A 57,671-nucleotide genomic window follows, 5' to 3' on the forward strand; every position below is an offset into this window, starting at 1 on the left:
GGCGACTTGGCTCTTACCTCGGTTGGACTTTCACCAACTAGCAATTAACGGCTTGCTGGGCACGCAAAACAAAGAAGCCGCCCTGTTTCGGCGGCAATCCCCTCTCATCCCGTACAATCCAGTATTAAACTAATATTCTTATTATAATTTCCCTCCCCACAAAACCAGAACAATGTGCTATGATATAGGCAATATTATTCGGAAACAGTCAATGGAGGGTCATCATGGAAAAATTAAACGCATGGAAAATTTCCTTTCTTGGATTCCAACATGTCTTGGCTATGTATGCCGGGGCGGTAGTGGTTCCCCTGATTGTGGGCGGTGCACTCAAGATGAATCCCGAACAATTGGCCTATTTGATCTCAATTGACTTATTCACCTGTGGGATTGCTTCGTTGTTACAAGTGGTCGGCGGGCGTTTCTTCGGAGCTAAGCTCCCCATCATTTTGGGATGCACCTTCACGGCTGTTCCCCCCATGATTACGATTGGACAATTGGAAGGGGTGCCTGCCATCTATGGCTCGGTCATCGCATCTGGTATCATCGTGATGATCATCTCGCAATTCTTCACACAGATTATGAGATGGTTTCCCCCTGTTGTGATCGGGTCGGTCATCACCACGATCGGCGTATCCCTGATCCCTGTCGCCATGAACAATATGGCCGGGGGACAAGGGGCTCCCACATTTGGACAATGGGAAAACTTGTTTCTCGGACTCTTTACGCTCATAACAGTGATATTGCTTAATCGGTTCGGCAAGGGATTTGTCCGCTCCATCTCCGTTCTCATCGCCATGATCTTCGGCACCGTCGTCGCTTACTTTATGGGCCGGGTCGACATGACCCACGTTGCCGACGCGAGTTGGTTCCGCATCGTGCAGCCTCTCTATTTCGGTGTGCCTGAGTTTCATGTTTCTTCCATCATCACCATGTCCCTGGTCGCGCTTGTCAGCATGATTGAGTCCACGGGTGTTTTCATGGCACTGGCCGACATTTGTGAGGAGAAATTAGAGGGTGAACGAATCAAAAAAGGCTTGCGGGCAGAGGGCTTGGCTATTATCATCGGGGGATTGTTCAACTCGTTCCCCTACACCAGCTTTTCGCAAAACGTGGGCTTGGTCGCCCTCAGCAAAGTGAAGTCGCGCACCGTGGTCATTGCCGCCGGCATCATTCTCATGATACTGGGTTTGTTGCCCAAAGTGGCGGCGGTCACCACGATCATCCCCAATGCGGTTTTGGGCGGGGCCATGATTCCGATGTTTGGCATGGTGATCGCGTCAGGCATCCGCACTCTCTCGGTCATTGACTTTAAGGAAACCAAAAACCTGCTCATCGTCGCTTGTTCCGTAGGGATGGGCCTAGGCACCTCCGTCGTTCCCACCATCTTCAAGGAACTGCCTGATATGGTTCGCGTGGTGGTGGAAAACGGAATCGTCTTGGGAAGTTTGATGGCAATCGCATTAAATATCATCTTCAACAAAACAGAAGAAGTGAAACCGGCAAAAGCGGCATAAAAAGAGCGGGAAGCTTCTCCCGCTCTTTTTTTAATCGGTTCCGGAACGAAACCGTTCAAAGTATGTCGCCTTTTCCTCATTATTGAACGCCTTGACCACCTGAGTGCCGGATGTCGTTTCCTCGATGTGACGATTTAACTTTCCCAACTGGGTCTACTGTTCCATTGAGATTCATCATAATCCGTTGAAATGGTATGTGCTGCAAACCAGTTTAATGTGATAATTGATTCGAGTCGCATCCGCTAAGGCGTACAACTGAGTGACTTCGCCAACAGTTGTATGTGCTGATGTCGTGGCCATGGTAAATTTTCCAGCCATTCAGCCTGTCAATCGATCAAAATGGGGGTCTTTGTAATCTTCCCCTCCAATATGGGCTCCAATAGTTCAGCCAGTTTCTTTGGAAAAATCAGCTCTGTCGATTCCCTCAATTCGTCGATGCTCCACCAGTGATGCGTGAGATAACCTTGTTTTTCCTCCACAGTGAGGTGATTCAAATGAATCTCGGTACCTTTCATGCGGGCGATGCGGTAATGCTCAACAAATCGGGTGAGTTCTCCTTTGAACACCACATCCACTTCCCTAATCCAAACGAAGGGTCCCCATTCCACGTCTTTCAATCCGGTTTCTTCCCACAGTTCACGTTTGGCGGCGGCTTCGTAAGTTTCCCCTTCCTCCAGTCCGCCTCCCACTGTAAACCAAACGGGTCTGCCATCCGGATTTGTTTCACTGATGACGAACTGATCTTCCATTTTAAATAATAGTAGGCGGCTTTGCTCATTAAGCAAAACGATCCTCGCCGCTGGACGAATGTTCATGATAACTTTAGCTCCTCCTTCCCAATGGGCATGTCGAAAGCGGTTCAAGCCACGACGACCATCCCCTTTTGGTTGCATTAGAAAAAAGGATCATTCGATAAAAAAACAACCGCAGGTTCTTCCCTGCCACCGTTTCCGAAACGGACCAAAACACGATAAAAGACGCCTATACGCCCCCTTAATGTCAAGGTGGTCTATTTTTTATGATAATTATATTTAAAAGTATGTAAATATTTCAAACGGAGAGATAGACTTTTACTATAGGTTTTCTATATATTATTAATATAAGCTCGCACAAGACAAAATGGAAGGGAGAAACGACAGTGAAGAAGCTTTTGGGCATCGTCCTTGCAATTTGTTTAGGCCTGACCTCTGCTGCGCTATATACTTCCAATGTTTTTGCTTTCTCCGTCACAAGCAAAAAACAATGTTCAGATCCTGTCTATTTCCGCTGGGGCGGTTCCATTTCCTACAATCATCAAACCGGGACAAGCCAAGCGATAAAAAACTGGCATGCCGCTCAAACCTATCGAAATTTTGTCGGTGACAGCACCGCCAGCGGCGTGATTGATTCTTATCGCGAGGCGGATGGTTGGAACGGATATGCGGGTTATTCATCCGGCGGGGACAATTGCATGGATTACTGGATAGTCAAACTGAACCAAGAATATACGACTACATACGAAAAATCCATTAAAATTGGTGGTCATGAGTTGGGACATATCTTGGGTTTGGACGACAATAACTATCCCACTACGTTAATGTACAAATATACACCAAATGTATCCACTCCACAAGAAGATGACATCAATGGACTCGACTATATCTACTGAAGGAGGGGAACCCATGGGTAAAAAATGGGCAAGTCTTGCAATCTTTGTCTCCATCGCCGTCACTTCTTTTTTTATAGGCATTCACTTTTTGAATAATAAACCGAAAGTGATTCGCGTCGATGGTTCCCTGAATGTGGCCTTTCATTTGGAGGAAATGAAGGATAAATCAAACGCCATTGTTGTAGGAAAATATGTGAAATTGGATCGTACAATCAATTCGGCCCGAGATCCCCAAAACCCTAGTTCAGAATCCACTGTTGTCTATCACAAAGGCGAATTATATCAATTTAAAGTCAACCAGGTTGTCAAAGGAACAATCGATGAGGGAGACACCATCTTGGTCAACATCCCGAAAACCAAAGAACTGGAAAACCTGGACCTGAACGGTAAACTGACTGTGACCGACCCAAATTATATCAAACCGATCATCGGGAAGTCATATATGCTATTCCTTAAATCGATTGAAGGAACGGACTTTTACGGTATCCCATTCTTTCCCTACAGTCTGGAAATTAACAGTGACCAAACGGTTACCCTTGCCAAACCACAATCTTCTTTATTGCAACAAATCAGTTCCATCCATCTGGAAGGTGATTCGAAACCCGAAGATGTGGTGGTGGAGCTACATAACTTCGCTGAATCTTATGCAGATAAAATCACCGGGTTAAACGTATCTGAAGTGCTGGACACATTAACCGGATCACAAACGGAATAAATCTTCCCGACAAAGGGTGCTCCCATGGCCAGAGCGCCCTTTTCTTTTTCCTTCATCAAAAAAACAAACGCAAGGTGGATCACCTCGCGTTTGTTATGGCGCTGTCTTCCGATCTTGCGTCAAATTGATTTTACCCAAGAAAAAGACAAGGACAAAACCAAGTGCGGCAAAAAGTAAACCATAAAAGAAAACATAATACAATGAATCAACCAAGGTGGTCTTCAATACAGGCACCATCTGTTGCTGCAAGAGGGTTGGCAGTTTCTTCAATGCTTCGGGGCTGAAGAGCATCGAATATAACCCCTGCGGATCCGTATTGATCATTTCCTTCATCGGCGCAAGCATCCCTTGCACTTGTGCCGGCAACTTCTGAAAGACGGGCACCAGCTTTTCATTCAATAATTGGGTCGAATGGTGGTTTAATACCGAACCGAGAATAGCCACGCCAAAGGTTCCGCCCATATTACGGAAAAATTGGCTGGAAGAGGTCACGACACCCAGTTCTTCCTTGGAGAAAGCCTCTTGCAAAGCCAAAGTAATGTTCGGCATGACCAGCCCCATGCCCAACCCCATCAACACCAGATAAGACATGGCGAGATACTGCGAACTGTCTAAGCTTAGCGTCATCAACAAACCAAAGGAACCCATGATGATCGCCATTCCGGTCAACATCATCGGTTTGATTCCCACTTTATATACCAGCTGTCCAGACAACATGCTGGTGATAATCATGGAAATCATCATCGGCGTCATGACCGTGCCGGAATCCGTCGCGCTAACGCCCAACACCCCTTGCATATAAAACGGAATGAAGGTGATCGCGCCAAACATGCCCAAGGTCATCAAAAACCCCAACCCGTTTATGATGGTAAAAATACGGTTTTTAAACAGATGCATGGGCAAAATGGGTTCTTCTGTTCTGGATTCGATCAACACAAAAACGATTAAGAACACGAGAGCGACACCTAAAAGCGAAATGATTTGCCAAGAATCCCAGGCGTAGTCTTTTCCGCCGAAAGAAAGAGCCAACAGCAAGCTGACCACTCCAACGATCAAAGTGATCATACCGCCGATATCCAACTTCACCGGCCCTTCGGTGCGCTTGCTCTGAAGACCGATGAAAATCAGCACAGTCGCCACAATACCGACTGGTAAGTTAATATAAAACACCCAACGCCAGTTCACCGCATCCACAATCCATCCACCCACTTGAGGGCCGATGACAGAAGCCAATCCAAAAATCGCGCCAAACACCCCTTGCCATTTGGCCCGTTCTTTGCCTGTAAACATATCCCCAATCACGATCAAAGCCAATGGCATCATAATGCCACCGCCCAATCCCTGCAGGGCACGGAACCAAATCAGCCCTTCCATCGTTTGGGCTGCCCCACACAAGGCGGAACCCACAATGAAGATCACCAAGCCAGACACATAAACCACCCGGCGGCCAAATAGGTCGGCCAACTTACCGGCGATCGGAACAATCGTGGTGGATGTGAGCATATACGCTGTCGTTAACCACGACATCAAGCTCAACCCGCCCAATTCCCCAACAATACGCGGAATGGCCGTCCCGACAATGGTGCCGTCCAAGGCCGCAAACAACATGGCCACAATCAAACCGGCGAGCAAAACCCCCCGTTTGGGAGTGGCTTGCACTGGCTCAGGCAGCAATGGATCGACGGCCATCTCTTTTTGATTCATGCATATCCCTCCTACCCAATAAGAAAACAATATCCACTTCTACTATTTTCTATCCGCGAATATCTTATCACTAAACTAACTTTATTACAAAGATATTTTTCGCTCTAAGCTTGGAAAATCATCCCCAAGCTACATTTGACTGATTTTCACGGAAATTTTCTCCATCAGTTGAATAAACATTTCTTGCTCTTCAACGGTCAACACATCCAGCATCTTTCTGATCACCTGCTGGCGCCGCTTCACAGTTTGTTCGACAATGCTTTTTCCCTCGTCAGTCAGCTCAACCCAGACAATGCGCCGATCCACATGGTCACGCGTGCGGACGATCATCCCTTCTTGCTCTAATTTATTCAACGCGAGCGTCGTTGCTCCCGAAGTCAAATTCACTTGTCGCGACAAATCAACCACCATGCATTTCCCTTTAACGTAAACCGTGCGCAACAGCACAAACTTGACCGGCGTCAATTTATATGGCAACTCATCAAACTGTTTACTCATATATTGAGCAAACCGCTCTGAAATCTGGTCAAACCGTTGCAACTGGGGATCATACCAATTCAAGTCAGAGCCCATTATCCTCATCCTCTCTTAGTTGTTTGGGCACAGGGTTCATTGTTTTTTCATTATAGCATCCTTCTCTAATTTGTTTACAAACCTGAAACATTTTCCTGCACCATGGCATTGTATTATTTTGATTCGTTATATATATTGGTATTAAAGTATCTTTATTATAAAGTTACTTTAACAATTAATCAATTTTGTCCCAATATCTTTATAGTAAAGTATTATTGCTACAGAAATAAGGAGTGGATAAAATGGCAAGAGCACTGTATGTTGCCCCCTTCGGCGAAGGTCATGTAAACCCCACGATCGGCCTAGTTCGGGAACTGGTTACCCGTGGTGAGGAAATCGTCTATTACAGCAACAATAAATTCAAAGCGAAGATCGAAAGTACAGGTGCTGAGTTTCGTCCGACCGCAGTCGATATGGAACAACTCCTTAAACGGTTTGTGAAAAACGGCATGTTTATTAAACCAAATCAATCCACCCAATTTCCGGACATGTTAGGAATGATGGAAACCATCGCCGACAAGATCTTAGAAGAGACAAAACACGAAATGTATGACTATATCCTATATGATGCGCAGACTTTGGCCGGAACATGGATTGCCAAACGCCTCAACCTCCCTTCCATCTCGACTTGGACCGTTTTCGCTTCCATCTCACCCTCCCGGATGATGAAGCAAATGCTAGAGAAAAACAAACACTTAATGGAACGGTTCAACCATATGAAAGAGCAATTCCTGCAATCCAAAGAACGGATCGAAGCAAAATACGGAATCGCCCTCGCCCCTCCGCCGCAGTCCATGATGTGCGAAGGAGAATTGAACATTGTCTTCACTTCCCAGCATCTGCAAGGCGATGTCCCACAGTCGGGTGCTCCTTATCTCTTTGTGGGCCCTTCGATCGCGGACCGAAAAGACCAAGGGGATTTTCCGATCCATAAACTGAAAGAAGGACCTGTCGTCTTCATTTCGTTGGGCACCATCGCCAACAACCATCCTGCGTTTTATCGTCTGTGCTTTGAAGCGTTAAACGACCTCGATGCGCTTGTGGTGTTAAGCATTGGCAACAATTTGAAGGTGGAAGAGCTTGAACCGTTCCCAGACAATTTTATTGTCCGCAACTATGTGCCACAGTTGGATGTGCTGCGCCATGCGGATGCGTTCGTCACGCATTGCGGCATGAACAGCACGCACGAAGGATTGTATTATCACGTTCCATTGGTCATGCTCCCCCTGGTCAATGACCAACCCATTGTGGCTGAACGCGTCAAACAATTGGGAGCCGGCATTTTATTGGACTTCAATCACTTGGATGCGGCCACATTGAAAAACGCCGTTGGCGAAGCGTTGAGCAATCCGGTCTACAAACGAAACGCCCAACGGATCGGCAAGTCGTTTCGTGAAGCGGGCGGCTATGTAAAAGCGGCAGATGAGATATTGAAGTTTGTCAATCAATAACAGCATGGAAGCTACCGCATACGTGCAGCTTCCTTCCGCTCTTTTACCTGGTGAATTCCGGGTAAAGGCACTCCTCCTTTTTCAAAATTGAGATTTATCGACCTCCGGCATTTCGCAGGCGGATCATAGAGAACCCCACCGTCGAAGCCGGGACCGCTTCAACCAGTGGCCACAGCGATGGAGTGATGCGCAATTCAATACGGGTTGCCATCAATCTCGCCAACAAATCACCCAATGGTTCGACTGTCGTTGGTGTGACGGTTGACTGGGAAATGTAATAACCCGCATTCATATCGATACAGCGAAATGTCTCAGGGGGAAGCTCATAACGATACAATTGCGCCTCACGCACCCGCGCAAACCAATCTTTTTCAATGGCAATGATCCACGTTGCAGAGGTATGACCAAAAAACTTGTCCCGGTCTTCTTCCGTTGTGTCAGGCGACACCCAGTAGCAGACCCGAGGGCAATCGCGGGGAAAGTAATAATGTGGAGCGCGTTTTTCGTTGATGGCCCAAACGGCAGGAGCGGCATCAGGATTCGACTTGGGGATGCGGGGCCTAAAACAGGTGATTCCAGGGTCTTCACTGATATGATAAAGCTTCAACTCATTTCCTCCTTGGCTTAAAGGTTATCATGGCCAGCGCATGCAAAAACACAACCGCCCGGCATTTTCTCCGGGCGGTTGATCGCTTATTTGGTGAAAATCTTCACTTCTTTGGGACCAAGCGTCGCTGAAACCGATCCGTTATTCACCGTCACCGTATCCGTCCCCATCCGGTTAAACAGCGTCGTTCCACTTGCGATATTATCGATATTGGGAACGGTGCGCGTTTGGGTGTTCCAAGAGTTGTTGATCATCACAATCACTTCATCCCCATTATAGGAACGTTGGAAAGTATAGAACGTATCATCCACCCATTTCTCTTTTTGGGAACCTTTGCGCAGGGCGGGATGTGAATTGCGGATGTAATTCAGTTTAGCAATATAATTGTATAGCTCGTGATTGGCGTTAAACACCATGTCTTCCCTGTTATAAGGATCTGCTCCCCCACTGAAGCCCTGCTCGGTGCCTTGGTACACAACCGGAATGCCGCGGGAAGTGAAGATAAAGCCTAGCGCCGCTTTTAGCTGAGGCCACTTATCCCAGGATTGGCCCGGTCTACCGGAGGCTTCATTGAGGAAACGGGGCACATCATGGTTATCGATAAACAATCCATTCGTGAGCGGGTTTTTATACCGATAATCCTGCGCATAACGGTCTTTGATTTGGTACATCGACTGATCCTGGCCAAACACATTTTTAATCGTGTAGTACATCGGGAAATCCAGCGCGGCATCCAAATAATTGGTGTAATCCCCAACATAGGCGGGATCTCCGTGAAATACCTCCCCAAGCGTGAAAGTATTAGCCGCCCCGTCAAAATCGCGCCAAAACCATTTGGGCACGTGTTTCACCGTATCAACCCGCAAGCCGTCCACCCCTGTGGTTTGCACAAGCCAAGAAATCCAATTCTTCAATTCAGCCGCTGTGGCCGGATTTTCGTGATTTAAATCATCCAATCCAGCGATATCTCCATTTTCCACCCACCATTGATCATTCCAGTCCTGCGTATCGCCATTGTGATGGTACCAATCATATTTGTCAAACGGCGCTTTGGCATAGCCATTGGGTTGGAAATCACCCGTATGGTTGGCAACCACATCCAGCATCACCGAGATGTTTTTCGCATGCGCCTTTTGCACCAGCTCTTGCAATTTGGCCATTGAGCCCAGGTGCCCATCTACGCTGTAAAAATCATATGTCCAATAGCCATGGTAGGCATTGGCGCTCTTTTGCATCGTAACAGGGGTAATCCAGATCGCAGTGAAACCCATGTTCTTGATATAGTCCAATTGGTTGATGATCCCCTGAAAATCCCCGCCATGGTACTTGCGTGGATCGTTTTTGTCCGCATTGAATCCGCCGTAATTGTCATTGGTCGCATCACCATTGGCAAAACGGTCCGTCATAATGAAGTAGATGCTTTTCTCTTGCCAATCAACGGGGGTAAGCGCGGTGGCATGCGGTGCCTCTGTGGCCAGTACAAGTCCCAACACCAAGGCGAACACCAAACTGACCAAAGCAACCTTTCTCATGTTTTTCCTCCTTTTTGTGCAAACGGTTTCATAAAAACAGAAAAAATAAGCGATCAATCTCTTTTTTCATTTGACGAAAACGATTTCACCAATATGTAATATTATTTTAATAGGTTAGATAACCCAATTCAATATAGTAGTATTTATTTAAATATTTAATAATCAATCTTGATGATCCCTTTTCCTTTGGCACCGTTTTCCTTGAAAAAGTGATTCCCCTCCTTGCATAAAAACGGGCAAGAAGCGATCTGATTGGTGATCAGTGCTTCCTGCCCGTTGTAAAGCAAAATAGTAGAACCCCCTTGTTGACTTGCGCCGGGATTACGTCAACACCGGCAAATGAACCTTGGCCTCATACTCCACAAGCGGCTCTCCACTGCGAACCCTATGCAGGAAATCGGGGTTGGAAAGTAGCGGGCGTCCGAAAGCGGCAACGTCAATCACACCTGCGGCGAGCGCTTCTTCGGCCGTCTTAGGATCAAGGCTGCCCACTCCGACAATCACGCCGTCCCAATACTCTCGCACCCACTCATGGAGTGTTTTGCCTCCGGCGATTTTGTGGGTGAACTGCATCGTGGAAGGATGGATCATCGTCGCGCCCACTTCCTTGAACATTTCCACAAAAGCTTGAATCGTCTCCACGGGATCTTGCCAGCGATATTCCGGTTGATCCACCTTCAGTTCCGAAAAACGGATCAAGGTTCGGTCCGCGCCAATCGCCTCGATGACGGCTGCCGTCACTTCTTTCATAAAGGTCAGGCGTTGCTTGATACCGCCACCATAACGATCGGTTCGTCGGTTGCTTGTTTCCGCCACGAACTGATCGATCAGGTAACCATGCGCGCCATGAATCTCCACTCCGTCAAACCCGGCCCGGAGCGCATTCCGGGCCGCTTGCGCATACTGTTTAACCACCTCAATCATATCCGCTTCCGTCATCTCTTCCGGAATGTCATAAGGTTTGTCCGTTCGATGCACTCTGCCCTGCGCCGCGATTGCCGAAGGTGCTTGCGGCAAGACCCCGTCCAGTAAGTCGCGATGCGTTAAACGACCCACATGCCATAACTGGCAGATAATCGTTCCACCCTCTTCATGCACGGCATCCGTCACCTCTTTCCATGACTCGATCTGTTGGGAGGTGTAAATGCCGGGCACACCTGGATTTCCTTTGCCCCGGGGACTGATCAGGGTTCCTTCGGTAATGATCAGGCCGATGCCATCTTGTGCCCGCTTGCGATAATATTCAGCAATCGCGGCATTGACTTCACCCGTCCGGTCATCGGCAAAACAACGGGTCATCGGAGCCATCGCGGTCCGGGTACGCAAATGCCACGAACCGATTTGGATTGGTTTAAACAGATTTGCAGACTTATCCATGAATAAGTCCTCCTTTTCGCTTATGCTTACTATTTATCATCAACTTATTAAACATATCCACTTATATTAAAATAGTAATGTTTCGCATTTCGAAAAGTCAAGAAGAACGCATAGAAAAAACGATCTTTTCCGACAAAGCCGAATCGATGCTCAAGACTGAAATCACGATGGCAAGCCATTGCCTTAAACTAAAAAACCCGGAAGGCTTCAAACACTCCCGGGTTGTCTCCTACACTTGGGTCAAAGCCAAAAATTCATCCACATCGACCATGAGCAAATCAACCGCGTTTTGCCAGAAATCGGGTTGGGTCAAGTCAATGCCCAGATGATGCTTGGCCAAGTCCTCTACCGTCATGCTGGCGGTGTCACGAAGCAGGTTCACATATTTGGACGCGAAGCCAGCCCCCTCCTGCAAGGCACGGTTATAGATTCCCGCACTGAACAGATAACCAAATGTGTAAGGGAAGTTATAGAACGGAACGTCTGTCGCATAAAAGTGTAGCTTTGATGCCCAGAAGTGCGGATGGTACTCCGCCAGCGCTTCGGCAAAGCCTTCTTTTTGCGCTTCCACCATCAGCTCACACAGCCGATCCCGACTGAGCGGTCCCTGCTTGCGCGCCTCGTAAAAACGGGTTTCAAAGAGAAAACGCGAATGGATGTCCATGAGAAAAGCGATGCTGGATTGGATTTTATCCGCCAGCAGGGCGATCTTCTCTGCCTTGGAGGCCGCTTGTTTGATCGCCGCATCGATTACAATCACTTCGGCGAAGGTGGAAGCCGTTTCAGCGACGTTCATGGCATATTGCTGCGCAAACAGCGGCAGGTCTTTCATCACATGCGTATGATAAGCGTGCCCCAATTCATGAGCCAAGGTGGACACGCAGTTTGGCGTCCCGCTAAAGGTCATAAAGATGCGCGATTCGCCGCTCACCGGGAACTCCGTCATAAACCCGCCTGGCCGTTTGCCGGGGCGATCCTCCGCTTCAATCCAACCTTTTTCAAAAGCCATCCGCGCGAAAGCGGCCATATCCGGATTAAATTGATGAAACTGTTCAATGATAAATTGCGCCGCTTCCGTATAAGGAACGGTTTGTTTATTTCCCGGCAGGGGGGCTTGGACATCGTGCCAACTGAGTTTATCCAATCCCAACAGTTTCGCTTTGCGCTCCATATATGGAAGCAAGCGATGCTTGTTCTTGGCAATCACTTGCCACATCGTTTGCAGTGTTTGCTCCTCCATCCGGTTCACGTCGAGGGGCTCCTTCAGCACATTTTCCCATTGGCGGTGTTTATACAATTGCAAACGATAACCCGACAGGTGATTGATGGTGACCGCGCAGAGATCCGATTCTTTTCGCCATGCCTCTTCCCACTTTTCAAAAGCCCGCTGACGAACTTCCCGCTCAGGACTAACCAATTTATTGGAAAGTTGTCCGACAGACAACGGTTTCGTCACCCCCCCTTCTTCAAACGGGATTTGCATCCGTCCCACAATGGTGCCGTACATCTCCCACCACGCATGATAACCGTCCACGCTTAAGTCGCCCACCAACTCTTCCTGTTTCGGAGCCAGTTTCTCCAACGCCCGTTGGCGCATTTCGTTCAAGGCAAACGAGATGCGATTCAGCTCGGGGGTTGCCATCATTTGATGCCACGTCTCTTCCGATACTTGCGTCGCTTTGCTCTCCAGCGCGGTGATGGTCGCTTCGTAATCCGCCCCGATTTGGGTTAATTTGCCCGACAAGACTTTGGCTTTCTCATCATTGACATTTTGTGAGATCAGACAATCGAGAAAAGAACGCGCTTCTGCATGCAAGCTCCCCAACCGCTGCAATGTCTGAACCACGTCATGCCATGTCTTCACAGACACCGTCGGTTCAAGTGACTCTATGTACTTCTTCAAGGAAGGCAACGCTTGCTCTAATTCTTCCAATTGGCGCCGCAAAGCGGATGATTCACTTCCACCTGCAAAAATGCTCTCCAAATCCCATGTTTCAGAATAGGTTATTGACAATCGGTATCACCCTTGTTTTCGATATTTCCCATATAGGGATGACTTCAAATTGATTGTAAGCCGGAATCTTCTAGCACTTCAAGCAAAATTTGATAAGGGAAACACCTGCATTGCCTTCATCTGCCCTGAATCGCATAGCCGCTTGCGGATTGACGCATGATTTTTCTTTTTGTTTGCTATGCAAACTAGTTTTAATATTTAAAGGTTCCGGCGATCTATTTTTCTCTGGTCGAATCCTGTACCAGGGTTCACCGTATCAGTTCGGGTTTTGGTGTTGGTCGAACCCCGTATTATTTTAAATGGACCGTTAGAGTATACGATTGTCGGTATCGGCGATACGTTGGCCAGATGGTATGAGTGTCGGATCCGGCTGGAAATGGCAGAGGAAAAAATTCCGGCGAAACTCAGCCCGACCTGTTGATCGGTTAAATAATGTCTAAAATATGTCTAAACATATAATTTTCCAAAAAACCAAACTTACGATAAAGGTTGAGGGCCGACTCGTTTTTCGCATGCACTTGCCAAATAAGCCTCTTGCGCGCCGCTTTCTCTGCCCCACTTGAACAGAGCAACACCAATTGCTCTTTCAGTCCCCTGTCGCGATAAGCTGGATCAACATGCATCGTACATCCCCAAACATCCCCTATCCAATCGCAAGTAAAATGGTTTATTAGGTTACAAAAGTCTTCTTTTGTAACGTTGCAATATTTTTATATGCAAGTTGGCCACTCATCTCCCTTTTCGATGCATCATTTTTCAGATTTTTCCGTAATTAAACCCGCTTTTCCCGTAAAAAGAATGAGTTCTTCTTCACAAAAGTGGCTGTTGATATCGATCCCCCCCAACCGACCCAACAGGTTTGAGATTAATTTCTGTCCAACTCCATGATTTCTGTATTTCTTCAATATACGCCCGAAAACGCCCGTCTGTCACCGCACTTGCAACCCACACCGAAGCAGAACCGTCCCAGGCGCCGACAGCGAACCCCTGATCTATGATCACTGATGGATCTCCTTGACTTAAGGCAAAAACCCTTCTTGGCTAAGCAAGATCTGATGATCCGCAAACGCCGCACGCAAACGCTCCACCACCTTCTGATGCACATCGGGCCCGTACCACTCTTCCAAGCCCACCTCCTTATATCTCTGGCGAATGCCCAGCTTCTCCGTCCGTCTTCCTCCACTCCCGTCACCGGTGAAATAATCATCTACGCACACACGATCCACGATATCCGCCAATGTCTTGGGAAATTCCTCACTGAAGGGAAGCACCGGGGCCAATGCGGCCTGTGCCGGAAGGCCGTGCTCGATGATTCGCCTCAATGCCCGCAGGCGCGCGGCAATGGGCGGGGCGGCAGGGGTAAACCTTTTGCGGATCGTTTCTAGATCGGTTTCAATTGTCATGCTGATGCGAATCCGATCCTTCAATCGCAAGAATAGATCGATATCCCTTGTCACCAACGGGCTCCGGGTCTGCACGAACAAAAAATCCGGCTTTTCCTCCACCAAGACTTCAAGAAGAGCGCGGGTGATGCCGGCCTGAACCTCAACCGGCTGGTACGGATCGGTGCTGGAAGACATGAAGATGGTGACGGTTCCTTTCCGTCTCGCTGCGCCCATCTCTGCGCGCAACCGATCCGCCGCCCCTTGCTTTACGTCCACCCATGTCCCCCATTCTTGCTTGCGAAACAGCGCAATCGGCATCCGCCGCACGTAGCAATACGAGCACGCATAGACGCATCCGGCATAGGGGTTTAGCGAATGAGTATATCCTTGCAAAAATCCTCCGGTCGGATTGAGAATGCGTTTCGGTTCCTTGTGGGTGATCTGAACGTTCATCTCCTCCTCCTCTCCATTCTTGATATCAACCAACTGAGCTTAATGTTACACCGCTTTCACATAAATGCAACGTTCGGACCGGGGCAAACGGGCCAGCCCCGCCCTCGTCGCCAACCTACTCCGCCATTTCTTTGGCCATCTGTACCTGTTCGACCAATACCTCAAACCCCAACTGCTTGATGAGTTCCGCACCGGCGCGTTTGGTGGAAGGCCAGTTCACAATCACCCGCTCACACGAAGCAGATACAGGCCCCAATGCCGTTTGCAGCAAACATTGGATACATTCCCGTTCATCCGTCCGGCCAGGCTCAACCTCCGCCTGATAGAGCACCGCTTTTTGCGGTTTCCCCTGTTCATCCACCATTTTGCGCACGAGCGCGTATCCCACGACATGCCCCTGGTCATCTTTCGCCACCCACGCTTCCCCATCCCGCAGGCAAAACCACTGCGTCTGCCATGTGGCCTCATGACGATAAAACGGCAATGACGACACTTGGATCGGTGCGATCCGTTCGATTTGATAAGTGGACCGGGTCGACTCAATCGGAGTCAGAGATTCAGGCGAGCGATAAAAAGAGACGCGATCCACTATGCGATATCCCAATTTTTCATAGAGGCGAATCGCCGCCTGATTGACCGCAATCGCTTCCAGGGTGGCCAGCTCCACCCCTTCACGTTTATACAAAACCAGCGCTTCTTCCATCAATTTCCGGCCAATCCCTTTGCCGCGCCAGGCCGGCACAATGGCCGTTCCCCCATTCCAAGCCACTTTCTTCCCGTTGATCGATCGGATGCCATTAATCACAAATCCAACGGGCTTCTCATCAATCCAAGCCACCAGGGACAACTCCGGTGAAAGCGATTCATTCACCCACTTTCTCAGGTATGTCTCCATCGCCATCGACACATCCAGGAAGTAACCGGAAAAAGCTTCGTTCCACAACCGCAACGCCTCTTCCCAAGTGCATTGACTCAACGGATGAATACGTATCATAAGTTCTCTCCTTATCTAAGATGCTTAAAAGGTGCTCATGGTCACGCCGCGTAACTATTCAAAGATTTCGCGCTTCCATGTCCGCTCCCACATATCCGACGAATCTCCCTCTCTTCCCTCCCATGCCATGGATTTTCTTATATAGTTAATATAACAAACATGGAAGGCAAACTCACTTCGCGTCACGAATTATTTGGGAATCGCATCGATCATCTGAATTCCGGCAGGGGGAATGAATATGGAACCTTTTTGGCTGAAGACCGCCAAACGCATTCAAGCCATTGCCCAATCAGGGTTGGCTTATTGCCGCGACCCATTTGATATTGAACGCTTTCAGGAATTAAGTGAGATCAGCGCCCACATGCTTTCTCACTATATAGACATGCCTGTGGAAAACGTGAAAACATGGTTTCTAAATGAAACCGGGTATCAAACACCCAAGGTGGATGTAAGAGCCGTTGTGATGAAAGAACGAGAACTGCTGTTTGTCAAAGAAAAAAGCGATGGGAAATGGTCACTGCCGGGAGGATGGGCGGAACCGGGTTTATCGCTCAGGGAAAATATCATCAAGGAAGTGGCCGAGGAATCGGGCTACGAAGTGGAGACGGAGCGAGTGTTGGCTGTACTTGATCGCAATCGCCACAAACATCCACCGTCCCCCTTTTACATCTATAAGATTTTTGTGCTGTGCCGTTTGGTCGGCGGAAAACCGATGACCAGCATCGAAACCGAGGGCGTCGCCTTTCATTCAACGGATTCCCTACCCGAGTTATCCACGGAAAGGGTGACAAGAGAACAAATCCAGCTTATGTTAAGAGCGGTGGAAACAGGAGAAGTCTTTCATGATTGAAGCGAATCGATTGGCTTGAGTGATATGATTTCCATGACGTCTTAACGCTATATACCCAAAAGCACGCACCCACAGAAAATACGAAACCAAATGGTTACGCAAAGGGCGCAAACACAACCATTTGGTTTCGTATTTAACTGAGCCATTTCATTTTTTCCTATATCAATCCAATTTTTTCACCCAGATATTCATGTCCTCAAACCGGCCAGCGATCTGGCTGTTTTGAATGAGGCGCCCTTTGTACTCAAACCCATGGCGCGAGATCACAATATTCATCCCGACGGATACCGCGCGCGTAAGGGAAAACAAGTTTGGCACCCCCCGTGCCCGCATCCGCTTCTCCAAATCAAAAATGATCGCGCTTAACAAGCCTTTGCCCCGGTAATCAGGATGTGTGGCACAATCAGTGATCTCGGCACAATTGTAACGGGTAAACACATCCGCCGAAGCCGCGCTCACAATCTTCCCGTTGTGGGTGACAACGGAGAAATAAACATGGTTGCGAAGGCACTTTTTAATAAATTCGGGATCATGCACGGGCGTGGGATAGGTTTCAAATACGGTGCGATATAACGCAGCCAACTCTTCCGCATCCTCCTCTGTCGCATGACGCAAAGTAAAGGAAGGATCAAGCTCCGGCGGCTCCGTTATGGTTTCTTTCCGCTCGGCCAACTCGACGATCTCATCTTTCTTCTCCGCATCTTTTTCCACCGCGCGGCGGCCATCGATGAAGCGGGACAAAATCACCGCCGGTTCCCCGTTGAAAAAAACGCTGATCTCCCCTTCTTTCTCAAAACCCATTTCTTCAAACGCCTTCGTATCATCCGGATCCGCGTAAATCATGACTTTCCCGATATCTTTCTCTTCCGCCAATTCAGCCAGGTGATTCGCCAAAGCTTCGATGTCTTCGGATTTGTAGTGCAACAACTTCATGCGGCTATTGTGCTCATCCATTTCAAGAACGGTGTTCTTTGGCGAATAATCAACAGTGGTCAAATCAGTAACCTCCCCTTTTTTACTCATTATTAAACTTCCCTAAACGAATAAAAATTAACATGTTTTCGTTCGCATAAAAAAAGAGGACGGCACGAAGCTCGATTTCACCTATGTTTCCTGCTCGCCAAGCCGCAAGAGGGGAAAAGATTTTTTCACAACATCAAATAACTTTGGCTTCCATCCGCATTTTTAAAAATGACTTGCAAATGAAATGTTTATTATAGTATGAAATGGTCATTTTCGATCATCCCACACATCTTCCGCAATGAACAAAACCATCACAAGCGAGGTGAAAAAACCGCTGCTAAAAAGCGGAAGAACATAGTTTCCGCGTGGGCAAGACAAAAACGCGACTATGTTTGTTAGCGGCGGTTGTTCAGCCATGACCCATTTGATGATCAAACCACTCCGACAGGGACGGCAAAGAAATATCGAACACACCAATCACAACAGAATGGGGTCTGAACAACCATGTCGATATCGAAGCATAACGTGCGGTGCCTGTTTTGGGCCAACTTGTGGGGAGGCGTCAATTTTCTAGAGCCGCTTCTCACCCTCTTTTATTTCGCGCGGGGAATCACCCATACAGACATCTTTTTTATCCTGCTCAGTTTCAACATGTCAATGCTTGTCTTTGAATTGCCGGAAGAATACAAACATGTATACATGATAGACGATTATTCGGCATTTTGTATACAATATTGCGTATTTTAATGAAGGAAACGGCTCGATCCCATTTGCCTAATAATAGTAATATTCATATGAAGATAATAGATTCATCCAAAAGTAAAAAATAGCCAAGTCGTCCTTCGGGGCGACTTTTATTATATAAAAACGGCCACAAAAGACTTTGGGGTAATACCAGCTCATTGATCGTCACGGTAGACATCATCTTTATACAACTGCCGTTTTATTCGTTCTTTGTCTTTGGGTCAATTCAGCACCATTCTTCTCTTCGTTAAACTGTTCTTATCATGATTAAAGCGATCTTGAAAGGGTTCACTTAGATATTCACACTATGTGAGGTCATTAAAAGATCTTTCCTTTCACCCTTACGTTTATCACTTCGCTTCCATCCACATCCCTTGTACGATCACCGACTTGATCACCCACTGGTCACCGTCCCTCACACAAGGAAACCGAATATCTTCACCTGAATGATAAAGATACAGATGATCTTCTGTTTGAAGTAGGACCTGACATTCCTGAATTAATTGATCAATGTCTCGGCCACACCATCTTTTCCCCAACCGTTGCTCTAATCGTTCCCGTAGATGCCGCGTAAAGCGGAAGCGAGCCGGGTCAAGGATATTCCCTCCCTTGTTCCATCTCCTTGAGAAAATGATAAACAAGGTCCCGCTTGAATGTAGGGAGTGTCTTTGTCATAGCCATTGTGAACTGGAACACCCCCATTTCCCTTACCATCTCTTTGACTTTTTGTTTCGACTCTTCAGACACTAAGCCGAATTCCCTGGAGAGATATTGGATGATTTCTTGTACTTCGTCAGCCGGCGCCTGTTTCTCCGGCAATGGTTCTTTGATATTGGCCAGTACTTTAAACGGATTTTCCTTTTTATCATGATGCAAAAGACTGAGTTCCAACTTATTATCATCTTTGACTTGTCGGACTTCCGCTTCAATGATCTGCATGGTTTGTAGTTCTAACCCCTCTGGTATTTGGGAGATATGAATGAGGCCCGAGGCCAGATACTGATCTTTCGTTACCACAAACGCACCATAGTCTACCAATTTCGTAATGCGTACCGAAATCTTGTCCCCTGGTTGATACGGAAGATCGGGAGTTTTCCTTTCTTGATACAGATGATTCATGATGTTCTCGTCAATGCCCATTAATCATTCACTCCAATGGTTGTTATTTAATCGATTATACCATTTGTTGAACTGATACTAGGTTAGAGGAAAATATTTCCCATGTTTCGGTACCACAAAATTAGTTTTGGGGGTTCCGACAGAAACACGCGGATTAACCACGCTAAGAATCAAGAGTAACCAAAAACCCGATTTTCAACCATGCTTAGGGCTGATCATCGGGTTAATATAGGTAAATCAAACGCTAATGGGGTAGAACCAGCAACTGAACGACAAAGCGCAATTTGCCCAAATAATGGTAAATGTCCGTTCACTGAACGAGGTGTTCACAAATAGTTACTTCTGAAACCAGCGTGGAATCATTCTACCTGTTCTATTCATTTGAGACTCCACACGGCTGAAGCCGTGGGATTCTTGGATAGTTAATGTCCTCAATCCATTTCTGCTTTGGACAACTTCCAAGTTCAGGGCTGTCTCATCAGCCCATCCCATACAGTTCTACAACATCGTTGCATGTACCCATATGGGCGGCGTACCTATGACCAGTACGCGGCGGCGAGTCCAGATATCGCCTTACCTATATTGATTGCTCCGTTTAAGTCTGCATGGCAGGTATAGCCACACCGCTTACACTGGAAGCGAAGTCCCTTTCGATTCGCTTTTTCACGATGTCCACATTTGCAGGTTTGACTGGTATATTCCGCTTTGACTTCTTCAAAGCGGATCCCAGCCATCTCCGCTTTATAGCGGATGAATTCTTTGAGTTGGTAGAACGCCCATGAGTGAAGATTTCTCCCTGCTTCTTTTTTAGATTTGGCTCTGTTGCGAATGTCGGTCAAGTCTTCCATGCGAATGACACCCACACCGTGGGCGAGTGCATAGTTGACAATGTGCCGACTGATCATATGATTCTGATTTTTCATCCAACGGGATTCTTTATTCTTTGACTTCTTCATTGCTGAAAGTTTCTTGGTTTTGCCCAGTTTACGCCTAGCTGAATAGCGCCTGCGAGTATAAGCACATTCATTTCCTTTAAAAGACTGGGTTCCCACACTGGCTACAGCTAAGTAGCGCAGACCTAAGTCTACTCCCATCGCTTTTTGATCTTGGCTTTTCTGCACATCAAATGAGATGGCAATAGCCAGAACCCATTTCTGTTTCTTCTTGTAGAGTTTTCCGGCTCCTTGCTTGGCAGTACCCGCTATGATTCGTTCTAACCATGCTTGTTGAAAGGGACGAGCCACTACAGGAACGCCAACCTTCTTTTCTAGAGTGGGAAAAGCAACCGTGTAGAAAGCTCCCGCTTTCTCTATTTTTAGATTCTGATTGTTAAAGCAACACCACATCTTCTTAAAGGTCTTCGCTTCTTGATTTTTCATTTGCGACTTCACCTCACGAATCGTTGATTCGTGACAGCAGAAGGGAACGTTTCAGAAGAAAATTCTTTGAATATCTTACTTGTTGCTTTGTTCACTTCTGGATGTGTGAGTAGCCAGTTCGCAAATTCCGTATTCATCTCGGTCATTCGTTGGTACATCTGCTGTTTAGCTTGGGTTGGTTTATGTAGCTCTAAGCGTAGTGTGATGGTTGGCATGTGTTCATCCCCTTGTCTTCTGTGATTCTACATAGCGTTTAATGGTTTCACTTGATACATTTCCTGTACTAACGAAGAAAGAACGTGTCCAAAGACTTACCAGATGGGACAAGTGCTTAAATTCTTGTCTCAGTCTTCTTGAAGTCACTCCTTTCACTTTTGCCATGATATCCGATGGTGAATGAGTGGGAAGACCGTTCAAGAACAAATAACCATGATCAGGCATGACTTCCATAGCGACAATCAACCATTCATCTTCACAAATTTCGGTCACCCGTTCCTTGAATCGCTCTTCTACTTCATTTCACCAGTACTTTTCTTCGATAGCGCGGACAGAAAACAAAATGATAGTTGATTAAAGAGACCATTGTTCTTGTTCTTCTGTCGTCTTGTTCCATATCCAGATCCTAACCGTTCGATCCGCAAACTGCAACATCAAAAGATAAAAAATAGTTGCTCTAAGCATCCCCTTTATGGGGATACCGAGCAACGCCGTCTTTCATCCCACGATTGAAACCGTGGGCTTTCAGCCAGCAAAAATCTGTAAGATTGATACTCTTCTCCAAACTGATCGAGCATCATTTGTTCTTCGCGCGGCACACGCAAGAAATACATCAGCATGGGAACGCCAAAATAGCCAGAGAGCTACAACAGAGACCGCTACTCCAATCCATCCCACCCAAGATGCAAGCTGATAATCGGCAAAACTCAGTAACGGAGTGAAAGCATAGATTAGTGGAATGACTATCATCCCGATGAACAACAGAGAAAGTAGGAATATTTCTAAAGTCGTTTTACGGCTGTCAACAATCTGATTCGTTTTAGTCTGTCTGCCATAAGGCAGGCGCATAATGCACATTATTATCAAGCCCAAAAAGTAGATGATTTAAACATACTCTGTCCTCCCACAACATCTTTTCTCCCACTCTTTCCATTCGTGATAGATTGGACTAACCCGACCTTTTGAAAAGAAAGTAGGGTTTCTTCAAGACTTGGATTTACTCTTTCACTTTTTTAAGGGGGTCAGCCGCAGGTTGTTTTACAAATGTTGGTTCAGCTTTACGCCCATGACCCGTTAAATACCAAATACTTATCTAAAAAAACTCCTATAAAGCCTGTGCTACTTTTCCGGTACTACAATGGGTCCACTGTAATCCAGTTCGGAACATGCCAGTGTCTTAGAATGGGACAAGACCGATTCAAACGTATGATTAGACTCCTTAATATGATTAGGACTTTTAGCACCGAGCATTAGAAAATTCGCGCATATTCGGGATCGTCGTATCATTTCGGGAATACGTTTAGACATATTTTAGACAAAAATCACCGACTCCTCATACGTTAAGGAGTCGGTAATTTTATTTTTCCTGAAAAGCTAATGGTAAGACTACAAAAATCACAGTATTTCTATATACCCTTCCGTTCCGTTGACACGGATCCTCTGTCCGTCTTTTATCAGCTTTGTGGCGTTTTCCACACTTACGACTGCCGGAAGACCATATTCGCGCGCAATGACGGATCCATGGGTCATAAGCCCGCCTACTTCCGTCACCAAGCCTTTGACGGATACAAACAGCGGCGTCCAGCTGGGATCAGTGAATGAAGTTACCAGGATATTGCCCTCCTCTATGTTGGCGTCCTCCATCTTTAAAACGACACGTGCGCGGCCCTCGATGATGCCCGATGAAACGGGTATGCCTACCAAGGCACCCTGGGGGATATTGTCGGTGTTGTATTCGCCAAATATGACCTCGCCCTCAGACGTCATCATCCGCGGGGGTGTCAACTTCACATAAACCCCGTATTCCTCTTTTCTCTCGGTTATGATACTGTAATCCAGCCGGTTTGTGCGAACGACCTCCCGAAGTTCCTCAAACGACAGATAGTAGATATCCTCCTTCTCCTTGATGACGCCCTTTTCCACGAGCCGTTCGGCCTCCTTCAGCAACGCCTGTTTATAAATGTAGTACCGTTTGATTAAGGCATACTTGGGATATTCCCGATAGCCAATAAAATTGCGCAAAACGCTGATCATCTTCTTTGTTTTTTTGGCTTTTCGTTTGCCGCCCGGCAACGGCTCCAAACGGCTTAAAAGCTCCTGCTCCTTCTGCTCGGCTTTCAGCCGTCCTTGCTCAAATTTGACATTGCGCGCATTCGGTTCAAAATTCTTGATGTTGCTGAGAATCATGGGGATCAGTGCGGTTGGCTGTTCAAGCCAACGGGGCTTGGTGATATCGATCTCCCCGGAACAACGCATGCCGTATTTTTCAAGGTATGCCCTCAGGGCGTCACTGACCGCAGCACCGCCTCGTGGATCATACATGACTTTCTTCAATTGATGATGGTCCTGTAAAATAAATGCAAACAGTTCATCTCCAGATACGTTTGCGATTCTTTGCTGAAGATCTCTTATCGATTTCTCGATCTCGGAAATAAGATTTTGAATGATCGATACGTCGTTTTTTCGGTAGATTTTAATCAAGATTTTGATCACTTCAATAAGAAGATCCCAAGATAGTCCCATTGTGCGCATCATTGCACGCATACTGAAAACCCTCTTGCCGCGCGGCAATGATTTGACAAAATCCTTCCGCTTCATTAAGCTCAAGATCGCGTTCCACATCAGAGGATCGTTCATACCCATACTGAGTACGATCCTTCGGCCGATGGGCGATGCCAGATCGTGCGTGATATCGAGAAACAGCCTTCCACCGGCTTTGTGCATTAGCAGATCACCTAGAACAACCCCAATGGTTTGATGGCATCTGTCATCATCTGCTGATGGCCAAACGATATATAGACACGGTTCTCCCCATCATTCACGTCGGGGATCGGGTATAAAGTGGTGATCGGGCGACTCTGCACGATATAGAACGTATCCTCAAAAAAGCACCATTCGATGTCCTGGGGGCAGGCAAAATAGGCTTCGATCTTTCGACCTATACGCTCCAATTGCAAAATCTGCTCATCCGTCAGTGTCTGCTTATTCTGCCAGTCGGGCTCGATCTCCCGTTCCTCTGTACCCCCTTCTTTTAATGCATAAACAGCCAATTTCTTGGTGGAGATCGTCTTCTCGATAATTCTTCCCTCACGCACCTTATAGTTATCTGCAGACACCAAGCCGGAGACGAGCGCTTCGCCAAGCCCAAAGCTGGCATCGATGGACAACACCTTCCGGTTGGAGGTGACGGGATCAGCTGTAAATAAAATCCCCGAAGCCTGTGGGAAAACCATCCGCTGGATCACGACAGACAGGTAGACCTTGCGGTGGTCGAATCCATTTTGCATGCGGTAGATCACGGCCCGATCTGTAAACAGTGACGCCCAGCATTTGCCGATATGCCGCAAGATCGCCTCTTTTCCTATGATGTTCAAATACGTATCTTGCTGGCCTGCAAAGGAAGCAAGCGGTAAATCCTCGGCCGTGGCGCTGGAACGTACGGCATAAGCCTGCCTCTCGCCAAGCTCTGAGAGATAACGAATGATCTCTTCTTCGATGTCCGGGTCGATTTCCACTTCTTCGATGATCTTACGGATCTTTCTGCTGATTTCACTGATTTCTTCCCTTTCTTCCACCTTCAGTAGCGACAGTTGATCCAGTAACGCGTTAAACTCCCTGTTATGTTCAATGGTCTTTTTATAGGCCTCGGTGGTGACGCAAAAACCCTCCGGTACCGTATTCCCTCGATCCTTGATAATTCCCCTAAGTTTAAGCCTTTTCCCCCGACAAGCATGCGCTTGGTTTTGTCGATCTCCTGAAATCCAAGTACATATGAAGGCATACGGAATATCCCTCCTTTGTATTTACCGTTCTATTCCATATCGGATCATGGCCAGAAAACGGTTCATCTCGTCGATTATGCGTTCCATATATTTTTCATCCAAATTGGTTTTATCCGTTACCTCCGTTAAAACCTTGTCTTCAAAATGTTTCAATGTGATCCGGATCAGTTCAAATGCCTGCCTGCGGTCCACGCCTTCTTTGAGAGGGACTTTGTCAAACAAACGTTCCAATACCTTATTCCTGGTGGCCATCAGTAAACCCATTTTTTCTTCAATATCCGCCTTCAGTTCTTTCGGCGTCGCATAATAGACTTCCATCAACAATTTGTACTCATCGGGATTTTTTTTAAAGTAATCAAGTTCGATGCGGCTGAATTGGTCTATGGCTTCAAAAAAGTCCCTGTATTCCGGCAGATCGTCAAAGCGAAGTTCAGCCTTCACTTTTTCAAGGCATCGATCCAAAACACAGAAATACAATTCTTTCTTGCTCTTGAAATGATGAAAAATCAGGGCCTTGGATATGCCGGCCGCCTCTGCCAACATCGCGGTCGTGGTCTTTTCATATCCGTGACGGGCGAATACAGCCAAACAGGCGTCCAAGATTTGTTCTTTTTCATAAAGTTGTAAAGGCAAGGGTTTCATCTCCTTCCATTATGCTGACCATGAAGTTAGTATAATTTTAGCGTATACTGACTTATCGGTCAATATAATTTATATTAGGCCCAGAGGGAACGAACTATTTTGAGGCCACCTGTCCAATAAATGGAATCTATTTTGTCGTGAGGAATGAAAACAAAAAACTGTCAACCCTGACCCGTTTTTCACATTGGGAGGTTGACAGACTTTTTGTTTTGGGGATCACCATTGGATTTCATTTCTTGGGCGGATGACTCCAAAATGACTGGATGCTAACGAGTGCTATTTTATGTCGCTCTCCTTGCGCAACACCACTACTGTGCATAAGTGCGGAACCCGAATGATCGTTTCTGCAAACTCCCTCTCAAGCATTTGCTCCAAATCGCGTTGGAATGCTTTGCGCGCTTCGGCGGAAAGTTTGGTATACCAAGACAACGTCCTGACCCGTCCGCTCCAGGCCTCATGGGTAAATGTCACGGAATAGGGATGTTCCCACGCCGCCGTACACGCAAAGGCGGCTTCTTGCCATTCATGATGCCAGTTGAGGGGGAAATGGATGATGCGTTCCCTGGTTTCCGCACGGCTGCCTGGCGGCTTCAATGCCTCAGAACCCAAATATTTGGCGGCAATAGCAAGAGTTTTTTGGCATACCGGCACAGTGAGATCCATGATGGTATCCATCACAATCAGTTTACCCTTATTTTTCAGCAAACGCCTCACTTCCGCAAGCGCTTGGGGACGGTCAAACCAATGCCATGCCCGCAATACCGTTACCACATCGGCACAGGCGCTTGGCAAGTTCGTCCCCTCTGCGGTGGCACATCGGTAATCAATGCGGTCTCCGTCAATGATGCGCGCTTCGGCCAACAATTCGGGGGAAGGATCAATCCCCGTCACCATCGCCCCTTGTTTAGCCAACTCTCTGCTTAAGACCCCGCTCCCACAACCAAGGTCAACCACACGCTGATCCGCCAAACGAACGCCCAATGCGCGCAACTGGTCAAACACCCCAAGCGGAAAGTCATTCCGCCATTTGGCATAATCTTTCGCTACGCTTCCAAAATCGACTGAATGGCTCAACACGCTTCACCCTTTATGATTATATGGATTTATTCTATTCCCCTCCTTTCAGTTCACAAAACTCAAACTTTTTCAGCTCCCCACCCTCCCAGACATTATGAAATTCATAATTTTTTCCATCCGCCAACAAAAACGGTAAACACTTCACCACATTAACGGCCAGTCCCATATTCTCAGGATGCAAGATCCAAGAAATCTTCTTCCAATCCAGAATGCCTTCATCGATCTTAATCGGAGTGGCAGGATAAGGATAGTTGGCGGGCAGTTCTGTCCAAAACAAATGCATGCCTCCCCTCGTTCCATCCTCCAACGTCCAAATCATCCGACCGCGATAAGTCATGGTTGCCAAACGCAGACCCGCTTCCTCCTCCACCTCACGCAAAGCACTCTCATGCGGCGTTTCTCCTGGCTCAATTCTTCCGCCCAATCCATTCCATCTGCCCATCCATGAAGATTTTTCTCTATTCAACAGTAAAATTTCATCTTCCTTTTTAATAAAGCACATCGTATATTGGCATTGAACTGTCAAATTTCTTCACTCCTATTAAAAAAATCGTTTTAAATTCATTAGAAAATCTTCTGCCCTAATCACAAAATCCCTCTTGGCCCTTTTCTTTTTCTATAGTCAAAAATATAAAAAGAACCTTTATTTAATATTTATAATTCTCTATACGAGCATAAATATGATAATATAAAAATTGAAAACTTTCATGCAAGGAGGGTTGGTTTATGAGATTGATCCCCCGGATTAACAGCATTTTGAGTAAACGACGCGAGGAAGGGTACAAAATCTATGGGCAAGTCCCCAATCAAACCTCTCTCGCGCGGGCTCTGGGAGCAAGAAAACAACAAGTTTCCCTGTGGGCAAGAGGGGCGGCCATCCCACGGCCTGAAGCGATCTTCCATATGGCTCATCTCCTCGATGTGCGCCCTGAGGAATTATATGAATTTGTCCCTCCCACCGAAGAAGAACAACTCGCGCTAATCCACGAATTTGAAACAAAAGAACGCGAAGACACACTTCGGCGCAAAGAGAAAAAGATTAATGAATTACGCGAAAAAGGCTTGAGTGAAGATGCCATTCAAGTCAAAATCAAAATGCTGGGTTTGACGAAGTATGATGAAGAGCTGGCAGATACATAAATCCGCTCCCCTTCAATATGATATAATGATAGAAAGTTTACACAGTTACCGGAAGGGGGTTTCACCATGGCGTTGACCGAATCCAATATGTTTCCGCTTGGCGCAACTGCTCCGTCATTCACACTGCCTGATGTCGTTTCAGGGAAACAGGTGTCCCTTGATGAGTTGAAATCCGACACCGCTACAGTGATCATGTTTATTTGTAACCATTGCCCCTATGTCAAACATGTGCAATCACAATTAGTGCGACTGGCCAACGACTACTCCCCAAAAGGGGTGTCCTTTATCGCCATCAGTTCCAATGATGCCATGCAATATCCCGAAGACGGACCAGACAAGATGAAGCAAGTGGCTGAAGAGTTTCAATATCCGTTCCCTTATCTATACGATGAGACGCAGGAGGTGGCCAAAGCATACCAAGCGGCTTGCACGCCGGACTTCTACATTTTCGACAGCAAGTTGGCTTGTGTTTACCGCGGGCAACTGGATGACTCCCGTCCAGGCAATGAACTTCCCGTCACCGGTTCCTCCATCCGTGCGGCATTGGATCAGATATTGGGCAATGAACCGGTTACCGTGCAACAAAAGCCCAGCATGGGTTGCAATATCAAGTGGAGATAACTTCACCAAGAAAAGAGATCACGCTCAATCCGAGGTGATCTCTTATTCGTGTTTCACTTGTGTCTGCTAGAACCCACTTTCCGTCACTATGCGGTGACGCCAACGCGCCAACACTTCCCGACCGTCATGCAACTGTACACCATCCACTGCGCCGATCACCGCCACGCATCCTTCCGTCTGTTCATCCAATTCCAATGGAAAACAAGTGATCCGCCCCACCATCTCCGGTCGCTCTTGCCATGATAATAACTTAGGAGCTTGATCGGCCGGACTCACCTGCACATGCTGGAGCGGAACCGTCAATCCATCGCCCGTCGCCTTGACGATGGCTTCTTTTCGCGTCCAATAACGATAAAATCCACGCATTTGTTGCTCCGGCGGAAGTGATCTCCAGGATTGCTGCTCCGCTTCAGATAGGGACATCCTCACCAGTCCGTCAAGATCGGCCTCCCTTTTGATCCATTCGATGTCCACGCCAAAAGGATGCTGTTGGGACAAGCCAATCACCACCCATTCTCCGGAATGAGAAACACTGATCTCCATCTTGGTTTCATTCCGTCGGAGCAATAACGGTTTCCCATGCTCCTCACCACATGTGGGACAAGCCCGAGTCACCGGCACTTCATGGGGAGCGATGGACAACTCCTCCGCCAACAGCAACCGCAACAGACCACAAGACAGGAGGGCCCGAGCTTGATCCGCCTGTTTGCGGAAAGACCGAACCCTTTTAGCTTCCCGTTCACTTAAGATCGTTTCCAAAAATAAAGAAGCTTCCGCAATCGGCACTTTCCATAGATGAATGAATTGGGGTTGTCGTGCAATATGGCTCATCGCGTTATTATGCCACCTTTTCCTAATTTTCCGGTTACCTCAACTATTTTCTCACGAAATAAAGTAAAATGGAAAGAGTTAAGAGCAAATACCCCTCTCTCATCCTTAAAGGAGAAATGAAGATGAAGATGTCCATTCCACTGTTTCAGGTAGACGCTTTTACCAATGAACCATTTAAGGGAAATCCAGCTGGGGTCTGTATCCTCCCCCATCCCCAAGCGGAAGATTGGATGCAACAATTAGCCAGTGAAATGAACTTGGCGGAAACCGCCTTCCTCTATCCAGAAGCGGACGGCTATCGCCTGCGTTGGTTCACACCGACGACCGAGGTCGATCTCTGCGGCCACGCGACCTTGGCCAGCGCCCATATTCTCTGGGAACAAGGATATCTGGCAAGTGACCAAGTCGCTCGCTTCTATACCAAGAGTGGACAGTTGATCGCCAAACGGAAAAAAAACGGCATCCAACTTGATTTTCCTGCGGTCGCCATTCAGCTGACCGAGATTCCTCACCAACTGATAGCCCTGCTTGGCGACAAGGTACAGCAATGTTTAACGGATCAGGCGAATTTGGTTGTCGTGTTAAAAAGTGAAGCCGATGTCCGACAGTTGCAACTCCATCGCGATGAGATCTTAGCCATCCCCGGATTGAAGAATGGTGTGATCTTCACGGCGCTCGGGACAGAATTGGACTTTGTCTCACGCTGTTTCTTCCCGCAAGTCGGCATTGATGAAGATCCCGTGACCGGCTCCGCCCACTGCCTGCTGGGTCCATACTGGGGGCAAGTGTTGAGCAAAACCACGCTCACGGCTTACCAAGCTTCGCCTCGTGGTGGTGAACTGCGCATTGATCTCAATGGTCAACGAGTCCACTTAACGGGGCAAGCGGTCACCATCTTTAAAGCGGAGTGCCTGGTATGAAGCAAGATACGCAGCCTTTTCTAACGGAGAAGAGGTTGCGCGTATTTTTATCTGATTTTAATCCAACCCAGATCCAGCGTTGACAGTCATATATGAATGCGATATATTTCTGATAATTCTAGGAAGGTCTGCCAGTCTAAATTCCCAAAATGCCGATGACATGCCGGAGTTGGCTATTCAGTATTTGAATGAGGTGGTATGGATATGAAAGCATTCGTGATCCCCCAACGGGCCATGGGCTATGGTTTGGTCCTGTTTGCCGCCATTTTATGGGGAGTCTCCGGAGCTACGGCGCAGTACCTGTTTGCATCCGCCCGGTTTTCTCCCGAATGGCTGGTCGTCATTCGATTGCTCATCTCGGGCATCCTCCTTCTCACTTTTCTCACGATGACGCATAAAGAGGTTCCCATCTGGGCGATCTGGAAAGATCGTCGTGATCGCATGCGTTTGATCCTCTTCGGACTCGCAGGTTTGCTCGGCGTCCAATATACGTATTTCGCGGCGATTGACGCTTCCAATGCAGCCACCGCCACGGTGCTCCAGTATGTCGCCCCCACCCTTGTCGTATTGTTTCTTGCGGTACGGGGCAAAAAGTGGCCAGGAATAAGAGAGCTTGTCGCCGTGGCCCTTTCCTTTGTCGGCACGTTACTCTTGGTCACCAGCGGCAACCTCGATCAGCTGTCCATTTCGCAAGCCGCGCTATTCTGGGGCATCAGTTCAGCCGTGGCCCTCGCCTTCTATACGATCCAACCCTCATCGTTGCTTTCGCGCTGGGGATCCCCGTTGATCATTGGTTGGGGAATGGTGATCGGGGGCATCGGGTTCAGCTTCATTCATGCGCCTTGGGACGTGGAAGGACGCATCACCGCTCCCACCCTCCTTGCCGTTGTCTTTATCATCTTGTTTGGCACCTTGATCGCCTTCACATGTTACTTAGAGAGCTTAAAATATATACGACCCGCCGAAACCAGCATCCTCGCCAGTGCAGAGCCTTTGACGGCCGCCGTTTTGTCGGTGATCTGGCTCCACGTCCCCTTTGGCCTGGTTGAGTGGATCGCAACATGTTGCATATTGGGAACGGTATTTATCCTGTCCATTGAAAAAAAGCGCTGGGGTTAATCCCCTTGCGCTTGAAAGTCATCTAATTTGCGTTGCAAACTTGTTGGGGACAATATCCTGACGAAAAGTGGTTGTTGTCCTGACGGAAAAGCACCCGTTTCATGTCATTTGACCCGGAAAAATTGGACATTGTCAAAATCGGCCCAGTTATCCGGATTGGCATCGCTGTAGATGAAAACGGTGGCCGAACCTCCCGTCACCTTGATGTTGGAAACAGTGAACTCGGTCCAGACATCCGGGATTTTCTTGCCTTTTAAATCTATGGAAGCTTTTTGATCGCTAGCGTTTTTGTCATAATTCTCCACGCCGAACTCAAGATGGTTTTGCCCGCCGCCGCTCCGCAACCAAATTTTGGCTTCATAGACACCATCAGGAAGTTGATTGAGCTGTTGATACACTTTTTGCTTGTAAGCCTTATCCGACCAGTAGTTGAGGTTGGCCTTACCTTTGAAAGGGAAGTCTTTGGCTATTTCTATGACATGAGCTTGTCGATTCCGCTCACTGATTATTGGGCTCATTTTGGGGAGAACGACAAGCTAATATAACCGGAGTATTGCGTCGGAACAACAGGAGGAATCGCAACCCATTGCGATTCCTCCTGTAACCTGGTTGTCTGCTCTATTCCGTTTCCATTATTCTCCCATAGTCCCGTTCCACTTTGGCCACGCGCACAGCGTAGTTCAAATACCACTCGACCTTGCCCCGTTCTTGCGCGATTTGATGTGCGGCATGTTCTTTCCAAGCGCGAATCGCCTCTTCCGACTCCCAATAGGACACCGTAATCCCAAGCCCGGTGGCATCCCGGACGCTTTCCATCCCCAAAAAACCGGGTTGCTGCTTCGCCAACAAACCCATTTGCTCTGCCATCTCCCCATATCCCTGATCCGCTTCGATTCGCGCCGATGTGAAGATCACGGCATAATAAGGTGGGCTTGGCGTTTTCGCCAATGAACTCATGCGGCCACTTCCTTTCTCCACAACTTATTTTGTTAAAGAAATAAGTGCCGAGAGTGATTCTCAGCACTTTTTAGCCGCCGCCATCCTAATCCCCAATACTTACCCAGCGCTTGGTACGGTGGCTCTCCAGGATCGCATCGATCAATTGCATAATGCGATGCCCCTCGGCGAAGCTGGAGAAGGTGCGATGGCTTTGCCAGTCCTCCCCTTTTTGCCGGAGCCGGACCGCTTCATAGAAATTGAGAAACAAGTTTTTCAACCCATCAGGCCAACCTTCTTCATGGCCACCCGGATAGTGGGCGAGGCCCCTTGCCTGCTCGCTCAACAAACCTGGGTCACGCATCAGTTCTTGGTTGGCGCGGTCACGATGACCAAACCAGAGCTTGTTGGGATTTTCTTGCTCCCACGCGAGGCTCGCTTGGTTCCCCGCAATCTCAAAATGCAGATGGTTTTTCCGGCCCGCATTCACTTGGGACACGGTAAATACCCCATGCGCCCCGTTTTCAAAATGCACCAATACCGTTCCCGCGTCTTCCGTGGCGATCTCCATCTCTTCAAACTCCGCCGTTACGTTGCTGGCGAAGCTTTGCACAGCGGTCGTCGGCTTTTGGCGAACAGGATGAACCGTTTTCAAATCCGCAAATACTTCGACGATGTTTTGTCCCAACACATGCTGCACAGTGTCACACCAGTGTGAACCGATATCGGCAATCGCCCGGGAATCTCCGTTCTTGTCCGGCTCCAGACGCCAGCTATAGTCGGTGGGGAAGAGCAACCAATCCTGCAGATAACCGCCCGTGACCAAATGGACTTTGCCAATTTTGCCTTCCCGGATCGCTTGTCTTGCCTCTTGCACCATGGGATAGTGGCGATAGTTGAAGCATACGCCCGATACCACGTCATTCTTAGCCGCCAACGCCGCCAATTCTTTTGACTCTTCACTGCTCATCGCCAATGGTTTCTCGGACAAGAGATGTTTCCCCGCTTTTAAAACGGCTATATTGATGGGGTGATGCAAATAGTTTGGCGTACAGTTATGTACCGCATCCACCGCCGGATCTTGCAACAGTTCTTCGTAACTGCCATACGCTTTGGTCACCCCAAATTTATCTGCAAAGGCTTGCGCTTTGTCTTGACTGCGTGATGCAACCGCATACACTTCCACAAACGGAACGCGGTTTAGCGCTTCCAAATGGGATTGTGCCGAAAAGCCCGTACCGATAATCCCCACTTTTACTTTTGCCAAGGTATTTCCCCTCCTCTATTTCCATACCAACATGAATCAATAGAGTAATGATGTCCACATTCCTATTTTATATAATTACCCACCTTTATTAAATAACTGAATGATATAACATTCAAATTATTTTTCACACAAAGAAATTTCTCTCCACACACAAACCCAGAGAAGCCTCGACAAATGGTCCACTGGGTTTGTGATCAACGTATCCAGCCGCTTTTCCAGTTAGCTACTGCTGCCGCAACTGCTACTACTGCAACTGCTACTACTGCAACTGCTACTACTGCAACTGCTACCGCTGCAGTTGCTTCCACTGCAATTGGAACCTGAATCTGAGCCGCCGCCACTTCGATCATCATAATCATCACTGTCAAACAGGAAGAAAGGCGTTGAACCTGAGGAAGAAGAACGGGAAACGCCCCCGCCGCGATATTTCCTTCTCCTTCTGCCCCGTTTTTTCATCCTTTTCACATTCAGCACGATAATCATCACCATAAAAAACAGCCATAACAGAAAAAACAGACCGAAAAAACCAAAAATAAGTTCCAATCAAACATTCTCCCTTCTGCAAGAAGGCTGTAATTATGTCAACACTTCCTATTTTCCTTTTTATCAAAAAACGCAAACCTAACCTTTGATCATTTCTCGGATTCATTTGGCGTTCTGACGAATCTGTTGTATACTATTATGCAGGCTATTTTTTACAGGAATCAGGGAAAGGAAGCAGGTGATCATCTATGACCACACAACAAAACGATTACCGCGTTCTCTTATACTATAAATATGTTCCGATTGAAGACCCCGTTGCCTTTGCCGATGAGCATCGCGCCTTCTGCCAGGAACTCGGCGTAAAAGGACGCATTTTGATCGCATCGGAAGGAATCAACGGCACCCTTTCCGGCACAGTAGAGCAAACGCGAAAATATATGGAATATATGAACCAACATCCACTCTTTCACGACATGCCGTTTAAAGTGGATGAGTATCACCAACATGCCTTTAAAAAACTGTTCGTTCGGCCGAAAAAAGAATTAGTTACCTGGCGTCTGGAAGATGATGTGAAACCCTATCAAAAAACGGGTAAACGCCTCTCGCCAAAAGAATTCTACAACATGCTGCAACGTGACGATGTCATTGTCCTGGACGGTCGCAACGACTATGAGTACGATCTGGGTCACTTCCGTGGCGCGATTCGTCCCGAAGTTCGCACCACCCGCGATTTCCCCGATTGGATTCGCAACAACCTGAAGGATTACAAAGATAAAACCATCATTACCTACTGTACAGGGGGCATTCGCTGTGAAAAATTGACTGCCTTCATGTTGGAGGAAGGGTTTGAAGATGTCTACCAATTGGAGGGCGGGATCATCTCCTACGGCAAAGACCCGGAAGTCAAAGGGCAGCTTTGGGATGGCAAATGCTATGTCTTTGATGAGCGAATCTCGGTTCCCATCAATCAAGTGGAAGAAACCGTCGTGGGGAAATGTTATCACTGTGGCAATCCGACCGATCGTTACATCAACTGCGAATATGACTTCTGCCACAAACAACACCTCTGTTGCGACGAGTGCGAAGAAACCTATCAAGGGTACTGCTCTAAAGAATGCATCGAACAGGATATGGTCAAATGCGAAGGTTAAGCATAACGCCCCGATTCACGGGGCGTTCTTTCATGTTCTTCACTCACTTCAACTCCTCCAGCAATTCACGCAAAAACTCTTCCCCCGCCTTGTCCAAACGCTGATCGATCCTGAAATTCATGGCGCTTACGGCAATAGTGCTCGCTCCGATCGTCATCTTCATCGGTTGAACCTCTCCTGGATACACGAGAAACGCCTTTTGCGTTTGTATTTGGTGTCGACCAAGCCAAGGGGCTTGTTCGTTTCCCTATCATAAATGACCAGATCCATGGTGAAGTTCCGTTTTTTCGCTATGGTCAGCTTTTCTTGCACTGCCAATAGGAATCGCTCCGGCAAGTGTGACTTCATCCACTCCGCCACAAACATCTCATATAGCCTGGGCATATAAATCAAAAAGGGGGCAAACGCGTTTTGGCCCAAGTCTTGCGAAGGCACTTCCATATCAAGAAGAAAGCGGCATAACGCATGGTACCACGCGTAATCGCGATTTAAGCGATGATACCGCCGATGCAAGCAATCGTCAGCGGAATGAGCCTGCAAGGACACCGAATCAGCCAACGCTTGAACCGCTTTTCTGATGGTGGCGACAACATGGGAACGGATGCAATAACCTCGGCGCAGCACGCGATAAAGCGTCCACAAAATGATCCGATTCTCTTCATTGTCCACCACTAGATCCTCATACGAGCAAGGAAATGTCAGCGAATGTTGATGGGATGGCATCGCGTCAATCTCCCACCGCCCCCTGATATAAGGCAAGGTTTCTTCTTTGATGACATACTCCTTATGCAATCCTTGTTTATGACGTCTCAACACCGCCAAAGCCAGAAGGTGCGCCACCCTTTCACAAAATCCATCCAGCGAATCAATGGTTGCGTCCCCCTCAAACAGACAAACACTCTTTAATCGGTAGGCGACCTCTAACATCTGAAACAAATGGCCCTGCGGAAACTGGGGCCGGATATTAATGCCCACTCCACTCTGAAGCGGGAGAAAGCCAATCCACCCCTTTGCTTTGAGCCGCCAATGATTTTTCGTTTTAAGCGATGGGAATTCAAGATCAAGCCATCGTGCGTATTTCTGGCATATCTCTTCTCCTGCTTCCTCAGACAAACGCGAGCGGGGAACATCCACCGTCCCATGTTCAACCAGTTCAATCCACATTCTCTGTTTCATCTCAACAACGATCCCTTCACCCGCTCCCAACGGAACCGTTCCACTAATTCCAGCCGGTCAAAAAACAGTTCTTCCAAATAAGGTTCAATCTCCATTTTCCAGATGTCTTCTATCACAGTGTGCAGATCTTCCACCATGAAAAAAGAGTGACCCAGCGCAAACGACGATTCATCCATCAATGCGTTGATCTCTTCCAACACTCGGATTAACCCGCTTACTTCCACGCCCTTTTTCTGATGGAAGCGGCGCAATTGGTCAAAATGGGGGGCCAACTGCAAAAAGGCAAAGCGACGGCGCAAAGCATAATCCACTAAGGCAATGGAGCGGTCCATCGCATTCATTGTACCGATCAAACGCACATTGCCCGGAATGGAAAAACGGTTTCCTCCCGCCAACGGAATCTCCCTTTCCCTATATTCCAACGCAAACATTAACTCCCCAAAAACGCGGGGTAAGTTCGCTCGGTTAATCTCATCGATCACCAGCACGCACAGGCCGTTTTTTCCGCGCGCACGCTCACAAAATTCCAAGAAACGACCCGGTGTCAGCGAATAGGTCAAGGTCCCTCCTGGCGTCGCCTCCGGTCGCAAACCTTGCATAAACTCCTCATAGCTATAATTTGAATGAAATTGAATAATGTCGTAAAACCCATCCCCCTCACTGGCCAAGAGCCGGGCCATCTTTTGCGCCACATACGTTTTGCCCGTCCCCGGAGGCCCGTAAAAGATCACTTGCCCTTTCCGGTGAAGCGCCCGCAGCCACCGTTTCACCTCTTCTTCCGCATAGCCCGTATCCGCGCAAAAAGTTGAAACCGGATAAGACAACGGCACCGACTTGCTTCTTTGTTCCCTCTCTCTCAACGCAAGGCTGAACATCTGCTCGTACTGCTCCCGGGTAGCTGGGAAATTGGTTCCCGGGTTCCCCACTAACAGATCGGCTAAAATCGGATCTTTACCTGCTTTCTCTTTCAGCAAAGGGAAATCCGTCATATCCAGGTCAATCTCTATCTCACATCGATCCATTTCTTCCGCCATATCATCCGCTCGCACATATTCCATCTCAACAGGATCGCCCATTCCTTTAAACACTTCCGTCCTTACGGTCGCCAAGGCATAACACCCCGCATTTGACCCCGTCAACCACATCATCACTTTATCTCCATTTTTGATGCGGTGCTTGAACCTTGACACTCGCCAAGTTTTCAAGTTTTCATCCCGGACGGCCTGCTTAAAGTCATATTTCTTCGGGTTACATTGAAATATCCAATAGTTTGGCTTCTCCAACACCCCTACCAACTTTGGATGTTCTGATTGAATCTTTTGCAATATGCCAAAAGGACAAGCCGTGATTGGACGATCGTGTGACATGGCAGATTGACCTATCGTCCTTGTCAGAGCCTCGAGCAATGTAGGAGGATGTTCTTCATACGGTTTCATGCATATCCGCACCGTTTGTTCCGTCTCGTCATGATGGTCCACCAAAAGCAACACCTCCTTGATGTGACCTTTCCGTTTAATTGCTCGGCTGACCAACAGATCGCCTGGTTGCATCTCATGAAGGAATGAAGCGCACTCGGGATGGATTCCGCTTCGCATCTCCATCAGGCTTATTTTTGCAGTCAACCATCTCTCTTCGAACATCGATGGATCGATCAGCCAAACATTCCGTCCCCTTTCTACTGGTTGCTCCTTTAATCCTTCCCGCAAGATCACCGGACGTTCCGTTCGTTGGATGACCGCCTCTTCCAACCGGGGAATATGTTTATATCTGAAGCTGGATTTTTTCACATTCGCTAACAATTCCGTGATCCGCTTCAATGTCGCTCCGACACACTCCCATAACGCACCCATTTGTTTAATCTCTTGGTAGTCCACTTTCACACACAAGACGTCCGGATGGTGAAATTCGTAAGATTTTTCATAGCGACATCGATCATCCAGCAAAGGAAGTCGGCTGCGCATGAACGGCAACCGCACGATGAGGCGACCGTCTTTCTTTCCATAAAAGCCCAAGAGGAGCCAATTGCCGAAGTTGTAATGAATGCCATTCAAATCCTTGCGGTAAGTAAACGCAAACCGCGCATCTTCCGGAACCCACCCCAACTTGAAAGAGGTTTCGCGCATAAGTTCACACGCCCACTCAGCGATGGCGGCACTTTTGAAGATGGAGTCAAAAGGTTCCCCGAGCCTTTGAACTGTCCGTTCATCCATGATGTTCGATTCGTGATGTGGTTTGCCCATGTTGCTTTCAACTCTCCCATCAACCCATTATTTCGTTTTTTCTTAAAAATGGCCCATTAAAAACAACTCCTTCCTCAAACAAGGAAGGAGTCTCCCAAACTACTTGATTGGTTTGGCCATGCTGTTTAATCGTTCGGGTACTTGAATATCGACTTTTCCTACCTTATTCAGCTTCATCGTCATTGCAATGTTATTCTCCGGATAGTAGGAATCAATCCAAATCTCTTTAATCTGATAGGTCTTTTTATCGATCGTCAACCTCTGTCGCATTTCTATCAATTCGATATCCGTCGGCTGCGGATTTTCCTCATTGGGGAACAGATTGTACGCCTCCAGCTTTTGCAATCGCTTTTGCAAAGCCAACCGCTCTTGTTCCGGCGCTTTCCATTCCAAGCGGTAATCGCCGCTTTCTTCCGACAATTTGATATCGCCGGAATATTTTTTGGTATAAGCCAAATAACGGGGCAGATGGGGAACGTAGCCGGGATAAGGATATATTTGCACAATATAAGGCAGGTCTAGCGCCGCATATGTATACCATTTCGCCTCTGGCGTCGTCATCAGTTTCTCGTAGACTTCATTCCCGCTCACATAACCCTCCAACGGAATTTGCATCCCTTCATCTAAGCCGGAGATTTGAATTTTCCCTTGGGCAAAATCAGCTTTAACCGTTGCATAAAACCCTTCTCCTTCAAGCCGGTATGTGGACTGCGGATTCTGTTTGAGCGCTTGCTCCGCTTTCTCCACAATCCTGACAACCTGTTCATTCGCTTCGCTGGGAGAGGTTGTCGATAAACCATCCCCAAAGGAAAACGCACTGCATCCAGTGAGCCCCGCGAGCACCAACGCCATCAACAACGCCCATCGTTTCACACGCAAGAAAGGCACCCCTTTCACAACTTTTGATGACACCTAGCATCATAACACGATCAAGGAGAAAAACCCACCCTTTCTGGCGAGATGGAGAATCCGACTAAGAAAAACATGGTAAAATGGGAATGGGTGATCCCATCCGCTGATCCGATCGAGCGGACTTTTTCTTTTCCGTCATGCATGTCTCAGTGCCACCATACGTTCTTGTTAGGGGGTGAACCAAATGATCGTCTCTCGTAAACTGCCGGAAAGCATTAATCGCATTGTGGGCCAATTTCCTGAAGAAGTGCAAGATTTTTTCTTGGAAATGATCAGCGCCGACCGTTCCAAACAAACGATTGCCAACTATGCCTATGACTTCGCTCTCTTTTTTGATTTCTTGCAAGCGTGCGGCAAAACGATATATAAAGTGGATCCCATGACCATCAAACGTTTTTTTCGCCATATAGAAAATGGTTATGAACGAAAGGTACATATCAAAATGAAGAAAAAAGACCCCATGACAGGGGAAATGAGAGAGGAGTGGGTGGAACGCACCCATTTCCGCGAAAACTCGCGCAGCGGCAAACAGCGCAAGCGCGCTTCCCTCCGCTCGCTATTCCGCTTTCTCGTGAAGTCCCATGTCCTTGACCGCGACCCCATGGAAGAATATGAGGATGCGACACTCAAATCGCGCGCCCGTTCAAAGGTGCCCGTGTTTCTGACCCGAGAAGAAGCCTTAAGGCTCATCCAGGCGGTCAACCGTTACCACCAAAAGAAAAATACCAAAAGCCCCAATTGGATTGAAGCGCGTGATCTCGCCATTCTTCTGATGTTTTTGAATACCGGGATGCGCGTGTCGGAATTGATTCATCTCAATTTGAACAGCATTCAAACTGATGGGCAAGTGTATCGCATCATCATCATCGGTAAAGGCGGCAAAGAGCGCATGTTGAAATTGAACGGCAATGCCATGGATGCGCTCAAGACATATCTGGATCTCAGACCACGAGATCAAGTCTCAAAAGAGCACCACAACGCCTTGTTTCTCAATAAGAATTACCAACGGATCAGCCGCAAAGGCATCTCCGAAATCATCAAAAAATATGTGCGGGAGGCCAATCTCCCTCCGAAAGCGGCCAACATCTCCCCCCATAAACTGCGCCATACCTTGGCCACCCTGCTTCTCTCGAATGGGGAAAACTTGCGGGTGGTGCAAGAGATTTTGGGCCATTCCAGCATACAGACCACGCAAATTTACACGCATGTCATCAACACGGAAAAAGATGATGCTTTGGATCGCCTGAACCAGATGCTATAACGGTCAAATGGCGTTTCAAGAACAAACATTCTACCAAATGTTTGTTCTTTTTTCTCTCTTCATGTATACTAAGAGTATGAGAATAAGGCTCGTGAACGCTTACAATAAAGGAGATGAGAAACTTGAGCAAACTTTCTCCACGCCAACAAGCTATTCTCGATTACATACAAAAAAACGTACTGGAAAAAGGATACCCACCGTCCGTGCGGGAGATTGGCGAAGCGGTTGGTCTCGCTTCCAGCTCCACTGTCCATGGTCATTTGGCGCGTTTGGAGAAAAAGGGTTTTATCCGGCGCGACCCAACCAAGCCACGCGCGATCGAACTTCTGCACCGACCTGAATTGCCCGTCAAAGCGCAAGTGGATACCGTCTTAGTGCCATTGGTTGGTAAGGTAACCGCCGGAGAACCGATTACGGCGATCGAAAATATTGAGGAGTATTTTCCGTTGCCGCGCCGTCTTGTCGGTGAAGACCAAACCGTGTTCCTGTTATCGGTTCGTGGCGACAGCATGATTAACGCTGGGATTCTCGACGGTGACCATGTGGTGGTTCGCCAACAACGCACAGCCAACAACGGAGATATCGTCGTCGCCATGACCCCGGACGGAGAAGCCACCGTCAAACGTTTCTTCCGCGAACCGGATCATATCCGGTTGCAACCGGAAAATGACCAACTGGAGCCCATTCGTCTTCCCGATGTGACAATCCTGGGCAAGGTGATCAGTCTGATCCGCGAAGTGATGTGAACGCGATATCATGAGAGACAAGCCTTCACCTTGTTGTGAAGGCTCTCTTTATGGAGGGAATGGCACATGAACAAAACAGCGCTCGTGCTGGGCGCAACAGGATTGATCGGCAGTCATGTCACTCAGCTGTTGCTCAAGGACAATCGCTACAAAGAAGTTCGTCTGCTTGTCAGAAAATCAACGGGGATCCACCATCCAAAATGCCGGGAGCATCTCATTGATTTTGCCGATTTGGAATCAAAGCCCCCTCTCTTCGCCGTGGATGATCTGTTTTGTTGTTTGGGCACAACAATGAAAAAAGCCCAAAGCAAAGAAGCCTTTCGGTTGGTTGATTACACTTATCCCCTCCAAGTCGGCCAGTTGGCCAAGTCCCAGGGGATACAAAGTTACTCACTGATCTCCTCGATCGGCGCCAATCCACGTTCCCCCTTCTTTTACACCCGCACCAAAGGGGAATTGGAAGAGGCCTTAACAGCGCTCGATCTCCCCGCCCTACATATTTTCCGCCCTTCTCTTCTGCTGGGTGAACGACAGGAAACACGCTTGATGGAAGACTTGGCCCAACGGTTAACTCCCGCCCTTAATCCGCTCCTGGTTGGTCCGCTTCGTGCCTATCGTCCGATAAAGGAAGCCACCGTCGCGCAAGCCATGGTGTATCAAGCCCAGTCCGGTTTAACGGGGACCCATGTCGTTGAGTCATGGGAGATGGAAAAATTGGTTGCATCCGCAACATAGACTTCACTAAACCAAGAACAAATTAACATTTCATAATTATATGGAATCATATTTATGCCCGTTGGAAATTTATGGTATGATGATCCTGAACATACCCAATAAAGGAAGGATTCCATGAAGCCGGTCCGTGCGTTATTGTTGTTTGCTTGCCTAAGTGTCATCGCATATTACGGATACAGGTACGTTTTTTCCCTCGATTATCTCACCCTGACCAATCGAAGCGGCCACTGGGAAGCGACAGTTATCATCACCCCGTCCACCGATGAATACACCATTCAATATCAAGGCCCCGACGAAGCGGAACCGGATGAAGTTTACTATCAGCTCCTCATTAACAATAAAAAAGTGGCTGAGGGGAATGTGGGTCTGTACTTTGGATCCACTCCCCCCTTCCAATCCAATCACCCTTACCGCGAAACCGATCAGTATCTGCTGATTATCCAATGGGACGGCAACGAAGAAATCATCCTGCTGCAATAGCAAAAGCACTGGTCGACGGATGCGTCAGCCAGTGCTTTTGCTTTGTTGATCATGCGTTTTTCTTCACAAACTTTTCAATCCGTTCCAAGGCCTTTTCCAACTGCTCCATTGAAGTCGCGTAGGAAATCCGAATGTGGTCATTGGAGCCAAAGCCGGAACCGGGAACAACCGCAACCATGCCTTCTTCCAACAAAGCGGCGGACCACTCGTCAGGTGTTGTGTACTTGCCGGATTGGTTCAACGCTTCACGAATATTGATAAAGGCGTAAAACGCACCCGCCGGCGTTTGGCAATGGAAGCCGGGGATCTCGTTAACGCGCTTGACCACATAGTCGCGGCGCTCTTTGAACGCTTGTTTCATTTCGGCCACCGGTTCATGCGTGCCACCCAGCGCAGCAATGGCCGCATATTGGGCAATGGAAGTCGGGTTGGAGGTGCTGTGATCCGACAAGCCCGACATCGCTTTGATCAGCTCGGCCGGCCCAGCGGCGTACCCAATCCGCCAACCGGTCATGGAGTAGGTTTTGGACACCCCGTTGATGATCACCGTCCGCTCATACAGCTCTGGGCTTAAACTAGCCATGCTGACATGCTTTTCATCACCATAGATCAAATGCTCATAGATTTCATCCGACACCACGAGGATATCGTGTTTCACGCAGACTTCCCCAATCGCGCGCAATTCCTCTTCCGTATACAGCATGCCCGTTGGATTGGACGGACTGTTCAACAGTAATGCTTTGGTGCGATCGTTTATTGCCGCTTCCAATTGGGCCGGGGTAATTTTAAACTGGTTTTCTTCTTTCCCATCCACGATGACAGGCACTCCGTCAGCCAGCTTCACTTGTTCAATATAGCTTACCCAGTACGGAGCGGGAATGATCACTTCATCCCCTTCGTCCAACAAGGCTTGGAACAAGTTGTAGAGCGCATGTTTCGCACCTACGGTTACAATGATTTGATTAGCCTCATAGGTCAGACCATTGTCACGTTCGAACTTCTCGATAATCGCTTGCTTCAGCTCAACAATGCCGCTGGAAGGTGTATATTTGGTATAACCTTTGTGCATCGCTTCTTCAGCCGCTTTAAGGATATGTACAGGCGTATTGAAGTCAGGTTCACCCGCCCCCAATCCAATCACATCATGGCCGGCCTGTTTTAAAGCTTTGGCTTTTGCTGTGATGGCAAGGGTTGGGGATGGTGCTAATTGTTGAACGCGTTTGGATAATTTCAACATGTGGACCTCCCTTGTCTGGACAAGATATCACCCTCACCATCTTATCATGGTTTCACACTCTTAGACCAGTTCTTTTGTCTCGCGTGCGATCATCAGTTCCTCGTTGGTTGGAATCACCAATACTTCCACCTTGGAGTCCGGTGTACTGATGCGGCGTTCCACTTTTTTGCGCACCGCGTTTTCTTCTCTATCGATGTCGATGCCGAAGAAACGTAGGCCCTCACATACTCTTTCGCGAATCAAGGATGCGTTTTCCCCCACTCCCGCGGTGAAGAGCAATACATCAATGCCATCCATCGCCGCCACATAAGAGCCGATCACTTTCTTGATTTTATAGATGTACATGTCGATCGCCAACTTGGCTTGCTGGTTCCCGTCAAACATCGCTTCCGTCACTTCGCGCATGTCCGAAGAAATGCCCGACACCCCCAAGAGTCCGCTATGCTTATTCATCATGGAGCTCACTTCGCCAATGGTCAGTTCTTCTTTGGCGATCACAAACGGCACAATCGCAGGGTCGATATCACCACAGCGCGTACCCATCATCAATCCTTCAAGCGGGGTCATGCCCATGCTGGTATCCACTGATTTCCCACCTTGAATCGCCGTGATGCTCGCCCCGTTCCCGATGTGACAGGAGACGATCTTTAGCTCTTCCAGCGGTTGGCCTAGGAACTCCGCCGCACGCTGGGAGACATATTTATGCGAAGTGCCATGGAAACCATAGCGACGCACTTTATATTTTTGATACAGCACCCGTGGCAAAGCATACATATAGGCATAGTCGGGCATCGTTTGATGGAAAGCCGTGTCAAACACCGCCACGTGAGTGGCATGTGGCAATTGCGCTTGTGCCGCATCGATTCCCAATAAGTTGGGAGGATTATGGAGCGGTGCCAGATCAATGGTCTTCCGGATCGCTTGGCGCACTTCACTATCGATCACAACAGAGCTGGCGAAATACTCCCCGCCATGCACGACGCGATGGCCGACAGCCGCCACTTCGTCTGCGCTTTGAATCACGCCATCCTCTTGATCCATCAGCAGATCCAACACTTTTTTCATCCCCACGCGGTGATCGAGGATTTCGCTGATGAGCACCTTCTCCTCTCGGCCCGTCACCTCATGTTTGATCATGGCGCTTTCCGTGCCGATTTTCTCAACAAGCCCTGTCGCCAAAACTGACTCGTCAGTCATATCAAACAGTTGGTATTTAATCGAAGAACTTCCGCAGTTGATTACTAAGATCTTCATGCCTGCTCCTCCTTCTTGATCCGCTCGCCATCTTCGCTGTAGTGGAAGAAGCCTTCACCCGTTTTGACACCCAAATGACCGGCGCGTACCATTTTCTTCAGCAATGGGGCCGGGCGGTATTTGATATCGCCAAACTCGCGATAGAGACGTTCCAACGCCGCCAAAATGGAGTCCAATCCAAAACGGTCCGCCATTTCCAATGGACCCGATTGAAATTGATAACCTATTTTCATCGCCCGGTCGATATCTTCCGCGCTGGCTACCCCTTCCATCAAGGTGTACAACGCTTCATTGATCAGGAGGCAGATGAGGCGAGTCGTCACGAAACCTGGAGATTCGTAGACCTCAACCCCTTTCATCTCCATTTGCTCCAGTAAATCCACTACCGTTTGCACCGTCTCTTGCGATGTTTTCAATCCGCGCACCACTTCAACCAGCGGAATCTTGGGCACCGGATGCACAAAGTGAAGACCGATCACCTTGTCCGGACGGTCCGTTGCCGCCGCGATCTCTGTCAAACTGAGGGTCGACGTATTGCTGGCCAGAATCACATCTGGACGACACAATTCATCGCACAGTGCGAATAGCTCTATTTTGGTATTGAGGTCTTCCACGACCGATTCAATCACAAAATCAGCGTTTTTAAGGGCCGCCGTATCAGCCGTTGCATGGATGCGCGACAACGTCATCTTTTTTTCTGCCGGCGTAATTCCCCATTTCGCCAGTTTTTTATCTAAACTCATTTCAATATGATGATAAGCATCTTTTGCCAGTTCATCATTTTTCTCAATAATCGTCGTTTCAATCCCCTTGGATGCCAAGAGCTCGGCGATGCCTTGCCCCATGGTTCCACCGCCGATCACAACAATGTGTTGAATGTTTGCCACGATGTTCGTACTCCTTTCGCTCGATTAACCTTGTCTATTTTAGCAGGTTCTGACTTCTATTTCGTTAACATTTTCCGAAAATCGTCTTTGGAGAGCACTTTTTCCTGTAAAATGACAGAATAATCTACGAAATATCCCCTCATTCCATACCTCTCCATAGGTTGCTCCATCCCCTTATAAAATATATAGCCTGGACACATGCTGGTGAATAAAAGGGTTCCCTTAACTAACGCAAAAAAGCCTTGATAAGTTTTTATCAAGACAACCCATCGCAAAGATATGTACCTGCCATGAATCCTTTTGAAATCGAGCCGCTTGGTGTGTAGATACAACAATGGATATGATTATAGCAGAAACGGATGAAGGAAGCAAAGATGAATCAGTTTGAGCAAGCCGTGGACAAGAATAAAACGTACTTTGCCGGAGATTTCCATTCTCTATGTCGTATTTTCCATGCTGTCCAATCTCAGAAACAGAAAAAACGTCCGCTGTTCAGGCGGACGTTTTTTCGCGCAACAGCTGTCTGAACTCTTCACCGGTTAAGACTTCTTCTTTCATCAGGATCGCGGTGCACTCGTCAAACAACGCTCGATAACGCATTAACTGTTGCTCTGTTTTGCTGTACAAGTCATTTAAAATCCCCGTCGTTGTCTCATGCAACCGTTCTTTGGAAATCAAATCCGGATCGATGATCCCCAACTCAGACAAGCCGCTTTGCACCAGCCCACGGGCATAGCGATTCGCTTGTTCATAATCGTTTTGGGCCCCTGTACTCTTCGAATGCAAAATCAATTGTTCCGCTGCCGCACCCGCCAGGCAAACTTGAATCCGCCCTTCCAACTCTTCTCTTGTATAAAGATAACGATCTTGCCCCGGATGTTGCCGCACATAGCCCAACGCTTGGCCCCGCGGAGCTAAAGCCACACAGGAGACCGACCCCGGTTGCACCGACTCCGCCATGATCGCATGTCCCAGCTCATGGACCGCCACCCGCATTTTCTCTTCGTGGGATGCTTCCCGGTCGGTCTTTTCGCCCATCATCACTTTATCGATCGCCGCTTGGAAATGGGCTGGTTCCAGTTGTTTCTTCCCTTCCCTGAGCGCATATATCGCCGCTTCGTTGGTCAAGCTCTCCAATTGTGCGCCTGAGAAGCCAAAAGTGTCCTGCGCCACTTGCTCTAAGGATACTTCCGGGGATAACGGTTTGTTGCGGGCATGCAACGACAAGATTTGCAAACGGGCTTGTTTATCCGGCAAATCGACAAGTATATGGCGGTCAAAGCGGCCGGGACGGAGCAAGGCCGGATCCAACATCTCTTTGCGGTTTGTCGCCGCCATGACCAAGATTCGCACCTCTTCGTCCACACGAATTCCATCCATCTCCGTCAGCAGTTGGTTCAACGTTTGGTCATATTCCCGTTGTTGGCCGCCTTCTCGTTTGCCGCCGATCACATCAATCTCATCAATAAAGATAATGGCACTTTTCTTTTCATTCTTTTTGGCCGCTTTGCGGGCATCTTGAAACAAGCCCCGAACCCGTTGCGCTCCGACCCCGACATACATCTCCACAAACTCACTGCCTGACGCGCTGACAAAAACGGAATCCGTGTAATGAGCCGCCGCTTTGGCCATCAAGGTTTTCCCCGTGCCCGGAGGACCAGCCAACAGAATCCCTTTGATCGGGCGTATCCCATACTCCAACATTCGATCTTGGTGCAAAAGAAAGTCTAATGCTTCTTTCAATTCGTTTTTGGCATGTTCTTGCCCACCGATCTCTTCAAAGCGTGTCGTGGGAATCGCGGAAGCGTCTCCCTTGTTGGCCCCTTGTTTTTGTCCAAGCTTACCCGCTGACATGCGCCCTCCTTGCATGGACATCACTAACCAAGCGATGGCAAGTACTACCAAAAGCGGAAGTGGATTCATTCCGAGGAACATGAGAAAAATAACGGTGGCTAGGCCAACACCTGCCATCAGATAAAAGAACATCCTGATCCACCTCGCTTTCAATATCTTTGTTCTGCTTCATTCGATGAATCTATTTCCAGCGGAACCACTTGTCGCCATGTTTGACCTTTATGTCCCAACTGCATATAGACAAAGCGCTCATCCATTTTTACATCATAGGTGAGCTTATGCTTCTCCGCCACCCGTTTCAGGGCTTCGGGAATCAGGGTGTATCGTTTGGTGGCCAAGGCTTCGCGGAGCGCGAATTGCAACTCATCCCACGCCTGATCCACTGCGGGTAAACGCCCGTTGTCCAACGTCACGGTCAATTTGCGATATCCCGCCACCTGTTCCAGTTCCGCCAGCAGACGGGGGTATTGATTCATGAAGTCATAAGCCGGCTCTATTTTTAAATTCAACCTTACCTCGGTTGGCATCACTTTCATCTCTGTTACATGTAGTCCTGCTTGTTGACCAATGATCGTATGAATGGGTTTGGTCACCAACCACCATTGGCTCGCAAAAAACCCCCCCATGAGGATTACCAGCGTGACCAACAAGCTGCTCACCAACACTTTGGTTTGTTGTCTCATCGGCCCGCCTCCCTTCAGCAACAGTTGTCGCATGATGAATTACATACAAAAGTATATCACAATCTGATATATCAAACCGAGTGACAAAGCTTGGAAATAAAAAAACAGTGCTTTTCCACGCACTGTTCAAATGAACTCATAGGTTAACTGTTGGACTTGTTCGCGGTCCGGGGCCTGAATCAAAAGCGTGACTCGCACCAAACGATGCGGTCTCACAACGGCCAACTTGTAAGCCACTTTCATTTTGTCCGGCAAAGCAATCGCTGCATCGTGAAATAAGGTTTGTTTTATTTTATCCAACAGTTTCCCTTCATCAATATCTACCTCAATCACATCGGCCTTTTGTCCATTGACCTGAATCGATGGACCCTTGCGATAACTTTTGGCCATTTCCAAGACAAAGGCAAGGTGATCCCTCGGTGAAACCAAGCCCGCTTGCCATGTGGTCATCACTTCTGTTTTGCTGCGATGGTAAGCGTAAATGCGCTCTTCCTTCCTTTGCATCACCAGCTCGCGTGAAGGCAATTCCTTCAAGCTCCAGTCTTCCCCAGCTTGCTTGCCCAGAAAACGGCGCTTGCCCCGCATGGGATCCACCATCATCTGAAAGGGGTATTCCTTCTTATGCAATTGTTGATTAATCACTTGCCGCGCCTTTTTGACCAGCTCCGCTTGTTCTGAAGCCGCCTTTTCTTTGGCTGTGGGATGGGCGGCAAAGGGATTCGCTTGACAGGCCACCAACAGAAAACAAGCGAGACAACTCATTATTCTCTTCATCACCTTCACTCCTTTACCATCATACGTACGAGCGAAAAGTCGCATTTAGAATAGGAGTTGTCTCAAACCGGCCTCCATTTCGAAGAGAAACCTGTTGGCAGCATCAGAAAAGCGCTTCTCCAGCCTAGTATGGTACTGAAGAAGCGCTTATGCACAAAGCTTCCCTTAATGATTGGTAACAAAGCCAACATCTTGGTTGATGGGGCAAAATGTGTTAGTCATATTGCCAACCGCTTCGGTGATACTAACAACAACGAGGGAGGTGATTCTTTTGCCGCATCCTTCCCTGCATCCCAATTGGATCCCCGAGCTTTTACAAACACACCTGTCCCAAGAAGAACTGGAGAAAATATCGTCTTTTCTCCACACAGAAACATGGATATCCCCTTCAGCGCGCCAACGCCTTTGGATTGAACCCGTTCCTGATATTCCTCTTCGTTTTCATCTGGATATTGATATTCAAGAATAACCTGTTGTTAGTATGACAAAGAAATTCCTGCCTATACCTTCTGCCTTATTCATCTGCACTGCCAACTTGTGGCAGTGTTTTTTTTGGCTCTGCCGCTTCAGCGAAAAGCGTTCACTGCAGCAACGCTTGAAAAGCGCGGTTCGCTTCATGCCGGATCTTTTCCTCATCCAAAGTCAACAGTTCGCGGTTCACCATCAAAGGAACCCCGTTCACATACATGTCCACCACATCCTCACGCGAGGCGGAATAAACGATATGCGACACCACATCATGCAATGGTTGCATATGGGCCCCGGTCAAATCAAGCGTGATAAAGTCCGCTTTTTTCCCTACTGCCAAGGTTCCGATTTCTTGATCGAGGAATAAGGATTCCGCCCCGTAGCTTGTTCCCATCTTCAGTGCGGTCAGTGCGGGTACGGCTTCAGGGTCTTGATTGATGCCCTTATGAATCAATGCGGCAAGTTGAATTTCCTCCAAGAGGTCCAAGTTATTGTTGCTGGCGGCGCCATCGGTGGCCAAGCCTGGACGAATGCCTTTTTTGAGCATTTTGGGAATAGGTGCGATTCCGCTTCCCAGCTTTAAGTTGCTGCCCGGATTATGCGCCACTTTCACATCATATTGTGCCAAAATCTCAATTTCTTCATCCGTCAAATGTACAGCATGCGCCACCAATGCAGGCAATTCAAAAAAACCGAGCCGACGCAAGTGTTCAACTGGACGCACACCGTAATCCTGCACATTTTGCGCCACTTCCTTGGCTGTTTCGGACATATGGGTATGGAGCGGCAACTTCAGTTCTGCCGCTTTTTCCACAAATCGTTGAATGTAATTCGGCGGGCAGGTATATGGCGCATGGGGAGCAAGCATCGTCGTAATCCGTCCTTCTGCTTGTCCGTTCCACTCGGTCGCAAAGCGAACCGCTTCATCAAACTTCTGATTCTGGACTTCCTCACTGCACAGACCAATCACGCCACGGGTTAACCGAGCTCGCAGTCCCGACTCCGCCACCACTTGCCCCACCATATCCATGTGATCGTACATGTCCAAAAAGCAGGTCGTCCCGGACCGAATCATCTCCACCGCCGCGAGCGCCGTGCCCGCATGAACTTGGACATTGGTGAATTTCGCTTCCATTGGCCACATATGCTCTTCCAGCCATGTTTTCAGCGGCAAATCATCCGCATACCCGCGCAGCAACGTCATGGCGGCATGGCCATGGGTATTGACCAAACCGGGCATGATCGCCTTGCCCCGACAATCGATCACTTCATCGTATTGCGCTTGTTCTTGCTCGGATGGAATCGTTCCCACATATGTAATCTTCTCGTTCTCCACGCCTAAAGCGCCTTGTTTGATCACTTCAGCGCCATCCTGCATGGAGATGATCGCCGCATTGGTAAATAATCGTTTCAAAAAGATTTCCCCCTTACTTTCCCCTCTTTTATTTTACTGTACACGAAGAGAAAAGAATTTCATAGCCTATGCCGCTCTATAAATTGCAGGATATCATCCAACCTTATCTTTTTCCGCAATCCGTCAGCAAACAAATCCCCCTTTTTTTCCAACCGGTCAAAAATATTCGCACTGGTGAACTGCTTCGGGGTCAGCTCCGGGGTCAGTTCTTCCCATAAAAGCGGGGTGGAAACCGTGGCTTCAGGCACGGCCCGCAACGAATACGGCGCGATCAGTGTTTTCTTGTGCCAATGCTGAAGGTAATCAAAATAGACTTTGTTCCCGCGCTTGTTGACCATTCGCTCCACCGTAACCAAAGCGGGGTGCAGTTCCGCCAGGTAATGGGAAATGAATTTGCCGACCTTGCGCGTCTGTTCATACGTGTAACGCGGTTCCAGCGGAATATAGATCTGCAACCCGCTCGCGCCCGATGTCTTCACAATCCCATCCAAATTCAGCTTATGGAGAAGTTCCCGTATCAGCAGGGCCACTTCAACGACACGCAAAAAATCTGGCACACTTGGATCCAGATCAAACACCAATTCGGTTGGCATCAAAGGATCATGAATCGTGTTAAAGGAGACATGCAACTCCACACAAGCCAAGTTGGCCAACCAGATCAGGGTGGGGGCGTTATTGAGCAAGACGTATTCCACTTCCCCATCACGCTTGGTTTCAATCCAGTCCGGACGATGGGCAGGAACATTTTTTTGATAAAAGGACTTGCCATTCACCCCATCCGGAAAGCGGATCGTGGTCAACGCCCGATCTCGGCAATAAGGCAGCAAATAAGGGGCAAGCCGATAGTAGGTTAAGATAAATTCCCATTTGCTCACATGGGGAAACAAGAGCTTCTCCGGGTTGGATATCTTCAATTCCATTCCGTCCACTTTGACCAGTCGGTGATCCATCCGCATCCCTCCATTCTAGAAACCTCGATTGACAAGGGCAATCGCCATGTGAGCCGGGCAGTCATGAGTCAAGAAAAGCGGCCTGCACCCACGTTTTTGTGAAAAATTTTGCCCATGTTGATTTTCATATTCTGGGCAAAATACAATCAAGGGATTTCTTCTGACAAGCTAAGTGTTGTTCTTTTACTCATATTGTGTACTTTTCGACCAAAATAACTTATCGTATCGACACAAACTTTTCGAGGTGAATGATGAAGCCTATTATTCCAATGGAGCCCAAAAGCAGTGAATTGATTCCACATGGACACGATTGGATAGCGCAAGTGAAGTGGGATGGGGTTCGCGCCTTGACTTACTGCGATGGCCATGAAGTTCGGCTGTTCAACAGAAGATTGAACGAACGCACGTTGCATTATCCGGAGCTTACAGATATCCAATCTTACTGTCATGCCGACTCAGTCATCCTGGATGGGGAAATCATTGCACTGGGTGCGGACGGGAAACCTTCTTTTCATGAAGTCATGCGGAGAGACAGCATTCGGAGAATGGACAAAGTGCCTCAAGTCCAAAAGCTGGTTCCCATTACATACATGATTTTCGATGTGATTTTTAAAAACGGGGAATGGTTGAATCACCGTTCATTGAGTGAGAGGATGGAAATCCTTTCGGATATCATTAAGCCCAGTCGCTCTGTGCAAATGGTTTCATCTCATGATGATGGACAGGCATTGTTTCATGTGATACGGCAGCATGGCATGGAAGGGATTGTAATGAAAAAGAGAAACTCCCCATACCTTATCGGAATGAAAAAAGATCTCTGGTTGAAGGTTAAAAATTATCGCGATTTGATTGCCGTCATAGGTGGATTTACATTGAGTGGTGGAATAGTGAATGCCGTTCTTTTGGGACTTTACGATGATGAAAAGAGATTCTGGTATATTGGCCACACGGGAACCGGAAAGCTTTCTGGGCAGGATTGGCGAGAACTGACCGAAAGGCTGAAACCGATTGTCATCAAAGAAAGACCTTTTGTAAATAAACCTGAACGGCATTCGGATGCTTATTGGGTTCAACCGACATTAACGGCAAAAATAAAATATGCAGAATGGACAGAAGGACATTCCCTGCGTCAACCTTCCATCCAGGCGTTTGTTGATGTGCCACCCCATGAATGTCTGATCAACCCGGATAAGTTGCGTTAGGATAATAGCAACGTTATGCTCTGAACAAGTATCGGTAACAAAGAAAACTAACAGACAAAGCGGATGTGACCGAAGACGCCATCAAACTCAGCATAATGATCATTTGGTATTTAACGGCTATGATCGGGGAAACTCCAGCGATGATCATTCCCGTCATCATCCCCGGCAAATGAACCAAACCGATCGTTTTAAATGAGTCGATACTGGGAATCAGAGATGCTTTCACCGCTGTTTCAATCAGGTCTTGACTCGCTTGGCGGATGGTCGCCCCAAGGGCCAATTTCCCCATAATCTGCTCCCTTGTATGTTGAAACTCATGATATAGTCGTTCCAAGGAAAGGCCTGTTATGACCATGGTATTGCCAATAATCATTCCGCTCATCGGCAAAACGTATTGAGCCCGGAAGGGAACAACATCAAAAAGCAACCAAACAAAAAGAGAGACGGCTTCTCCAAAAGAGATGGCGGCAAATGCAAAGACAAATGATCGTTTGAGCCATTTCCCCCGTTTCGCCGCATCATGGGCGGCGATGCTGATCATCAATAACAGAAGCCCAAACAAGAACCATCCCGTTTCAATAGAAAAAATCCACGTTATCAGATATCCCATCAAAAGAAGCTGAATGGAGCCTCTAATGGTTGACCATAAGATTTCTTTCTCTAAACCAAGATGCTGTTGATATGAAACGGTCAGCGGAATCAACACAAAGGTTGCCGTGGCCAATAAAACAAAAAAGCTGATCTCCATAGCCATCATTCACTTTGACTCCAATCGTGATGGATAGTTAGATCCGGCACATGCCATAAGATCTTCGCCAACATTCTTCCATTCACCCATGTCATTTGCACTTCCTCCCTGTTGTTACTTAGCGGTCTTGATTGAACTACTCAAGGGATTTAAAAGCGTTTTAATTTTACAAAACCCGTTCCTTTTGGGTCAACGATGCCTTAGGATAAGGATGAGACCAATCGGCTGCATGCCAAAGGAGAATCCTGATGGCACATCTTCTCATCATCGACTTTGAAGCGACTTGTCATGAAGCCAAGCAGGAGGCACCTCGTCATTTCAGTTCGGAAATCATTGAAATTGGCGCAGTCCTCTTAGAGGTTGAGACGCTGAAAATCAAGGAAACGTACCAACGCTTTGTCAAACCGACGCGCTTTCCGCAATTGAGCCCGTTCTGCATGCAGTTGACATCAATCACGCAAGCGTGGGGATGATTTCTCGCGCTTATTTTTATTTTTTCAAAATCAGGCGATTACTTCCTTTATTAATGCTATTAAATTAATGAAAATATGAAAATGATTTAAATTATCTATCAACAGTAATATAATAAAAATTGCTAATAAGTATAGTTGTCTATACAAATACACAACTATATACCTAGCACCACCAGTTATGTTTCATATTCCAGACTTCGTGAGGGGTGACATCATGAACATCAAAAACAGGAAATCTCTTTCTCTCGCCGTAGTCTTACTGTTGTTGCTCACGATCGTTCCGCTGAGCGCATTTGCCGTTAGCGAATGGCAACCCAACGTAAGCTACAAAGTGAATGACACCGTCAGTTATGGCGGAACGGTTTACAAATGTTTGCAAGCTCATACATCTCTTGTCGGTTGGGAACCGCCCAACACTCCCGCTTTATGGCAAAAAACGGATGGCGGCGGAACCCCCACGCCTGACACGCAAGCCCCCACTGCACCATCCAACTTAACCTCACCATCGCAAACTTCCAGCAGCATCACTCTTTCATGGAACGCCGCGACTGACAACGTGGCCGTCACAGGCTATGATGTGTACCGCGGAACGACGAAAGTAGGGTCTGCCACCACCACTTCTTATACGGACTCCGGCTTAAATGCGGACACTTCTTACAGCTACTCCGTCAAAGCGAAAGATGCGGCGGGTAACGTTTCCGCAGCGAGCAACACCTTGACGGCCAAGACGAAGACGGCCACAAGTCCCGATCCCCAACCGCCCACGTCCAAGAAAATCATCGGTTATTATCCAGCCTGGGCCACATATGGCCGCAACTATCAAGTGGCGGATATTGACGCATCCAAGATCACCCATATCAACTACGCTTTTGCCAATATCACCAACGGTGAAATCGTCGTGGGCGACACTTATGCCGATACGGACAAGTTCTTCCCTGGAGACTGTTGGGATCCCGGATGCAAACGCGGTAACTTTAACCAATTGCAAAAGCTGAAAGCGGCTTATCCTCATCTGAAAACGTTGATCTCTGTGGGCGGTTGGACTTGGTCCGGCGGCTTCTCAGACGCGGCCTTAACCGATGCGTCCCGCACCAAATTCGCCGACAGCGCCGTTCGGTTTGTGAGACAATATGGTTTTGACGGCGTTGACCTGGACTGGGAGTACCCGGTTGGCGGCGGACTCAATCCGGGTCGTCCGGAAGATAAGCAAAACTTCACCCTGTTGCTCCAAAAAATGCGTGAAAAATTAAACGCCGCCGGCCAACAAGACGGCAAGAAATACTTGTTGACCATTGCCAGCGGCGCTAGTCCAAACTATGTCCAAAATACAGAATTGGGCCAAGTGAAAGACTATGTCGACTGGATCAACATCATGACCTATGACTTCCATGGCGGATGGGAAAACGTCAGCGGCCACAACGCGCCATTGTATGTGGACCCAAGTGATCCGTCACCAAACAAAAATGACTTCAATGTCGCCGCCGCTGTGCAAAATCACATCAACGCCGGTGTTCCCGCGTCCAAAATCGTCATGGGAATGCCATTTTACGGCCGTGGATGGCAAGGGTGCAAGTCGACCAACAACGGACAGTACCAAAGCTGCACCGGCACCCCGACCGGCACGTGGGAAACGGGTGTATTCGATTTCTCCGACCTCGAGAACAACTATATCAACAAAAACGGTTACACCCGTTACTGGAACGACACATCCAAAGTGCCCTATCTGTACAACCCATCCAACGGAGTGTTCATCTCTTACGACGATGCGGAGTCCTTCGGTTACAAAACCAGCTTCCTCAAGTCTAAAGGCTTGGGTGGGGCCATGTTCTGGGAGTTATCCGGTGACCGTAACGGCACCTTGCTCAACAAATTGTATAATGATCTCAATTGAGACTCCACACGGCTGAAGCCGTGGGATTCTTGGGTAGTTAATGTCCTCAATCCATTTCTACTTTGGACAACTCCCAAGTTCAGGGCTGTCTCATCAGCCCGTCCCATGCAGTTCTACAACTCATGTTGCATGTACCCACATGGGCGGAACGCCTGTTACCAGCGTTCTAGCTCCGTTTCACCCACTCTCATGATTTTACCCAGTGGGAGAGATTGGTTCGCCACTGGAACCCCATATCATGACGTACAGAGGGAACAAAACCCACTACCAGTGGGATGAGCACCGCTCATGTGTTTGATTGTACTGAAAATTGTTTCTCTTAGCAATAGGGATTACCGAGCAACGCCGACTTTCATCCCACGATTGAAACCGTGGGCTTTCAGTCAGCAAAAATCTGTAACGGAAAAAAGCAGCCGGTTGATTAAGACCGGCTGCTTCCCGTTTAAACTTTTTCTTTTAACAAGGACTCAATTTGCTCTTTGCATTCGCTTGGCTTGGTATTGGGCGCAATCCGTTCCACCACTTCACCTTGGCGATTCACCAAAAACTTGGTAAAGTTCCATTTGATCGCTTTGCTCCCCAACATTCCCGGCGCTTCTTTACAAAGGTACTGATACAGCGGATGGGCTTGCTCGCCATTCACATCGATTTTGGAAAAGATCGGGAACGTCACGCCGTAATTGAGTGAGCAAAACTCGGCGATTTCCGCATCCGTTCCCGGTTCTTGACTCATAAACTGATTGCAGGGGAACGCCAGAATCTCCAGTCCTTCGCCATGGTAACGCTCGTATAACTCTTGCAGCTCTTTATATTGGGGCGTAAATCCGCATTTGCTCGCCGTGTTGACGATCAACAGCACTTTTCCTTGATAATCGGCCAAGCTTTTGGTTTCACCGTTGTTCAACACCGCTTCAAACTGATAAACCGTCATCGGTCTCCCTCCCTTCTCTCAATGCGACGGCATGATATGTACTATACGCTTCTTCAGTAAACAACACAAACCGCACTTCTTGCAAGGGAAGTTGCTCACCGTTCCGAGCGAACATTTGGCTGCCAGGTTAACCGGGAAACGGTAAATT

Annotated in this window: 52 protein-coding genes and 5 pseudogenes (1 of these 57 running past the window's edge); 17 read left to right on the forward strand and 40 right to left on the reverse strand. The window is 47.9% G+C overall.

The features are described 5' to 3' along the window. Positions 1–224 precede the first annotated feature (224 nt). Complete coding sequence (locus ACFQNG_RS05095; RefSeq protein ID WP_379863807.1) at positions 225–1,514, forward strand: nucleobase:cation symporter-2 family protein; 1,290 nt, start codon at positions 225–227, stop codon at positions 1,512–1,514. A 326-nt stretch (positions 1,515–1,840) separates the two neighbouring features. Here the strand turns inward: ACFQNG_RS05095 and ACFQNG_RS05100 are convergent, their stop codons facing one another. After that, positions 1,841–2,329, reverse strand: a complete 489-nt coding sequence (locus tag ACFQNG_RS05100; RefSeq protein ID WP_379863808.1) for an NUDIX hydrolase — start codon at positions 2,327–2,329, stop codon at positions 1,841–1,843. 323 nt (positions 2,330–2,652) lie between these two features. On the opposite strand from ACFQNG_RS05100, the gene ACFQNG_RS05105 reads away from it, so the two are divergent. Both ACFQNG_RS05105 and ACFQNG_RS05110 read left to right on the forward strand, forming a co-directional pair. Continuing rightward, positions 2,653–3,162: a matrixin family metalloprotease gene (locus ACFQNG_RS05105; protein ID WP_379863809.1), complete on the forward strand. Its 510-nt coding sequence runs from the start codon at positions 2,653–2,655 to the stop codon at positions 3,160–3,162. A 13-nt stretch (positions 3,163–3,175) separates the two neighbouring features. Further along, complete coding sequence (locus tag ACFQNG_RS05110; protein WP_379863810.1) at positions 3,176–3,877, forward strand: hypothetical protein; 702 nt, start codon at positions 3,176–3,178, stop codon at positions 3,875–3,877. A gap of 93 nt (positions 3,878–3,970) precedes the next feature. Here ACFQNG_RS05110 and ACFQNG_RS05115 read toward each other — a convergent pair whose 3' ends face one another. Both ACFQNG_RS05115 and ACFQNG_RS05120 read right to left on the reverse strand, forming a co-directional pair. Beyond that, complete coding sequence (locus tag ACFQNG_RS05115; RefSeq protein WP_379863811.1) at positions 3,971–5,581, reverse strand: MDR family MFS transporter; 1,611 nt, start codon at positions 5,579–5,581, stop codon at positions 3,971–3,973. Positions 5,582–5,710: 129 nt separating this feature from the next. Next, positions 5,711–6,154 carry a MarR family winged helix-turn-helix transcriptional regulator gene (locus ACFQNG_RS05120; RefSeq protein WP_379863812.1) on the reverse strand — a complete coding sequence of 148 codons (444 nt, stop codon included), beginning with the start codon at positions 6,152–6,154 and terminating at the stop codon, positions 5,711–5,713. 242 nt (positions 6,155–6,396) lie between these two features. On the opposite strand from ACFQNG_RS05120, the gene ACFQNG_RS05125 reads away from it, so the two are divergent. Continuing rightward, a complete protein-coding gene (locus tag ACFQNG_RS05125) occupies positions 6,397–7,605 on the forward strand; it encodes a macrolide family glycosyltransferase (protein WP_379863813.1) in 1,209 nt (402 codons plus the stop codon). A 94-nt stretch (positions 7,606–7,699) separates the two neighbouring features. Here the strand turns inward: ACFQNG_RS05125 and ACFQNG_RS05130 are convergent, their stop codons facing one another. The 9 genes and pseudogenes from ACFQNG_RS05130 to ACFQNG_RS05170 all read right to left on the reverse strand — a co-directional run bounded on the left by ACFQNG_RS05130 (position 7,700) and on the right by ACFQNG_RS05170 (position 15,967). Continuing rightward, positions 7,700–8,212 carry a DUF6886 family protein gene (locus tag ACFQNG_RS05130; RefSeq protein WP_379863814.1) on the reverse strand — a complete coding sequence of 171 codons (513 nt, stop codon included), beginning with the start codon at positions 8,210–8,212 and terminating at the stop codon, positions 7,700–7,702. Positions 8,213–8,298: 86 nt separating this feature from the next. Beyond that, a pseudogene (locus ACFQNG_RS05135) lies at positions 8,299–9,660 on the reverse strand (alpha-amylase family glycosyl hydrolase); the annotation flags it as partial. Between the two features lie 239 nt (positions 9,661–9,899). Further along, on the reverse strand, positions 9,900–10,031 hold the full coding sequence (locus ACFQNG_RS05140; protein ID WP_379863815.1) for a hypothetical protein: 132 nt from the start codon (positions 10,029–10,031) through the stop codon (positions 9,900–9,902). 34 nt (positions 10,032–10,065) lie between these two features. Beyond that, a pseudogene (locus ACFQNG_RS05145) lies at positions 10,066–11,103 on the reverse strand (alkene reductase); the annotation flags it as partial. Positions 11,104–11,350: 247 nt separating this feature from the next. Then, a complete protein-coding gene (locus tag ACFQNG_RS05150; RefSeq protein ID WP_379863816.1) occupies positions 11,351–13,135 on the reverse strand; it encodes a M3 family oligoendopeptidase in 1,785 nt (594 codons plus the stop codon). A gap of 425 nt (positions 13,136–13,560) precedes the next feature. After that, positions 13,561–13,806: a GNAT family N-acetyltransferase gene (locus tag ACFQNG_RS05155; protein ID WP_379863855.1), complete on the reverse strand. Its 246-nt coding sequence runs from the start codon at positions 13,804–13,806 to the stop codon at positions 13,561–13,563. A gap of 139 nt (positions 13,807–13,945) precedes the next feature. Then, positions 13,946–14,137, reverse strand: a complete 192-nt coding sequence (locus tag ACFQNG_RS05160; RefSeq protein ID WP_379863817.1) for a hypothetical protein — start codon at positions 14,135–14,137, stop codon at positions 13,946–13,948. Between the two features lie 17 nt (positions 14,138–14,154). Then, the gene (locus ACFQNG_RS05165; protein ID WP_379863818.1) at positions 14,155–14,973 is read right to left on the reverse strand and encodes an SPL family radical SAM protein; all 819 of its coding nucleotides are present in this window, start codon (positions 14,971–14,973) and stop codon (positions 14,155–14,157) included. Between the two features lie 115 nt (positions 14,974–15,088). After that, a complete protein-coding gene (locus ACFQNG_RS05170; RefSeq protein WP_379863819.1) occupies positions 15,089–15,967 on the reverse strand; it encodes a GNAT family N-acetyltransferase in 879 nt (292 codons plus the stop codon). Positions 15,968–16,205: 238 nt separating this feature from the next. Between ACFQNG_RS05170 and ACFQNG_RS05175 the strand changes: the two genes are divergently transcribed. Further along, positions 16,206–16,817 (forward strand): NUDIX hydrolase, encoded by a 612-nt coding sequence (locus ACFQNG_RS05175; RefSeq protein ID WP_379863820.1) that lies wholly within the window; start codon positions 16,206–16,208, stop codon positions 16,815–16,817. Positions 16,818–16,979: 162 nt separating this feature from the next. Here ACFQNG_RS05175 and ablB read toward each other — a convergent pair whose 3' ends face one another. From ablB to ACFQNG_RS05215, 8 genes and pseudogenes are all read right to left on the reverse strand, one after another. Further along, positions 16,980–17,840, reverse strand: coding sequence for a putative beta-lysine N-acetyltransferase (ablB, locus tag ACFQNG_RS05180; RefSeq protein ID WP_379863821.1), 861 nt, complete (start codon positions 17,838–17,840; stop codon positions 16,980–16,982). Between the two features lie 1,275 nt (positions 17,841–19,115). After that, complete coding sequence (locus tag ACFQNG_RS05185) at positions 19,116–19,664, reverse strand: S1 RNA-binding domain-containing protein (RefSeq protein ID WP_379863822.1); 549 nt, start codon at positions 19,662–19,664, stop codon at positions 19,116–19,118. 515 nt (positions 19,665–20,179) lie between these two features. Further along, positions 20,180–21,237, reverse strand: a pseudogene (locus ACFQNG_RS05190) (RNA-guided endonuclease InsQ/TnpB family protein). A gap of 4 nt (positions 21,238–21,241) precedes the next feature. Then, positions 21,242–21,635, reverse strand: a pseudogene (gene tnpA, locus ACFQNG_RS05195) (IS200/IS605 family transposase). A 998-nt stretch (positions 21,636–22,633) separates the two neighbouring features. Then, positions 22,634–25,019 (reverse strand): annotated as a pseudogene (locus ACFQNG_RS05200) (phosphoenolpyruvate synthase). A gap of 22 nt (positions 25,020–25,041) precedes the next feature. Then, entirely contained in the window at positions 25,042–25,662 is a 621-nt protein-coding gene (locus ACFQNG_RS05205; RefSeq protein ID WP_379863823.1) for a TetR/AcrR family transcriptional regulator, read from the reverse strand. A gap of 276 nt (positions 25,663–25,938) precedes the next feature. After that, entirely contained in the window at positions 25,939–26,736 is a 798-nt protein-coding gene (locus ACFQNG_RS05210) for a class I SAM-dependent methyltransferase (protein ID WP_379863824.1), read from the reverse strand. 34 nt (positions 26,737–26,770) lie between these two features. Further along, a complete protein-coding gene (locus ACFQNG_RS05215; RefSeq protein ID WP_379863825.1) occupies positions 26,771–27,265 on the reverse strand; it encodes an NUDIX hydrolase in 495 nt (164 codons plus the stop codon). Between the two features lie 200 nt (positions 27,266–27,465). Between ACFQNG_RS05215 and ACFQNG_RS05220 the strand changes: the two genes are divergently transcribed. Together ACFQNG_RS05220 and ACFQNG_RS05225 are read left to right on the forward strand one after the other, a co-directional pair. Further along, entirely contained in the window at positions 27,466–27,879 is a 414-nt protein-coding gene (locus ACFQNG_RS05220) for a hypothetical protein (protein ID WP_379863826.1), read from the forward strand. A gap of 66 nt (positions 27,880–27,945) precedes the next feature. Then, positions 27,946–28,500 carry a thioredoxin family protein gene (locus ACFQNG_RS05225; RefSeq protein ID WP_379863827.1) on the forward strand — a complete coding sequence of 185 codons (555 nt, stop codon included), beginning with the start codon at positions 27,946–27,948 and terminating at the stop codon, positions 28,498–28,500. A 66-nt stretch (positions 28,501–28,566) separates the two neighbouring features. Here the strand turns inward: ACFQNG_RS05225 and ACFQNG_RS05230 are convergent, their stop codons facing one another. Beyond that, positions 28,567–29,331: a 4'-phosphopantetheinyl transferase family protein gene (locus ACFQNG_RS05230; RefSeq protein WP_379863828.1), complete on the reverse strand. Its 765-nt coding sequence runs from the start codon at positions 29,329–29,331 to the stop codon at positions 28,567–28,569. Between the two features lie 122 nt (positions 29,332–29,453). On the opposite strand from ACFQNG_RS05230, the gene ACFQNG_RS05235 reads away from it, so the two are divergent. Both ACFQNG_RS05235 and ACFQNG_RS05240 read left to right on the forward strand, forming a co-directional pair. Next, positions 29,454–30,251, forward strand: coding sequence for a PhzF family phenazine biosynthesis protein (locus ACFQNG_RS05235; protein WP_379863829.1), 798 nt, complete (start codon positions 29,454–29,456; stop codon positions 30,249–30,251). Positions 30,252–30,449: 198 nt separating this feature from the next. Beyond that, on the forward strand, positions 30,450–31,370 hold the full coding sequence (locus ACFQNG_RS05240; protein WP_379863830.1) for a DMT family transporter: 921 nt from the start codon (positions 30,450–30,452) through the stop codon (positions 31,368–31,370). 104 nt (positions 31,371–31,474) lie between these two features. Here the strand turns inward: ACFQNG_RS05240 and ACFQNG_RS05245 are convergent, their stop codons facing one another. The 5 genes from ACFQNG_RS05245 to ACFQNG_RS05265 form a co-directional block, all read right to left on the reverse strand. Beyond that, positions 31,475–31,888 carry a hypothetical protein gene (locus ACFQNG_RS05245; protein WP_379863831.1) on the reverse strand — a complete coding sequence of 138 codons (414 nt, stop codon included), beginning with the start codon at positions 31,886–31,888 and terminating at the stop codon, positions 31,475–31,477. Positions 31,889–31,988: 100 nt separating this feature from the next. Continuing rightward, positions 31,989–32,327 carry an antibiotic biosynthesis monooxygenase family protein gene (locus tag ACFQNG_RS05250; protein ID WP_379863832.1) on the reverse strand — a complete coding sequence of 113 codons (339 nt, stop codon included), beginning with the start codon at positions 32,325–32,327 and terminating at the stop codon, positions 31,989–31,991. Between the two features lie 85 nt (positions 32,328–32,412). Further along, positions 32,413–33,573 (reverse strand): Gfo/Idh/MocA family protein, encoded by a 1,161-nt coding sequence (locus ACFQNG_RS05255; RefSeq protein WP_379863833.1) that lies wholly within the window; start codon positions 33,571–33,573, stop codon positions 32,413–32,415. 194 nt (positions 33,574–33,767) lie between these two features. Beyond that, complete coding sequence (locus ACFQNG_RS05260; protein ID WP_379863834.1) at positions 33,768–33,923, reverse strand: hypothetical protein; 156 nt, start codon at positions 33,921–33,923, stop codon at positions 33,768–33,770. A gap of 14 nt (positions 33,924–33,937) precedes the next feature. Next, on the reverse strand, positions 33,938–34,120 hold the full coding sequence (locus ACFQNG_RS05265; RefSeq protein ID WP_379863835.1) for a hypothetical protein: 183 nt from the start codon (positions 34,118–34,120) through the stop codon (positions 33,938–33,940). Between the two features lie 184 nt (positions 34,121–34,304). Between ACFQNG_RS05265 and trhO the strand changes: the two genes are divergently transcribed. Continuing rightward, positions 34,305–35,207: an oxygen-dependent tRNA uridine(34) hydroxylase TrhO gene (gene trhO, locus ACFQNG_RS05270; RefSeq protein WP_379863836.1), complete on the forward strand. Its 903-nt coding sequence runs from the start codon at positions 34,305–34,307 to the stop codon at positions 35,205–35,207. Positions 35,208–35,366: 159 nt separating this feature from the next. Here trhO and ACFQNG_RS05275 read toward each other — a convergent pair whose 3' ends face one another. From ACFQNG_RS05275 to ACFQNG_RS05285, 3 genes are all read right to left on the reverse strand, one after another. Beyond that, entirely contained in the window at positions 35,367–36,383 is a 1,017-nt protein-coding gene (locus ACFQNG_RS05275) for an McrC family protein (RefSeq protein ID WP_379863837.1), read from the reverse strand. Next, the gene (locus ACFQNG_RS05280) at positions 36,380–38,623 is read right to left on the reverse strand and encodes an AAA family ATPase (RefSeq protein ID WP_379863838.1); all 2,244 of its coding nucleotides are present in this window, start codon (positions 38,621–38,623) and stop codon (positions 36,380–36,382) included. Before ACFQNG_RS05280 ends, ACFQNG_RS05275 begins: the two co-directional genes overlap by 4 nt. 99 nt (positions 38,624–38,722) lie before the next feature. Next, positions 38,723–39,502 (reverse strand): hypothetical protein, encoded by a 780-nt coding sequence (locus ACFQNG_RS05285; protein WP_379863839.1) that lies wholly within the window; start codon positions 39,500–39,502, stop codon positions 38,723–38,725. A gap of 217 nt (positions 39,503–39,719) precedes the next feature. Between ACFQNG_RS05285 and ACFQNG_RS05290 the strand changes: the two genes are divergently transcribed. The 4 genes from ACFQNG_RS05290 (at position 39,720) to ACFQNG_RS05305 (ending at position 42,757) form a co-directional block, all read left to right on the forward strand. Then, positions 39,720–40,796: a tyrosine-type recombinase/integrase gene (locus ACFQNG_RS05290; protein WP_379863840.1), complete on the forward strand. Its 1,077-nt coding sequence runs from the start codon at positions 39,720–39,722 to the stop codon at positions 40,794–40,796. A 122-nt stretch (positions 40,797–40,918) separates the two neighbouring features. Then, a complete protein-coding gene (gene lexA / locus ACFQNG_RS05295) occupies positions 40,919–41,542 on the forward strand; it encodes a transcriptional repressor LexA (protein ID WP_379863841.1) in 624 nt (207 codons plus the stop codon). A 66-nt stretch (positions 41,543–41,608) separates the two neighbouring features. Further along, a complete protein-coding gene (locus ACFQNG_RS05300) occupies positions 41,609–42,277 on the forward strand; it encodes an oxidoreductase (protein WP_379863842.1) in 669 nt (222 codons plus the stop codon). Positions 42,278–42,391: 114 nt separating this feature from the next. Then, the gene (locus tag ACFQNG_RS05305; protein WP_379863843.1) at positions 42,392–42,757 is read left to right on the forward strand and encodes a hypothetical protein; all 366 of its coding nucleotides are present in this window, start codon (positions 42,392–42,394) and stop codon (positions 42,755–42,757) included. 49 nt (positions 42,758–42,806) lie between these two features. Here ACFQNG_RS05305 and ACFQNG_RS05310 read toward each other — a convergent pair whose 3' ends face one another. The 8 genes from ACFQNG_RS05310 to ligD (ACFQNG_RS05345) all read right to left on the reverse strand — a co-directional run bounded on the left by ACFQNG_RS05310 (position 42,807) and on the right by ligD (ACFQNG_RS05345) (position 52,278). Continuing rightward, positions 42,807–43,991 (reverse strand): pyridoxal phosphate-dependent aminotransferase, encoded by a 1,185-nt coding sequence (locus ACFQNG_RS05310; RefSeq protein WP_379863856.1) that lies wholly within the window; start codon positions 43,989–43,991, stop codon positions 42,807–42,809. A gap of 63 nt (positions 43,992–44,054) precedes the next feature. Beyond that, positions 44,055–45,248, reverse strand: coding sequence for an acetate/propionate family kinase (locus ACFQNG_RS05315; protein WP_379863844.1), 1,194 nt, complete (start codon positions 45,246–45,248; stop codon positions 44,055–44,057). After that, positions 45,245–46,135, reverse strand: coding sequence for a 3-hydroxyacyl-CoA dehydrogenase family protein (locus tag ACFQNG_RS05320; RefSeq protein WP_379863845.1), 891 nt, complete (start codon positions 46,133–46,135; stop codon positions 45,245–45,247). The genes ACFQNG_RS05315 and ACFQNG_RS05320 overlap by 4 nt, the downstream gene beginning before the upstream one ends. Positions 46,136–46,627: 492 nt before the next feature. After that, the gene (locus ACFQNG_RS05325; RefSeq protein WP_379863846.1) at positions 46,628–48,121 is read right to left on the reverse strand and encodes an AAA family ATPase; all 1,494 of its coding nucleotides are present in this window, start codon (positions 48,119–48,121) and stop codon (positions 46,628–46,630) included. 17 nt (positions 48,122–48,138) lie between these two features. Continuing rightward, positions 48,139–48,672 carry a hypothetical protein gene (locus ACFQNG_RS05330; RefSeq protein ID WP_379863847.1) on the reverse strand — a complete coding sequence of 178 codons (534 nt, stop codon included), beginning with the start codon at positions 48,670–48,672 and terminating at the stop codon, positions 48,139–48,141. A gap of 126 nt (positions 48,673–48,798) precedes the next feature. Then, positions 48,799–49,446: a hypothetical protein gene (locus tag ACFQNG_RS05335; RefSeq protein WP_379863848.1), complete on the reverse strand. Its 648-nt coding sequence runs from the start codon at positions 49,444–49,446 to the stop codon at positions 48,799–48,801. A gap of 580 nt (positions 49,447–50,026) precedes the next feature. Further along, positions 50,027–51,292, reverse strand: coding sequence for an amidohydrolase (locus tag ACFQNG_RS05340; RefSeq protein WP_379863857.1), 1,266 nt, complete (start codon positions 51,290–51,292; stop codon positions 50,027–50,029). Between the two features lie 95 nt (positions 51,293–51,387). Beyond that, entirely contained in the window at positions 51,388–52,278 is an 891-nt protein-coding gene (ligD, locus tag ACFQNG_RS05345; protein ID WP_379863849.1) for a non-homologous end-joining DNA ligase, read from the reverse strand. 251 nt (positions 52,279–52,529) lie between these two features. Here ligD (ACFQNG_RS05345) and ligD (ACFQNG_RS05350) point away from each other — a divergent pair, with 251 nt between their 5' ends. Continuing rightward, positions 52,530–53,480 (forward strand): non-homologous end-joining DNA ligase, encoded by a 951-nt coding sequence (ligD, locus tag ACFQNG_RS05350; RefSeq protein ID WP_379863858.1) that lies wholly within the window; start codon positions 52,530–52,532, stop codon positions 53,478–53,480. Positions 53,481–53,493: 13 nt separating this feature from the next. On the opposite strand, the gene ACFQNG_RS05355 is transcribed toward ligD (ACFQNG_RS05350), so the two are convergent. Continuing rightward, positions 53,494–54,237: an ABC transporter permease gene (locus ACFQNG_RS05355; RefSeq protein WP_379863850.1), complete on the reverse strand. Its 744-nt coding sequence runs from the start codon at positions 54,235–54,237 to the stop codon at positions 53,494–53,496. A gap of 239 nt (positions 54,238–54,476) precedes the next feature. Here ACFQNG_RS05355 and ACFQNG_RS05360 point away from each other — a divergent pair, with 239 nt between their 5' ends. Continuing rightward, entirely contained in the window at positions 54,477–54,701 is a 225-nt protein-coding gene (locus ACFQNG_RS05360) for an exonuclease domain-containing protein (protein WP_379863851.1), read from the forward strand. Positions 54,702–54,915: 214 nt separating this feature from the next. Further along, the gene (locus tag ACFQNG_RS05365; protein WP_379863852.1) at positions 54,916–56,592 is read left to right on the forward strand and encodes a glycosyl hydrolase family 18 protein; all 1,677 of its coding nucleotides are present in this window, start codon (positions 54,916–54,918) and stop codon (positions 56,590–56,592) included. Positions 56,593–57,034: 442 nt separating this feature from the next. On the opposite strand, the gene ACFQNG_RS05370 is transcribed toward ACFQNG_RS05365, so the two are convergent. Further along, positions 57,035–57,523: a glutathione peroxidase gene (locus ACFQNG_RS05370; protein ID WP_379863853.1), complete on the reverse strand. Its 489-nt coding sequence runs from the start codon at positions 57,521–57,523 to the stop codon at positions 57,035–57,037. A gap of 95 nt (positions 57,524–57,618) precedes the next feature. Next, positions 57,619–57,671: the 3' end of a macro domain-containing protein gene (locus ACFQNG_RS05375; protein ID WP_379863854.1), read on the reverse strand. It continues 316 nt past the right edge of the window; the window shows 53 of its 369 coding nt (coding positions 317–369); its start codon lies off the right edge, out of view — the gene reads right to left on this strand; the stop codon is at positions 57,619–57,621.

It is taken from the genome of Laceyella putida (assembly GCF_042665195.1).
Lineage (GTDB): Bacteria > Bacillota > Bacilli > Thermoactinomycetales > Thermoactinomycetaceae > Laceyella > Laceyella putida.

Bases quoted from the DNA above. Each gene is read 5' to 3' on its own strand.
- ACFQNG_RS05095 (WP_379863807.1), top strand. From the start codon at position 225: ATGGAAAAATTAAACGCATGGAAAATTTCCTTTCTTGGATTCCAACAT.
- ACFQNG_RS05100 (WP_379863808.1), bottom strand. From the start codon at position 2,329: ATGAACATTCGTCCAGCGGCGAGGATCGTTTTGCTTAATGAGCAAAGC.
- ACFQNG_RS05110 (WP_379863810.1), top strand. From the start codon at position 3,176: ATGGGTAAAAAATGGGCAAGTCTTGCAATCTTTGTCTCCATCGCCGTC.
- ACFQNG_RS05115 (WP_379863811.1), bottom strand. From the start codon at position 5,581: ATGAATCAAAAAGAGATGGCCGTCGATCCATTGCTGCCTGAGCCAGTG.
- ACFQNG_RS05120 (WP_379863812.1), bottom strand. From the start codon at position 6,154: ATGGGCTCTGACTTGAATTGGTATGATCCCCAGTTGCAACGGTTTGAC.
- ACFQNG_RS05125 (WP_379863813.1), top strand. From the start codon at position 6,397: ATGGCAAGAGCACTGTATGTTGCCCCCTTCGGCGAAGGTCATGTAAAC.
- ACFQNG_RS05165 (WP_379863818.1), bottom strand. From the start codon at position 14,973: ATGAACGTTCAGATCACCCACAAGGAACCGAAACGCATTCTCAATCCG.
- ACFQNG_RS05170 (WP_379863819.1), bottom strand. From the start codon at position 15,967: ATGATACGTATTCATCCGTTGAGTCAATGCACTTGGGAAGAGGCGTTG.
- ACFQNG_RS05175 (WP_379863820.1), top strand. From the start codon at position 16,206: ATGGAACCTTTTTGGCTGAAGACCGCCAAACGCATTCAAGCCATTGCC.
- ablB (WP_379863821.1), bottom strand. From the start codon at position 17,840: ATGAGTAAAAAAGGGGAGGTTACTGATTTGACCACTGTTGATTATTCG.
- ACFQNG_RS05185 (WP_379863822.1), bottom strand. From the start codon at position 19,664: ATGGGCATTGACGAGAACATCATGAATCATCTGTATCAAGAAAGGAAA.
- ACFQNG_RS05205 (WP_379863823.1), bottom strand. From the start codon at position 25,662: ATGAAACCCTTGCCTTTACAACTTTATGAAAAAGAACAAATCTTGGAC.
- ACFQNG_RS05220 (WP_379863826.1), top strand. From the start codon at position 27,466: ATGAGATTGATCCCCCGGATTAACAGCATTTTGAGTAAACGACGCGAG.
- ACFQNG_RS05225 (WP_379863827.1), top strand. From the start codon at position 27,946: ATGGCGTTGACCGAATCCAATATGTTTCCGCTTGGCGCAACTGCTCCG.
- ACFQNG_RS05230 (WP_379863828.1), bottom strand. From the start codon at position 29,331: ATGAGCCATATTGCACGACAACCCCAATTCATTCATCTATGGAAAGTG.
- ACFQNG_RS05235 (WP_379863829.1), top strand. From the start codon at position 29,454: ATGAAGATGTCCATTCCACTGTTTCAGGTAGACGCTTTTACCAATGAA.
- ACFQNG_RS05240 (WP_379863830.1), top strand. From the start codon at position 30,450: ATGGATATGAAAGCATTCGTGATCCCCCAACGGGCCATGGGCTATGGT.
- ACFQNG_RS05245 (WP_379863831.1), bottom strand. From the start codon at position 31,888: ATGAGCCCAATAATCAGTGAGCGGAATCGACAAGCTCATGTCATAGAA.
- ACFQNG_RS05250 (WP_379863832.1), bottom strand. From the start codon at position 32,327: ATGAGTTCATTGGCGAAAACGCCAAGCCCACCTTATTATGCCGTGATC.
- ACFQNG_RS05260 (WP_379863834.1), bottom strand. From the start codon at position 33,923: ATGATCGAAGTGGCGGCGGCTCAGATTCAGGTTCCAATTGCAGTGGAA.
- trhO (WP_379863836.1), top strand. From the start codon at position 34,305: ATGACCACACAACAAAACGATTACCGCGTTCTCTTATACTATAAATAT.
- ACFQNG_RS05275 (WP_379863837.1), bottom strand. From the start codon at position 36,383: ATGAAACAGAGAATGTGGATTGAACTGGTTGAACATGGGACGGTGGAT.
- ACFQNG_RS05280 (WP_379863838.1), bottom strand. From the start codon at position 38,623: ATGGGCAAACCACATCACGAATCGAACATCATGGATGAACGGACAGTT.
- ACFQNG_RS05290 (WP_379863840.1), top strand. From the start codon at position 39,720: ATGATCGTCTCTCGTAAACTGCCGGAAAGCATTAATCGCATTGTGGGC.
- ACFQNG_RS05300 (WP_379863842.1), top strand. From the start codon at position 41,609: ATGAACAAAACAGCGCTCGTGCTGGGCGCAACAGGATTGATCGGCAGT.
- ACFQNG_RS05305 (WP_379863843.1), top strand. From the start codon at position 42,392: ATGAAGCCGGTCCGTGCGTTATTGTTGTTTGCTTGCCTAAGTGTCATC.
- ACFQNG_RS05315 (WP_379863844.1), bottom strand. From the start codon at position 45,248: ATGAAGATCTTAGTAATCAACTGCGGAAGTTCTTCGATTAAATACCAA.
- ACFQNG_RS05325 (WP_379863846.1), bottom strand. From the start codon at position 48,121: ATGTTCTTTTATCTGATGGCAGGTGTTGGCCTAGCCACCGTTATTTTT.
- ACFQNG_RS05330 (WP_379863847.1), bottom strand. From the start codon at position 48,672: ATGAGACAACAAACCAAAGTGTTGGTGAGCAGCTTGTTGGTCACGCTG.
- ACFQNG_RS05335 (WP_379863848.1), bottom strand. From the start codon at position 49,446: ATGAAGAGAATAATGAGTTGTCTCGCTTGTTTTCTGTTGGTGGCCTGT.
- ACFQNG_RS05340 (WP_379863857.1), bottom strand. From the start codon at position 51,292: ATGCAGGATGGCGCTGAAGTGATCAAACAAGGCGCTTTAGGCGTGGAG.
- ligD (WP_379863849.1), bottom strand. From the start codon at position 52,278: ATGGATCACCGACTGGTCAAAGTGGACGGAATGGAATTGAAGATATCC.
- ligD (WP_379863858.1), top strand. From the start codon at position 52,530: ATGAAGCCTATTATTCCAATGGAGCCCAAAAGCAGTGAATTGATTCCA.
- ACFQNG_RS05355 (WP_379863850.1), bottom strand. From the start codon at position 54,237: ATGATGGCTATGGAGATCAGCTTTTTTGTTTTATTGGCCACGGCAACC.
- ACFQNG_RS05360 (WP_379863851.1), top strand. From the start codon at position 54,477: ATGGCACATCTTCTCATCATCGACTTTGAAGCGACTTGTCATGAAGCC.
- ACFQNG_RS05365 (WP_379863852.1), top strand. From the start codon at position 54,916: ATGAACATCAAAAACAGGAAATCTCTTTCTCTCGCCGTAGTCTTACTG.
- ACFQNG_RS05370 (WP_379863853.1), bottom strand. From the start codon at position 57,523: ATGACGGTTTATCAGTTTGAAGCGGTGTTGAACAACGGTGAAACCAAA.